The 48,333-nt window shown below is 44.2% G+C and carries 46 protein-coding genes and 1 pseudogene; 12 read left to right on the top strand and 35 right to left on the bottom strand.

The window, feature by feature from the left end:
• Positions 1-16: 16 nt before the first annotated feature.
• The 5 genes from L4D09_RS22190 to L4D09_RS22170 are packed head-to-tail and all read right to left on the bottom strand — an operon-like array spanning position 17 to position 4,070.
• Positions 17-841 carry a glycosyl hydrolase 2 galactose-binding domain-containing protein gene (locus L4D09_RS22190; RefSeq protein WP_428459712.1) on the bottom strand — a complete coding sequence of 275 codons (825 nt, stop codon included), beginning with the start codon at positions 839-841 and terminating at the stop codon, positions 17-19.
• A 19-nt stretch (positions 842-860) separates the two neighbouring features.
• Positions 861-1,313 (bottom strand): ATP-binding protein, encoded by a 453-nt coding sequence (locus L4D09_RS22185; RefSeq protein WP_428459711.1) that lies wholly within the window; start codon positions 1,311-1,313, stop codon positions 861-863.
• 14 nt (positions 1,314-1,327) lie between these two features.
• The gene (locus L4D09_RS22180) at positions 1,328-2,515 is read right to left on the bottom strand and encodes a nucleotidyltransferase family protein (RefSeq protein ID WP_428459710.1); all 1,188 of its coding nucleotides are present in this window, start codon (positions 2,513-2,515) and stop codon (positions 1,328-1,330) included.
• 11 nt (positions 2,516-2,526) lie between these two features.
• Entirely contained in the window at positions 2,527-2,859 is a 333-nt protein-coding gene (locus tag L4D09_RS22175; protein WP_428459709.1) for an STAS domain-containing protein, read from the bottom strand.
• Positions 2,811-4,070 carry a PP2C family protein-serine/threonine phosphatase gene (locus L4D09_RS22170; protein ID WP_428459708.1) on the bottom strand — a complete coding sequence of 420 codons (1,260 nt, stop codon included), beginning with the start codon at positions 4,068-4,070 and terminating at the stop codon, positions 2,811-2,813. The genes L4D09_RS22175 and L4D09_RS22170 overlap by 49 nt, the downstream gene beginning before the upstream one ends.
• Before the next feature lie 415 nt (positions 4,071-4,485).
• On the opposite strand from L4D09_RS22170, the gene L4D09_RS22165 reads away from it, so the two are divergent.
• Positions 4,486-5,484 carry a hypothetical protein gene (locus L4D09_RS22165; RefSeq protein ID WP_428459707.1) on the top strand — a complete coding sequence of 333 codons (999 nt, stop codon included), beginning with the start codon at positions 4,486-4,488 and terminating at the stop codon, positions 5,482-5,484.
• A 295-nt stretch (positions 5,485-5,779) separates the two neighbouring features.
• Positions 5,780-11,233, top strand: coding sequence for a beta strand repeat-containing protein (locus L4D09_RS22160; protein WP_428459706.1), 5,454 nt, complete (start codon positions 5,780-5,782; stop codon positions 11,231-11,233).
• A 130-nt stretch (positions 11,234-11,363) separates the two neighbouring features.
• Here the strand turns inward: L4D09_RS22160 and L4D09_RS22155 are convergent, their stop codons facing one another.
• The 3 genes from L4D09_RS22155 to L4D09_RS22145 form a co-directional block, all read right to left on the bottom strand.
• On the bottom strand, positions 11,364-12,209 hold the full coding sequence (locus L4D09_RS22155) for a hypothetical protein (protein WP_428459705.1): 846 nt from the start codon (positions 12,207-12,209) through the stop codon (positions 11,364-11,366).
• Between the two features lie 291 nt (positions 12,210-12,500).
• On the bottom strand, positions 12,501-13,808 hold the full coding sequence (locus tag L4D09_RS22150; RefSeq protein WP_428459704.1) for an HlyD family type I secretion periplasmic adaptor subunit: 1,308 nt from the start codon (positions 13,806-13,808) through the stop codon (positions 12,501-12,503).
• Complete coding sequence (locus L4D09_RS22145; RefSeq protein ID WP_428459703.1) at positions 13,801-15,546, bottom strand: type I secretion system permease/ATPase; 1,746 nt, start codon at positions 15,544-15,546, stop codon at positions 13,801-13,803. Before L4D09_RS22145 ends, L4D09_RS22150 begins: the two co-directional genes overlap by 8 nt.
• Before the next feature lie 255 nt (positions 15,547-15,801).
• Here L4D09_RS22145 and L4D09_RS22140 point away from each other — a divergent pair, with 255 nt between their 5' ends.
• Together L4D09_RS22140 and L4D09_RS22135 are read left to right on the top strand one after the other, a co-directional pair.
• A complete protein-coding gene (locus tag L4D09_RS22140) occupies positions 15,802-17,301 on the top strand; it encodes a DUF3131 domain-containing protein (RefSeq protein ID WP_428459702.1) in 1,500 nt (499 codons plus the stop codon).
• Positions 17,302-17,511: 210 nt separating this feature from the next.
• Positions 17,512-18,306, top strand: a complete 795-nt coding sequence (locus L4D09_RS22135) for a family 16 glycosylhydrolase (RefSeq protein ID WP_428459701.1) — start codon at positions 17,512-17,514, stop codon at positions 18,304-18,306.
• Between the two features lie 13 nt (positions 18,307-18,319).
• Here L4D09_RS22135 and L4D09_RS22130 read toward each other — a convergent pair whose 3' ends face one another.
• From L4D09_RS22130 to L4D09_RS22115, 4 genes are all read right to left on the bottom strand, one after another.
• Complete coding sequence (locus L4D09_RS22130) at positions 18,320-18,595, bottom strand: hypothetical protein (RefSeq protein ID WP_428459700.1); 276 nt, start codon at positions 18,593-18,595, stop codon at positions 18,320-18,322.
• 228 nt (positions 18,596-18,823) lie between these two features.
• On the bottom strand, positions 18,824-20,041 hold the full coding sequence (locus L4D09_RS22125; RefSeq protein ID WP_428459699.1) for a NupC/NupG family nucleoside CNT transporter: 1,218 nt from the start codon (positions 20,039-20,041) through the stop codon (positions 18,824-18,826).
• A gap of 242 nt (positions 20,042-20,283) precedes the next feature.
• The gene (locus L4D09_RS22120; protein WP_428459698.1) at positions 20,284-21,207 is read right to left on the bottom strand and encodes a LysR family transcriptional regulator; all 924 of its coding nucleotides are present in this window, start codon (positions 21,205-21,207) and stop codon (positions 20,284-20,286) included.
• A 120-nt stretch (positions 21,208-21,327) separates the two neighbouring features.
• Positions 21,328-22,959 carry a methyl-accepting chemotaxis protein gene (locus tag L4D09_RS22115; RefSeq protein WP_428459697.1) on the bottom strand — a complete coding sequence of 544 codons (1,632 nt, stop codon included), beginning with the start codon at positions 22,957-22,959 and terminating at the stop codon, positions 21,328-21,330.
• Positions 22,960-23,335: 376 nt separating this feature from the next.
• Between L4D09_RS22115 and L4D09_RS22110 the strand changes: the two genes are divergently transcribed.
• The 5 genes from L4D09_RS22110 (at position 23,336) to L4D09_RS22090 (ending at position 28,318) form a co-directional block, all read left to right on the top strand.
• On the top strand, positions 23,336-24,154 hold the full coding sequence (locus tag L4D09_RS22110) for a phosphate ABC transporter substrate-binding protein (RefSeq protein WP_428459696.1): 819 nt from the start codon (positions 23,336-23,338) through the stop codon (positions 24,152-24,154).
• A gap of 103 nt (positions 24,155-24,257) precedes the next feature.
• On the top strand, positions 24,258-25,169 hold the full coding sequence (gene pstC, locus L4D09_RS22105; RefSeq protein WP_428459695.1) for a phosphate ABC transporter permease subunit PstC: 912 nt from the start codon (positions 24,258-24,260) through the stop codon (positions 25,167-25,169).
• Between the two features lie 41 nt (positions 25,170-25,210).
• Positions 25,211-26,041, top strand: a complete 831-nt coding sequence (pstA, locus tag L4D09_RS22100; RefSeq protein WP_428459713.1) for a phosphate ABC transporter permease PstA — start codon at positions 25,211-25,213, stop codon at positions 26,039-26,041.
• 17 nt (positions 26,042-26,058) lie between these two features.
• Positions 26,059-26,808, top strand: coding sequence for a phosphate ABC transporter ATP-binding protein PstB (pstB, locus tag L4D09_RS22095; protein WP_428459694.1), 750 nt, complete (start codon positions 26,059-26,061; stop codon positions 26,806-26,808).
• Positions 26,809-27,727: 919 nt separating this feature from the next.
• Complete coding sequence (locus L4D09_RS22090) at positions 27,728-28,318, top strand: hypothetical protein (RefSeq protein ID WP_428459693.1); 591 nt, start codon at positions 27,728-27,730, stop codon at positions 28,316-28,318.
• 63 nt (positions 28,319-28,381) lie between these two features.
• On the opposite strand, the gene L4D09_RS22085 is transcribed toward L4D09_RS22090, so the two are convergent.
• The 23 genes from L4D09_RS22085 to L4D09_RS21975 form a co-directional block, all read right to left on the bottom strand.
• Positions 28,382-28,579 (bottom strand): hypothetical protein, encoded by a 198-nt coding sequence (locus tag L4D09_RS22085; protein ID WP_428459692.1) that lies wholly within the window; start codon positions 28,577-28,579, stop codon positions 28,382-28,384.
• 1 nt (position 28,580) lies between these two features.
• The gene (locus L4D09_RS22080; RefSeq protein ID WP_428459691.1) at positions 28,581-29,276 is read right to left on the bottom strand and encodes a hypothetical protein; all 696 of its coding nucleotides are present in this window, start codon (positions 29,274-29,276) and stop codon (positions 28,581-28,583) included.
• On the bottom strand, positions 29,267-29,956 hold the full coding sequence (locus tag L4D09_RS22075; RefSeq protein ID WP_428459690.1) for a hypothetical protein: 690 nt from the start codon (positions 29,954-29,956) through the stop codon (positions 29,267-29,269). Before L4D09_RS22075 ends, L4D09_RS22080 begins: the two co-directional genes overlap by 10 nt.
• A gap of 4 nt (positions 29,957-29,960) precedes the next feature.
• Positions 29,961-30,497 (bottom strand): baseplate complex protein, encoded by a 537-nt coding sequence (locus L4D09_RS22070; protein WP_428459689.1) that lies wholly within the window; start codon positions 30,495-30,497, stop codon positions 29,961-29,963.
• Positions 30,497-32,890: a phage tail-collar fiber domain-containing protein gene (locus L4D09_RS22065; protein WP_428459688.1), complete on the bottom strand. Its 2,394-nt coding sequence runs from the start codon at positions 32,888-32,890 to the stop codon at positions 30,497-30,499. Before L4D09_RS22065 ends, L4D09_RS22070 begins: the two co-directional genes overlap by 1 nt.
• A 12-nt stretch (positions 32,891-32,902) precedes the next feature.
• Positions 32,903-33,505, bottom strand: coding sequence for a phage tail protein (locus L4D09_RS22060; RefSeq protein ID WP_428459687.1), 603 nt, complete (start codon positions 33,503-33,505; stop codon positions 32,903-32,905).
• A complete protein-coding gene (locus tag L4D09_RS22055) occupies positions 33,492-34,679 on the bottom strand; it encodes a baseplate J/gp47 family protein (protein ID WP_428459686.1) in 1,188 nt (395 codons plus the stop codon). Before L4D09_RS22055 ends, L4D09_RS22060 begins: the two co-directional genes overlap by 14 nt.
• Positions 34,672-34,995 (bottom strand): DUF2590 family protein, encoded by a 324-nt coding sequence (locus tag L4D09_RS22050; RefSeq protein ID WP_428459685.1) that lies wholly within the window; start codon positions 34,993-34,995, stop codon positions 34,672-34,674. The genes L4D09_RS22055 and L4D09_RS22050 overlap by 8 nt, the downstream gene beginning before the upstream one ends.
• Positions 34,992-36,878 carry a phage tail tape measure protein gene (locus tag L4D09_RS22045; RefSeq protein WP_428459684.1) on the bottom strand — a complete coding sequence of 629 codons (1,887 nt, stop codon included), beginning with the start codon at positions 36,876-36,878 and terminating at the stop codon, positions 34,992-34,994. Before L4D09_RS22045 ends, L4D09_RS22050 begins: the two co-directional genes overlap by 4 nt.
• Before the next feature lie 17 nt (positions 36,879-36,895).
• A complete protein-coding gene (locus L4D09_RS22040; protein ID WP_428459683.1) occupies positions 36,896-37,039 on the bottom strand; it encodes a DUF6890 family protein in 144 nt (47 codons plus the stop codon).
• Positions 37,040-37,080: 41 nt separating this feature from the next.
• Positions 37,081-37,347: a putative phage tail assembly chaperone gene (locus L4D09_RS22035; RefSeq protein WP_428459682.1), complete on the bottom strand. Its 267-nt coding sequence runs from the start codon at positions 37,345-37,347 to the stop codon at positions 37,081-37,083.
• On the bottom strand, positions 37,344-37,583 hold the full coding sequence (locus L4D09_RS22030) for a hypothetical protein (protein ID WP_428459681.1): 240 nt from the start codon (positions 37,581-37,583) through the stop codon (positions 37,344-37,346). Before L4D09_RS22030 ends, L4D09_RS22035 begins: the two co-directional genes overlap by 4 nt.
• 2 nt (positions 37,584-37,585) lie before the next feature.
• Complete coding sequence (locus L4D09_RS22025) at positions 37,586-37,816, bottom strand: hypothetical protein (protein ID WP_428459680.1); 231 nt, start codon at positions 37,814-37,816, stop codon at positions 37,586-37,588.
• Complete coding sequence (locus tag L4D09_RS22020; RefSeq protein ID WP_428459679.1) at positions 37,813-38,316, bottom strand: hypothetical protein; 504 nt, start codon at positions 38,314-38,316, stop codon at positions 37,813-37,815. The genes L4D09_RS22025 and L4D09_RS22020 overlap by 4 nt, the downstream gene beginning before the upstream one ends.
• The gene (locus tag L4D09_RS22015; protein WP_428459678.1) at positions 38,313-38,531 is read right to left on the bottom strand and encodes a TraR/DksA C4-type zinc finger protein; all 219 of its coding nucleotides are present in this window, start codon (positions 38,529-38,531) and stop codon (positions 38,313-38,315) included. Before L4D09_RS22015 ends, L4D09_RS22020 begins: the two co-directional genes overlap by 4 nt.
• A gap of 10 nt (positions 38,532-38,541) precedes the next feature.
• Positions 38,542-38,997, bottom strand: coding sequence for a phage protein (locus L4D09_RS22010; RefSeq protein WP_428459677.1), 456 nt, complete (start codon positions 38,995-38,997; stop codon positions 38,542-38,544).
• A 3-nt stretch (positions 38,998-39,000) separates the two neighbouring features.
• Entirely contained in the window at positions 39,001-40,116 is a 1,116-nt protein-coding gene (locus tag L4D09_RS22005; RefSeq protein ID WP_428459676.1) for a DUF2586 domain-containing protein, read from the bottom strand.
• Position 40,117: 1 nt separating this feature from the next.
• Positions 40,118-40,780: a virion morphogenesis protein gene (locus L4D09_RS22000; protein ID WP_428459675.1), complete on the bottom strand. Its 663-nt coding sequence runs from the start codon at positions 40,778-40,780 to the stop codon at positions 40,118-40,120.
• Positions 40,764-41,255, bottom strand: coding sequence for a phage tail protein (locus L4D09_RS21995; RefSeq protein ID WP_428459674.1), 492 nt, complete (start codon positions 41,253-41,255; stop codon positions 40,764-40,766). The genes L4D09_RS22000 and L4D09_RS21995 overlap by 17 nt, the downstream gene beginning before the upstream one ends.
• Positions 41,252-41,671 (bottom strand): head completion/stabilization protein, encoded by a 420-nt coding sequence (locus L4D09_RS21990; RefSeq protein WP_428459673.1) that lies wholly within the window; start codon positions 41,669-41,671, stop codon positions 41,252-41,254. The genes L4D09_RS21995 and L4D09_RS21990 overlap by 4 nt, the downstream gene beginning before the upstream one ends.
• 114 nt (positions 41,672-41,785) lie before the next feature.
• Positions 41,786-42,499, bottom strand: a complete 714-nt coding sequence (gpM, locus tag L4D09_RS21985) for a phage terminase small subunit (protein WP_428459672.1) — start codon at positions 42,497-42,499, stop codon at positions 41,786-41,788.
• A 2-nt stretch (positions 42,500-42,501) separates the two neighbouring features.
• A complete protein-coding gene (locus L4D09_RS21980; protein ID WP_428459671.1) occupies positions 42,502-43,509 on the bottom strand; it encodes a phage major capsid protein, P2 family in 1,008 nt (335 codons plus the stop codon).
• Positions 43,509-44,429, bottom strand: a complete 921-nt coding sequence (locus L4D09_RS21975) for a GPO family capsid scaffolding protein (protein ID WP_428459670.1) — start codon at positions 44,427-44,429, stop codon at positions 43,509-43,511. Before L4D09_RS21975 ends, L4D09_RS21980 begins: the two co-directional genes overlap by 1 nt.
• Positions 44,430-44,596: 167 nt before the next feature.
• Here L4D09_RS21975 and L4D09_RS21970 point away from each other — a divergent pair, with 167 nt between their 5' ends.
• The 3 genes and pseudogenes from L4D09_RS21970 to L4D09_RS21960 form a co-directional block, all read left to right on the top strand.
• Positions 44,597-46,387, top strand: a complete 1,791-nt coding sequence (locus L4D09_RS21970; RefSeq protein ID WP_428459669.1) for a terminase large subunit domain-containing protein — start codon at positions 44,597-44,599, stop codon at positions 46,385-46,387.
• Positions 46,384-47,406 (top strand): phage portal protein, encoded by a 1,023-nt coding sequence (locus tag L4D09_RS21965; RefSeq protein ID WP_428459668.1) that lies wholly within the window; start codon positions 46,384-46,386, stop codon positions 47,404-47,406. Before L4D09_RS21970 ends, L4D09_RS21965 begins: the two co-directional genes overlap by 4 nt.
• Positions 47,407-47,503: 97 nt before the next feature.
• A pseudogene (locus L4D09_RS21960) lies at positions 47,504-48,333 on the top strand (hypothetical protein); the annotation flags it as partial.

Here is a 48,333-nt window from a genome sequence, read left to right as displayed (position 1 = left end):
GATATAAATTGGGCCCTCACAAATCCCATGGCCACCATAGTTTTCGTACCGCTTCAGGTAGTTGAACTGTTACTTTTTTCTGGCCAAATTCGAGCTTTTTCTCGTATCGATAAAGCTCAACCTCTTGCTCGTTATTTGATGTCAATGCAACTTCAAAAGTAGCATTTTGAGCAACACGACTATCAATAGAAAGCGTAATATTTGCCGTAGTTAGTCCTGAATTAACATCCAATACACTCGGTAAAATTTTCACTTGCTGTATTGCAACAGGCCCCGTTTCTCGTAAAGTTACGCCTCCCCATATTCCACCAGAGTTTTGATCTTGTCCGCGTTCTGACCATGCACCACCAGGACGAGTATCATGATGGTTTAGAACACCTTTTATCAGTGTTTTATTCAATGACCAATCTTTAGTTAATGGCTCGTTAGGGCTATTAACCCATACGTTCAAGTCATTTATTCCTTCATTAATAACATTGCTAACTTCGGTGTTTAATGGAATAAAGTAGCCACTTCCTTTTTTCAACAATTTGCCATTTACAATCACAGCAGATTCATAATCTACAGCATCAAGCTGAAGCCAATATCGCGATTGGGCGCCTATATCAGCAATAGAAAATGTACGGCTATAATAACCTACACCCGAATGTTCAATACCTGATGAATTCCAATTTCCAGGTACAGTGACATCATGAATGTCAGAACTTCCTTGTTCTTCATCAATTATCTCAAGTCGCCATGTTCCATCTAAAGACTGAGAATTAATATTCCATTCATTCTTAGGGGAATTTAACGCACAAGAAGATAATGAGAATAACGTCAATAATAGTATTATTCTCATGCTTTCCTCTTAAAATCACCTAGCTTTCAGCTCGCTTTAAAAATTTAAACGTATTTTTTTTCCCAGAGCTTATATATTCAAGGTCATCCGTTAATTGGACAACAATAATAAAACCTCGGCCAGATGTCGTCCAAGTTTCAGGATCATCAGGGTCAGGTTCTATAAACTCACCTTTAACTGCCCGACTAAACTCCTCTCGCGACATAGATTGACCATAGTCTGATACTTCAATAACAAGTTCGCTGTCTGCATTGAAAAAACAAGAGAACTCAATTGGGCACTCGTCAGAATATTGATAAGCGTGTTCATAGGCATTGTTCACAACTTCAACTAGACACAACTCGACTTGATCAATGACATCTTGAGATACATTATTTTCATGTAAATAACGCTGCATATCTTCAGCAATCAAGCGTGATACTTCTGCTGAAGTACTGTACTGCTTGCTAAAACGTTCAGTTATAACTTCCATCAGGCAGCCCCTGTCTATTTAGTTAATATTTTTTCCTCGATACTCGCAGGTGTGGAAGAAACATAAGCAGGTATGCTTCCAATCGAACCGACCACAGGTTGTACTTGACGCCGATCTTTCAGCATATGCACCGCATTAAGTTCAGCTAATGATTGCGTAAAGCCATCATGACTAATAAAGTAATCACCAAAAACCGTTTTATGATCAACGTAAGCTGTAGAAGCAATGTGTATGTAATCGCTGACTAGGCTTTGCTTAACAACAGCACCCGCTTCAACTTTACAGTTCGCACCGATAACAACAGGGCCTTCAATCACAGCACCATTTTGAATTTCGGAACCGCTACTGATAATGACGGGCGGTGTTACATCGCATTGGTTATAATCAAATACGGTATTGATACCAACCCAAATGCCAGGCTTAACCTGTGTACCTGGAATTGGATACCCCGGCACTTTTCCATGCAGGATTTCACTGGTTACCGTCCAGATATCACTGATGTTACCAACATCAAGCCATTGAAAATCCATACTTGTAGCAAAGAAATTAATGCCTTCGTCGACCAGAAGTGGGAACAGTTCACTACCAATATCATATTCTTGACCGGCTGGAATAAAGTCAAAAATAGCAGGTTCGAAAATATAGATACCCGTATTGATTTGCGTTGACAGTGCATCTTCTTTTGCTGGTTTTTCTTGAAAACTGGTTACTTTCCCGTGGGAATCTGTTACTACAACGCCATATTTACTGACTTCATCAATATCTACATCACGAGTAACAATCGTTGCAATACCCCCCCGTTCTTTATGGCGGCGTACTGCTTCCGTAAGATCTAAATCTATCCAGGCATCACCACAAACAACCACAAATGTTTCATCGAAAAAGCCTGAAAAATCTTGGATCTTTCGCATTCCACCCGCAGAACCAAGCGCTTTACTAACAAATTTCCCATCAACCATTTCACCTTCATACGAATATGAAAGCTGAACGTTAAAGTGATGACCATCGCTAAAATAATTTTCAATCACTTCAGCCAGGTGGCTTGTATTCACAACAATTTTATCAACCCCATGAGAAGCAAAAAGCTGGATCATCGACTCCATGACAGGTTTGCCTAAAATTGGGATCATCGGCTTAGGTATTGTATGGGTGATTGGTTTAACCCGTGTTCCTTTCCCTGCCGCAAGGATCATTCCTTTCATCAAATACTCCTTTACGCGACTGTAGCAACTGCGTCTTCAATAGAGTCAAAGCTTGTAATTAACTTATCCATACGTGTTAATTTAAGTAGCTCTTTAACTGCACGTTGTGGGTTAACTACGCTGATTTTCTTACCTCGAAGCATCTTATAGACGGCCATTACTGCGCCTAATCCACTGCTATCCATAAAACGGACTTCAGATAGATCCATAACTAAATGTGTACCGATTGAATCAGCTAACTGCTCAAGTTCACTACGAAAACTCGGTGCAAGCTTGGCATCAAAACGATCTTCTTTTATTTGAAGAATTGTGCATTGACCTTTGTTGATAATCTCGTATTGCATGGTTTTTCCCCTTCTGGATAACCGATCCACTCTACAACAAGCACACTGACGTCATCGTCAAATTGGTCAGCTTGCTGCCAGTCTTTCACTCTATTTACAAGCAATTCCGTTTGCACGGCTGTTGGGTGATCTTTTAGTTCAACTACCGCGTTTTTAAATCCATCTTCTGAAAACTGCGTCGTTCCTTTTTCTGCTTCCGTTATACCATCTGAATAAATCCAAATTTTATCGCCAGGCTCAAGCTGTACATATGCGCTTTCATATTCAACAAAATCAAACGCCCCTACCACGAAGCTATCTTGACCTATAAATTCAGCATTACTGTCTTTACCATGCAGCCACACTAATGGTGGATGACCTGCAATTGAAAACGACATCTTTCCTGTTTTCACATTTAAGATGGCATAGGCCATCGTGAAGTAGAGTAAGTTTTGATCATCGCTCAAATACAGATCATTAAGCTGTTTTAGTACTTCATGAGGTTCGTTCAACCGATAATAAGGAGGCTCGGAAGTTGCTGACTTTACAATTGAACCTTTATCAGAATTAATAGCTATGCTTTGTTGAACAGAGAAAGACATTAAAGCCGATGAAACCCCATGGCCAGCAACATCCAATAAATAAAAACCGACATTATCTTCATCTAACTGCATGTAACCCAACATGTCACCACCGATTTGCGCACTCGGAATTGACACATAACTTAATTCGACCCCGGAAAGCTTTTTCTCTGACGGCAATAAGCGCTTCAGCATATCTCCCGCAGACTCTAAATCTTTTTTCATAGTGGCGTAAGCACTATCAAGTTGGTTATTCTTATTCGTTATTTCATTATGAAGTTCTAAGGTCCTGAATCCGGCTTTTATTCTGGCAACAAGTTCATCCACATGGGTATCTTTAACAACAAAGTCATCAGCTCCAGCATTAATGCCGCTAATAATCGACTGCTGATCATCTTTACCAGACAACAAAACAAAAAATAAATAGCGAGAGTAATCGGCGGATTTCACACGATGGCAAAGTTCTATGCCGTCCATTTCAGGCATCATCCAATCACTTAATACGAATTGAATGTCAGGCCTTTCATCTAGAATTTTGAGTGCTTGTGCACCATCGATTGCGGTGGTGATCTCATACCCTCTTTTGGAAAGTACCTTTTCCATAAAGAGCAGCATTGTTCTGTTATCATCAACTAACAGGATATTCTTCATGCTGAAACACCCTTTCGCTTATATTTATAACAAATATTCATCATGTTACATACAAACTATCATTCCGTCAGTCCATATACAACAACGTCCTTATACTCAAGAGTCTAGTAAGTTTTACACATAGTCACAAAAAAATAGGCTTTTTTTGTTTACGCCGTCAAAAAAACAACAGATAAACAATGTATTAGTTATATTGCTCATCAATTAACAGTTGTAAACTAGCTAAGTTATTGCTACTAAATGGTAGATGCATATGTCATTTTACTTTTGAAGAATTCACATTTATCAAAAGCTTATATTATTGATGGATTTGTAAATTATTTGTGACCAATATTATCTTGTTAARTATTGGATCTTAGGCCTTAGCTCACCAATCATCATCCGATAGATGCCATTAATAGGGACGTTAATGTAAATGCTTTTCCGGCGATGTTTTTCTCTCACTCTTTTAATTTCTGTCTCTTGCGGGGCGAGTGAGTATTTAACTGAGTCGCGTAAGCACGCGCCTGATCCACAGTCACCTAACCTTACCGAGCCTACAAAAATTCGCTCTATCGCCAACGAAGAGAAAGAGGAAACAGAAGCTGATTTAATTTGGAAAGGCGTATCCAGTTCTTTTTCTCTGCCTTTTGAAGAATGGGCAGAAAAAGAAGACCCTACTTTTCTTGATGGGCTAAGTGGTAACCTTGGTCTTGGTTACCCGCTGCTTGAAACTGCTGCGGCTAATATTCCTGCAAACGCAACCAACGGGCCGACAAATAACAACATAACAGCGACTTTGTCACTCAAGTACACAATTTTAGGTAACTGGTTTGTTTCGGGTACGCTCTATTATTATTACGATGCCGATCAGCAGCAACCTTGGAATCCTGATTTTACTTACGTGTTTGGTTACAGTGATTGGCGTCCTTATACCTTCAGTTTAATGTATGCGAATTATGGCGGTAACCGCTTTAACGCTACTGACGATCAGCCTGTCACTAATTTCAACCAAGGCACTTGGTCCCTCGGATGGAAGTTCCCTGTTGTAGAGCCTGTAGTAGATTGGCTTTCATTCACAGATGAAGGGGCTATTGGTTGCCAAATCGATTACAACTACACGCCAGAGTTCTTTGATCTTGCAACAACGTCCTACATGAAGGGCCACCAAACACTCAGCTTGGGTTGTAAATATTCCATTATTGGGAATTGGTACGTGAACGGTACCGCTTTTTACTATTTTGACAGCAATCAAAAACAACCGTGGAACCCTGACTTCACCTATGGTTTTGGCTATTTTGACTGGCACCCAGGTACGATTACTATTCAGTACAATAACTACTCTGGAAACCGTTGGCATCCATCAGAACGCGGTGAAGGTACCGGACGATTTAAAGATGGTGCTATTACCATTGCTTACTCCTTTACATTCTAACTAATTTATCAGTATCTAGTTCTCCCCCCTCAATTCCTTTGGTTTTGTCATTTTGTTATGCATTTTGCAAAAATCCATATAGTAATGCCTATTATTCCGTCTATTCTTGTTTTTAGTGCCATTATAAATTTAGTTGCATATTTTAGCTGTAAGAAAAAGTTTAAAATTTATTCAATGGAAACAGATAGGTAGAAATTTACAGCTAAATAGTTTCAGAGCTTTTATATATTGGGCACATTTTGTGCGTCATAAATACTAGACATAAATCGGATGCTAACACCAAGCGAGGTTCAATATGGAAGGAACGAAATATAACGACAAAGTCACTGGCACTGACAACGACGATAGCATTGATGTGCTTTCAGGCAGTGATGAAGTTGAAGCAAAAGGTGGTGATGACTTCGTTGTTGGTGGTGAAGGCAGCGATAAATTAGACGGTAACGAAGGTAACGACACTATTTTTGGTGACGTACAATATGGCGAAGAACCACCTGCCGAACCGGCTCCAGACGATAATTGGGGTAATGCCCAATCAGTATACGAATACACCGCCCCAGCAGAAGACGCTGAAGAGGTCACCCACAGTGTACGGCTAGGCAACTACTTAGTGGATAACACTGGTTCAATCAATGCAAAATTCACCACCACCAATGCATATGACGCCGTCTTTATTGAGTTAGTTGATTCTAGTGGCACTGTCATTGATACCGTACCTGCAACGGTCGAAGAAGATGGCACACTTTCTCTCGATTACACCTATACCAATGAACAATTTAGTGGTGACGAACTAATCTCATTTAATTTTACCGACAACGATGGGAACCCGATTACTGATATTGACTCAGCCGAAGTTATTGCCAATAACATCTACGATGACACCATCTCCGGCGGTGAGGGTGACGACATTATCTTTGGTCAACAAGGGTCAGATACCATCTTTGGGGGGGAAGGCAACGACTTCCTCGATGGCGATATTAACGACGATACCTTACATGGAGGTGAGGGCGACGACACACTGGTTGGCGGTAGTGGCGACGATATTCTTCACGGTGATGATGGCGCAGACACACTATTAGGCAGTGATGGTAACGACACTCTATACGGCGGCGCCGGTGATGACCTGCTATTGGGTGAGCTAGGTGATGACGTTATTTACGGTGGTACTGGCGCTGATGTGCTCATTGGGGATGATGGTAATGACATACTGTCCGGTGATGCAGGTAACGATAAGCTCTTTGGTGGACTAGGCAACGACATCGCTTCTGGTGGCGAAGGAAATGATGAGATTCACGGCGATGCTGGCCATGATCAAATCACCGGTGGCGCAGGTGAAGACTTCATCATGGGCGGTGATGGCAACGACACCATTGATGGCGGTGCCGACAATGACCTCGTACTTGGTGGTGATGGAAACGACATTGTACTAGGTGGCGAAGGCAACGATCTAGTGTTTGGTGAAGTCGGAGACGACATTGTTGATGGTGGCGCAGGTGATGATGAAGTTTATGGTGGCGTCGGCAATGACCAATTAACTGGTGGCGCAGGCCATGACACCCTCTTCGGTGGCGAAGGCAACGATACACTTGATGGCGGCGAAGGTAACGATAGCCTTCATGCCAATGAGGGAGACGACACTATTAACGCTGGCGCGGGTGATGACTTCATCTATGCAGGCGACGGAAACGACACAATCGATGCTGGTGCCGGTAACGATACTATCTTCGGTGAGACGGGTAACAATACCATTACGGCTGGAACAGGCGACGATACCGTCTATACCGACTTTGGTGATGACACCATTGATACCGGTGACGGTGAAGATACCGTTTATGCTGGCGATGGTAATAATCAGATCAATACAGGCGCTGATAACGACACGGTTTATAGTGAATCTGGTAACGACAATATCACCTTAGGTGAAGGTGATAATATTGCCTACGCAGGTGATGGTGATAATACCGTCACTGCAGGCTCCGGTGACGACCAAATATTCTCAGGTTCAGGAGTCGATGACATTCAATCGGGTGCTGGCAATGACCAAGTATTTACTGGCGCTGGAAATGACACAATCAATGCAGGCACTGGTAACGATAAAGTCTACGCAGGTGAAGGCGATGATCTGATTGAAGGCGTTTCAGGCAATAACGAACTATTTGGTGAAGATGGTAACGACACCATTAATGCTGGGGCTAATGCCTCTACCCTCTACGGTGGTCAGGGTGAAGATACCCTAACCGGCTCCGATGAAAACGACTACCTCCACGGTGGTGCAGACAATGACATCCTTATTGGTAACCAAGGTAACGATACCCTCGAAGGCGCAGCTGGTGATGACACCCTAAGTGGCGGCGAAGGTAATGATATTCTGTTAGCTGGTACTGGTGACGATGAGGTTACGGGTGGTACAGGTAACGATATTCTTGTGGGTGGCACAGGTGACGATAAGCTTTATGGAGAGCAAGGTGATGACATCCTTGCTGGCGGTGCCGGTAACGACCTTCTTGACGGCGGAACTGGTATTTCAGAGCTTTACGGCGACAGCGGCGATGACACCTTACTCAGTGGTGATGAAAGTGACCAACTAAGTGGCGGTACAGGAAACGACACCATTACATCGAATGCAGGTGACGATACCATTTATGCTGGTGAAGGTAACGATACCATTGATTCAGGGACAGGGAACGATACTGTATTTGGTGATGCAGGGCAAAATACCATTACGACGGGTGAAGGCGATGACAACGTCTACGGCGGTATTGACGAAGATACAATTAGCTCTGGTACAGGTAACGATACCGTACTAGCAGGAGATGGTAGCGACATCGTTGATACAGGTGCTGGCAACGATTATGTCGAAGCCGGAAGCGGTGATGATACCATCACTGCGGGAGAAGGTAACGACGTCATACTTGGCGATGCTGGTGATGATGTAATCTCTGGTGGTGCCGGCGAAGATGTGCTTATCGGGGGGACAGGTAATGATACTCTCGACGGCGGAACAGGCGTCTCCCAGCTCTACGGTGAGGATGGTAACGACACCCTTATCAGTGGTGATGAAGACGATATTCTTGGTGGTGGTTCTGGTGACGATACCATTACCGCCAATGCTGGTAACGATACAGTTTATGCCGGTGCTGGCGACGATAACATCAATACCGGAGCGGGTGATGATACCGTTTACGGTGAATCTGGTGCGAACCTAATCGACACGGGTACTGGCAACGATACGGTGTACGGCGGTATCAATGCCGATACAATCTCGACTGGTGAAGGTGACGACCAAGTATTTTCAGGCGACGGCGCCGATAACATTTCAACTGGTGCTGGTGTCGACCACATTGATGCAGGTGCAGGCAACGATACGATAGACGCTGGCGATGGTGATGATGCCGTATTCGCTGGTGCTGGTAATGACACTATCATTGGCGGTGCTGGTGCCGACTACCTCGCAGGTGGTGAGGGTAATGATTTAATTACTGATGATGGCACTGACACCGTACTCGGGGAAGGTGGTGACGATACGTTAATTGCTGCATCTGGCGGTAGCCATCAAATTTATGGTGGTGACGGCGATGACACCATCATTGGCAGTGATGCCGCCGATACACTTTATGGCGGTGGCGACAACGATACGATTACCGCAGGCGAAGGTAACAATATCCTGTACGCTGGTGACGGTAATGACACCATTACGGCAGGTGCTGGTGACGATATTGTCTACGGTGAAGCTGGTAACAATACGATTGACCTTGGCGACGGTACCAACACCCTTTATGGCGGCTCAGGCAAAGATACAGTAACCGCAGGCAGTGGCGACGATGCCCTATATGGTGCTGGCGGCAATGATAACCTTGATGGCGGCGCGGGGAACGATCTTCTAGAAGGTGGAGATGGTAACGACACCTTAGCAGGCTCAGAAGGTGATGATATCTTGGTGGGTGGTGACGGTAACGATACGATTACCGGAGGTGTCGGCAGTGATAAACTCTTTGCCGGATCGGGTGATGATACTCTTTCTGGTGGTGATGGTGACGATGAACTACACGGCACATCTGGCACCAATACCCTTGATGGAGGGGCCGGCGCAGATACGATTTATGGTGGTACTGACTCAGATACCGTCGATGGCGGCACTGGTGACGATAAAATCGAAACCTTCGCAGGCAGTGACAATATTCAGGGTAATGAAGGTAACGACACCATTGATGCTGGTGAAGGTGACAACATCATAGATGGTGGTGAGGGTGACGACATCATTGTTGCGGGAGACGGAAATAACACCGTTAACGAACTTAGTGGTGGCGATGACTCTATCACTCTTGGTGATGGTAACAACACCGTTCAGTCGGGTGATGGCAGCGATACCATTACTACAGGCGCAGGTCATGATGTTATAGACAGTGGTGACGACAGCGACACAATTAAAGCTGGAGACGGCCATAACCAAATCACATCAGGCCTAGGTAACGACAGCGTTACTGCTGGCAGTGGTAATGACTTAATCGACACTGGCGAAGGAAACGATAGTATTTCCGCGGGTGATGGTGACAACATCATTACAAGTGGTGAAGGTAACGACTCTATCACAGCAGGCGATGGCCAAGATTACATCGACGGCGGTGATGGTAATGACAATATCAATGCTGGTGACGGTAACAATACGGTAATTGGCGGTTTAGGCAATGATACTATTACGACCGGTGGCGGGGCTGATAACTTAGAAGGTGGAGAAGGCAACGACACCCTTAAAGCAGGTAGTGGTGACGATGTTGTTAAAGGCGGTGTTGGCGCTGACAAACTATACGGGCAATCAGGCAACGATAACCTCGAAGGTGGCGCTGATAATGACTCCTTGTATGGTGGCTCTGGTGATGACTTGCTTCTTGGTGAAGAAGGTAACGATCTCATCAAAGGTGAAAGCGGTAACGATACCCTCTATGGTGGTGAAGGCAGCGATACCCTGAAAGGCGGTGGTAATAACGACACCTTGTTTGGCGAAACGGGCGACGACAAACTTTACGGCGATGGTGGTAACGATACTCTGTTCGGCGCTGAAGGTAATGACCGTCTCGATGGTGGTTCTGGTAATGACACATTAAGCGGCGCCGACGGTGACGATACCCTCTACGGTGGCAATAATGACGATAACCTAGATGGTGGCATCGGTAATGATAGTCTTGATGGCGGATCAGGCAACGACCTTGTGTTTGGCCAGGAAGGTAATGATACCCTTACAGGTGGTGCTGGTGTTGACCAACTCTATGCAGGCAGTGGTAACGATATCTTAGTCTTTGATACTGAAGATATTGCTGCCACAGATGGTTCAACGGTTCATTTCAGTGGCGGTGAAGGGTTTGACCGACTTGAAATCGGCAATGATGCTGATGGTCAAATCATTGATATGACTGCCACCGCATTCCAAGAGCTTGAAGCCGTTGTGGTCAATGCCACAGATGCCGAGCTCAAAGTCGGACTGGATAAAATCCTTGCCAATAACACCGCCGAAGACAGTAATGGACAATTTGTTTGTACCGGTGCAGGTAAGCTTGATCTTGAAGGATTCGGTTGGCAGATGGCACAAGACGCGCCCGAAATGTCCACTGAACTGCGCGAGGCCTACGAAGCCAGCAGCATAGACACTGCTTCACTGCAGGGTTATACCTTTACGAACAATGATGGAAATGAAGTGACTGTTTGGAGTGATAATAATTCCGACGACATTAGCTTCAATGGTACTGACATCGTCTAACCTGAGCGAATACCGGATTTACCTAAAACAAAGCCCAGATAAAATCTGGGCTTTATTATGTCCTTTACGCAAAAACTAAAAATGACCTCGTTTACCCCATTAAAATACACCTACCCTTCAGTTTCGCATTTTAGTCGGTTAAGCACAGTTTTCTATTCTGAGCACTAATTAAACTATCATTTGAAATAACATAGAAATAAAAGTCATCTTCCATTTCATATTTTTGAATAAAAGTTCGAATATTATTCAATACACTTTTGGCTTCGTTATAGCGGTATAAGTAGTCTTTATCACACTCATTGACGACATCGAGATCTACGCGAAGCTGATTAAATTGTCCCATTAATTCATTTACGCGTTCTTCGTTTTGTGCTTCAAGTGCTGACATTGCATAGAGCTTATCAAATTCGGCACGCTTTTTTTCCCACTCATTCACATCCGAAATTTTTGAACTAATTTCTTCTTCTTGCTTCTGTATTTGCGTAAGTTGAGATTTCAGTAAATCCTCTGAATCAGCCAGTGCTTTTCTTTCTGCGGCCAATTCTTTATTTAAGTCACTCTGGTAATTCTTTTGTAATACATACACCTGATTAGACTTTTTCTTTAATGCTTGCTTGGTTCTTTTTAACTCATCTTCCAATAATGCAATTTCACTATTCTGATCAACCAAGTGCAAACTGCTAGCACTGACTTCTTGTTTTAGTGATGTGTAATCATCATCAAGTGCAATGAGCCTTTCATCTAACTCATCAATCACCAATTGTTGCTCTTGCATCTGCACTCTTTTTGATGCAATTGCGGCTTCATGTGCATAATTTTGCCAAAGCAGAAGTCCTGTTTGTACAACTACAACCACAGCGACTCCAGCACAAATTAATTGTGCCCTTTTTACAGGTAGTGTCATTACACCGTTAATAGATTCAACCGGGGCTACCGATTTTTGGTGTTGCCGACGCTGCTTTCTTTTTGCTGACATTGAATGCTCTCCTTGCTATTACTGCGCCGATTTCAGCCTGACTTTGCTACTGCATTTAGGACAGAAGTACGAGTTTTTATGAATAGATTGATGGCATTTAGGGCACTCAATGTGTTTTCTATCTTTACTTAAATACATCAACAAAGCCCCGATAGGCCCTAAAACATACCCCAATAACACACCAGCAACCAGACTCCCCTTTTGATAGCCCAATGCAACAGAAATACAAAAAAAGAAAAGGTAAAAGCAAAACCAAAATAAGATATTAAATTCCATTTTATATATTCCTTACTACGATTCCCTAAAAGCACGATAGGTTGAGTTAAACAAAGGTGCGGTAAAGTAATCCCACAAGGTCTGCTTTTCTAACAATATAAACACTTCTGTTGGCATACCTGGGTAGAGTTCAATATTCCCAAGTGCCGCAACCTCATCCGCACTGAGCCTAATCTTTACGAGATAGCCAGTAGGTTTATCTTGTGATGTCGTTTGAAGCCGATCTGCAGCGACATAAATCACCTCGCCATTAACAGGTGGTGTACGTTTCACATTATATGCACTTAAACGTACCTTTGCTTCTAGTCCATCGTGAACAACATCGATATCTTCAGGCTTAACTAAAGCCTCTACAATTAATTCATCGCTATCTGGCACAATTTCTAAAATGACATCGCCCGCATTAATTACGCCACCCACGCTGTGCACATTCAAACCAACAACCGTGCCGGTATGCTCACTACGTATCGTCACCCTAGCCCGTACATCTTGTGCTGCTTTGAGTGATTGATTAACATCGCGCCACTCTTTTTCAACAGCGGCCAGTTCACTTGCTAGCTGCTGCTCTTGCTCCACCCTCTCCGTTTTATGCTCTTGCTCTAACGCATTTAGCTGCCCATTCAATACTTCTGAATCAGCACTCAACTCCGCAGCCTGTGCTTCAATCCCTGCTTGGTGACGTTGTAGTTCCAACATCCGTGTTTTAGATACAAAACCTTTCTCTAATAATCCAGAGGTCATCGTTATTTCTTGGGTTACCAAATCCAACTGACGATTAATGGCCTTAAGCTGAAAGCGTGCCCCTCTTAGCTGCTCATTAAGCAGCATCTTACGTTGTTTAAACTGGCCATTCCGTAAGTCTTGCCTCAATACATATTGCTGAAACTGTAGCTGCTGAGTATTAATAATATTATTTACCTCCGCACTATCTACATTTTCATTTTCTATTGCTCTCAGTACTGACCAATCAACTTTTTTTGCCCCATTTAGCTCACTGTCCAATCGGTTATGCTGAGCTTGTAATGATGCAGTTCGTAATAGTAACCTGCGGTAATCTGATTCAGCTTTACTGTTTGCCAATTCAACTAGCACATCACCCGTTTTTACATGCTGCCCTTCTTCAACATAGATCCCCTTAACCCAACCACCTTGCAAGTGCTGAACTTTTTTACGCTGAGATTCTACAACTAACGTACCTTGTGCAATCGAGGCCGAGCTTAACTCTGCCGTTAACGCCCACACAAAAAAACCACCAACAGTGAAAACAATAAAGAAACACCCAAACACAATGATGTTACGAGTACTAAAGCGAGACTTATCCATGCTTAGCTCCTACAGGTGTTGATGTTTTGTGAGGCTTTTCTGCGCCTTTTATAGGAGCGTTAGTGTTTCCTAATGCATCCACTTCAGACATAGAGCCAAGGAATTTATCGCATGTGCCTGCTTTTTCAATCTTGCCCTCTTTTAAGACAACGACCCAATCCATTTGACGTAAAAAGCCAGGCCGGTGACTGATCATCACCACCGTAATTTTATTTTCTTTACAATATTGCAGCACAATCGCCAAAGCGACCTCGCCTTCTGGGTCTAAGTTAGAATTAGGCTCATCAAGCACTAATAGACTCGGGTTAGAAAATATAGCACGTGCCAACCCTATTCGTTGCTTCTGCCCACCAGAAAGCTGCACTCCACCTTCGCCCAAATAAGTATCGTAGCCCTGAGGTAAAGAAATGATTAGCTCATGAATACATGCCAACCTTGCCGCATGGATAATTTCTTCAGCAGGCGAACCAGAGAAACGACAAATATTTTCAGCCACCGTACCGGCTAACAAACCAACTTCTTGTGGTAAGTAACCAATGTATTTACCAAACTGTTCTTCTGGCCATAGATTTATTGCCGCACCGTCAATCTTAATAGCCCCCATGCTTGGCTTATGAATCCCCATAATTAATGAGGCTAAGGTTGACTTGCCTGATCCGCTGTTGCCCATAATGGCTAACGCATTTCCAGCCCCCAATTTAAAACTAATATTTTGCAATACGGGTTGGCTATGGCTATTAAAACGTAACCCAACATTATGTAGTAATAGCTCACCTCTTGGTTCTGGCAATTCCGTTTGAGGTTCTGACAGTTGACTATCATCGTAAACACGTAACCGCCGGTAGGCTTGATAAGCACTGAACCATGTTTTCCAGCCGCTTACAGCCTGTTCGAAGGGGGATAACACCCGTGCCATAATAATTGAGCTGGCGATAATTGCCCCCGCTCCCAATTCGTTCTGAAGAACAAGTACAACCCCAACAGTAAGAATACCGGCTTGCAGTAATGACCTAAAATATCGACTAATTGCTAGCAACTGCCCTGTTTTCGCATTCAGCTTCCACTGCAAATCTAATAAGCGAAAATTACGCTTATTCCACAAAGCACCGACGCTATCAGCCATTCCCATAGCACGAAGTGTTGGGGCGTTACGTAGGAAATCATTAAGCTCCATACTTGTTTTCATACCAAGTTTTTGAGCTTCTTCTGTCGGCTTACGTACGGTCAACATCATAAAACATGCAAGCACACAAAAAATCATGCTTCCTATCAACGCCACAATGCCAATATAAGGGTGCAAAATGAATAAAATCGCGAGGAAAAGCGGCACCCATGGAATGTCAAAAATAGCGGATGTCGATGGTGAAACTAAAAACTGACGTAATTCAGTTAAATCTTGGAGCCCTTGCTTTTCTATCCGGTTCAATTTCGACGAGCGTCGTATGCTGTCAGCCAACAAATGGGAACTTAACGAAACGTCCAACTTTAGCCCAGAGCGCTGTAGCAGTAATGTCCTCACATGTTCAATAACAGCCTGAGCAGTCAATAAACCAGCCGCAACAACAAATAATGCAATCAATGTATCTAAACTAGAGCTGCCCAATACACGATCAAACAGCTGCAAACTATAGATAGGCAAAGTCAATACCAGTAAATTGACTGCCAAGCTGAAGACGGCAACAAATGCCAAATCCCTTTTACATGCCTGCATCGCATGGCTTAATGTTTCCTTCAGCAACGTCGCCTCCAATAAGCTACAAGTGGTATATTGAATTATAGGCCAAGATGCTGGGAAAACAGACATTTCAATCATTTATTTAATTAAATTCATTGAGTTATAAAGTTATGAGTCAGTTCACGGTTTTAGCTCTATATAAGATGAAATTAGTCACATTATTGAAGGTAACGATAATAACGATTATGCTTACATTTGTATAAGCGCATATAATTCATTGAATTATTTATAGTGTCTTCCTATTCTCAAGGAGAAATAATGGCAAAAGGATTTCGCCATTCTCTAATCGTTCAGTGTTTATTGTTTTTAGTACTCACTTTGCCATCAAGCATTCAGCAGGTCTGGGCCAGCTCAGATGAAAACATAAACACAGAAGCGGCGCCTATAACTAAGGCTAACGAAGATACCTCTCCAAGCTTCTACGGGAGCCGTGCTGTCACGCAAAATACTAATCAATCTGAGACCGTAAAAATTGAATTTCAGCGTCGCTCCATTGCCCCCCCCATCATAGATGGTATTGCAATAATGGATGAAACTATCCCATTAACGAAGTCGATACCTAACTCAAGTTTGATAGAAGAGTTAGAGGTTAATGACAATCAAAGCCCACCATTAAACACGCTTCTACCTATTCCACTATCGAGAAAAGAGCTATTACTCGCCAATAAGGCCAAGTACTACATAGAACGAAACTGGAATAAAGAAACCGGACTCATTGATTCGGTCCAAGGTTACCACCACAGTACTATGTGGGATGTAGCAAGTGGAATTGCAGCTATTCTTTCGCTCGAAGGGATTGGCTTAATGACAAGCGATGAAGCATCACAAAAAATTAGCCGTACACTCACGACACTTGAAACACTCCCTCTCTATGACGATCGGTTGCCTAACCGTGAATACAGCACCATAGATGGCAAACCATCGGGCCGATATAGTAACTCTTCGTCGAACGGTAATGGCTGGTCAGCTCTCGACGTTGGCAGGCTGCTTATTTGGCTTGAAATAACAACCAAACATAAGCCACAGTTTACCAAACAAATAGCTGCGATTAAGACAAACTGGCAGCTATCAGAGGCCATCTTCAATAAAACGCTATATGGTGAATTAAAGACATCAAAAAAAAAGGTGTTTAGACAGGAGGGCCGTTTAGGTTATTTGCAATATGCAGCGCAAGGTTTTAGGTTTGCTGGCTTCGATGTTGATAGCGCCTATAAGATCCGAAATATTTCACCTGAAATTATCGATGATGAACTATTTTTTATTGATCAGCGTAACTTACCTTATTTCACCACTGACCCTTATGTATTAAATGCCATCGAGATGGGGCAAGAAAATGCATGGTGGGATCAGCTTGATACCTTATTCACCCTACAAAAGAATAAGTCTGAAAAAGAGAACCAATTATGGGTATTTGCGGAAGATGCGATGAATAAAGCCCCATGGTTTTCTTACAATAATATTTTTATTTATGGCCGTAGTTGGGTTAGCACATCACCTGGTGGTAAACCTGTTGAAAACCCACAAGTTTTCAGTAACAAAGTGGCTCAAGGGCTGAGCGTTTTATATCCAGAAGACCCGTTTAGTCAAACGCTACATAATCAAGTAGTCAATAATAGCCGTTCATATCGCTCAGTTCCGACTGGGCTTTATGAAAATAGTGCCACTAATACGGCATTTAATATCAATACAAATTCCCTGATCCTTGCTTCGCTGTGGTTCAAACACCGAAATTACATCCCGCTAATTATGGTTCAATAATATTGAATTCACCGGTTTATATTAAGCTAAATGTCATTAACTACTATTTTAAAACTAATAATTTTGCATATTGAAAATATTTACTAGTCATCATTGCAAAGTGTTTCTCAATATCAAAAAAACATCTTACTATTGAGACATATTTCATCGTGACGCTCGATTTTTTGCTGCTAGGTTTATTATTACCTAAGCAGTATAAATGGAACCATCATGTTAAAGCAGCTACTCACCCCGCCCTATTTACCTTTAGTCGCCTTCTTATATTCAGGAGTGGCTATGTCAGCAGACAGTTTCGATGATTCGTTAACTGAATTTAACCATACAATCTGGTGGAAATCCGAAGGCTGGAGCAATGGCTTTCCGTTTTATAATCGTTGGGAAGGAGAATCGGTTATAAACAATGCTGAAGGCATGGCGATTACTCTTGATTACTCTCCTGTCACCGATAGTAACTTCGAATTTCGGTCTGGCGAACTTAGAAGCCATGGCTATTACGGCTATGGCTGCTTTGAAGCAGAGATAAAACCAGCTGCCGTCTCGGGCGTCATTACTTCATTTTTCTTGTTTGCTGGTCCGTATGACAAACCAGAGAATGGCAATGGTATGCACAACGAAATTGACATTGAGTTTCTTGGCAATAACACCAATCTACTGCAGGTTAACTATTGGACCAATGACGACCGATACGAAAGAAGCAATGAGCACCTTATTTACTTAAATTTTGATGCATCAGAAGACTTCCATCGTTACGGTATAAAATGGACCAAGAATGCCATTAAGTGGTATATCGATGGTGAGCTGGTTTATAAAGTGAAAAATAAGAATGCCGTTACACCTATTCCGTCAAAAAAAGACAGTGAGCTTCGAATAATGGCCAATGTCTGGGCGACAGATAACCGTATATCAAACTGGGCTGGTGAATTTGATATAAATAGCAGAACGGCACACACGGCTTATTATCGTAACATCCGGTTTGAGTCAGGCCGAAAATGCACGTTTGAATAACCAAAAGCGGTGTCTAGTACAGTTTAACCCGTACGACTTTCATCACTTCAATCTCAAAGCCTGCAACAGTTTCTACCGCGGGGTAATAGGTTAAATTAACCTTTGCCCCTTTCAAACTCTTGTACTTTTTCTGACGTTTGAATTTAAATGGCACATCGATACCTTCTAGCATCAGTGTATGCAAGATCCAATCAGCATCTTCACGCTGCGTATGAGATACCACCTTAACCCCTTCGGAGTGCACTAAATCACGGTGATTATTCAATAGTTTATCGACATCGGACTTCATAACAGGCTTCTACTCACGAAAAATGTCAAAGTTGAGACAGAAAATCGCATCATAACTTACTATTATAAATTTGTCCTTAGGTCTTATACGCAGTTTAAGTGCCAACGTGGTATCACAATGGTACAGGGATAACCGTAACATTATCCCATAAAAAAACAGAGTGCTTAGCACTCTGTTTTTCTTTTGAATCGGATTAACCAATGATTCTCAAATCACTCATCCATCATTCTAAAATGATAAAAACACACCAGCAATGGTTGCACTCATCAAGTTTGCGAGCGTTGCTGCGAAAATAGCCTTAAAGCCTAAACGTGCGATATCAGGTCGGCGACTAGGTACAACACCACCCAGACCGCCCATCAGCATTGCAATCGATGTTAAGTTTGCAAATCCACATAATGCAAAAGTAACAATCGCTTGTGAATGCGTACTTAATTGGTCTTTCACTACCATTAAATCAGCAAATGCAACAAACTCGTTCACGGCAATCTTTTTACCAATCAGGCTAGCAGCAATCGTTGCTTCAGACCACGGAACACCAATTAGCCATGCAACAGGCGCAAATAGATAACCGAAAATAAGTTCGAGGCTCAGGTTATCAATACCAGTCCAGCTACCAATATGGCCAAGACCACCATTAATCATGGCAATCAAACTAATAATGGCTAACAAACTTGCCCCAACCGCCATCACAATTTGTAAACCACCCAACGCACCGCGTGTCGCTGCATCAATGATGTTCACGGGTTCATCTTCTTCATCATTAGAAGTGCTTTCTTGATCATCAATGATTTCTGTTTGTGGCACCAAGATCTTCGCCATCATTAGGCCTGCAGGTGCAGACATGAAGCTAGCCGCGATTAAATAGCTAATATCAACGCCTAAACCGGCATAACCAACAAGCGTGCCACCAGCAACCGACGCCAAACCACCAACCATAACAGCAAAGAGTTCTGAACGAGTCATCTTTGCCAAATATGGACGAACAACTAACGGGGCTTCAACAGAGCCAACAAAGATATTAGCCGTTGCCGACATCGACTCAGTACGAGTTGTACCTAAGAAACGTTGTAATAAGCCACCAATAGTGCGGATGATAAAGCCCATTACACCAAGATAATAAAGAACAGAGATCAACGCAGAAAAGAAAACAATGGTAGGCAGTACATTAACTGCAAAAATGAAGCCGAGCTTAAACTGAGCCAATTCTCCGAATAGAAATTCTGTACCCACACGGCCATAGTCAATGATGCCAGAAACTGCTGATGACACATTATTCAAAATCTCTCGGCCTACTGGGACATACAAAATGAAACCAGCAAAAACTAGCTGGATAACAAATGCACCACCAACGGTACGCCAATTGATCTCTTTACGGCTTTCAGAGAAAAGAACTGCTACAGCAAAAAGCGTGATAACGCCTAATGCGCTGACCAGATAGCTCATGGCCAAACTCCACAATGTTGTTAGTAAACGATTGCGGAGGGATTCTATTCATAATAAAAAGTGTGACAAGGATCATCTTGTTACACACATTTACAATTTAGAAACATGAAGACACGAAGTAGTATGTTTTCCGTGCGATATCCATGAGTTTAAGCTTATTGGTGCAAATACGGGATACTGTTGTCACCACCAATGACAATCACTGCTCTTTTATGACCGCCGGTAGCGTAATATCACCATGACTAATCTTCCAAAATCTTGTCCCAATAAACAGGCTCACCGATCTGACAGCGTACAAACTCGATAAAACGATGTACTTTTTTGGGAAGAAACTTATAACGTGGGTATATCGCGTACAAAGGCATATATTGATTTAAGGCCCAATCAGGCATTAAACGTACCAACTTGCCCTGCTGAAACTCTTTCTCTAATAGATATGTGGCTAAATACCCCACGCCATGCCCTGCGAGAGTTGCATCGAGAATCGCATCGGCTGAATCTACTCGATAATTTCCTGTAACCTTTATATCTATGCTCTCTTCACCCTGCTGAAAGCTCCACGTGTTATCTTTACGCTCTCTACTGTGATAAATAATACAGTTATGATCAATAAGATCCTTGGGCTGATATGGCACACCATGCTTGGCAAGATAATCAGGGCTGGCCGCAAGCACGAAGTGGCAATCAGCTAAATGCCGCGCCACAAAGCCCTCAGGCGGAGTCGATGTCATCCCAATCCACAGGTCTAGCTGTTCTGCAATTAAATCTACCTTATGATCAAACAAGCTCATTTCAACATCAAGCTGCGGGTATTTAAGGTGAAAGTCAGCGATATATGGTGATATGTGGTGACGAGCAAATGACTGAGCGCTCCCAACCCGTAAGATACCCTGCATGCTATCGTTCGATTGTACTAGCTCGCTTTCAGCTTCATTCACTTCATCGACAATGTTTGCACAGTGTATGGCAAACCGCTGACCTGCTTCTGTTAACGCGAAAGAACGTGTCGTGCGTTGAACCAGCTGTACGCCCAACCTTTCTTCAAGTTGCTGAATTTGCTTACTCACCTGTGTTCTTGATATATCAAGTAGTTGAGCAGCTTTAGTAAAGCTACGTTGATTTGTAAGGGCATTAAAAACGATCATCTGCTGGGCTTTCTTTATCATTATTTTGCCTATCTTGATATTCAGACCACGGTAACGTGCATGTCTCTATTTTATCAAACAACATTATAAAAAATAAAAAAGGGGCTGAAAGCCCCTTTAATAAGGTTAACAGTTTTAGGGTTAAATCTTAAAGAAAGACAGCTGTTGTTTTTGCTGCTCAGCTAATTGAGACAACTCATTACTTGCTATTGCGCTTTGACTAATGCCTGCCACATTCTGATTTACAATCTCAGACATGTTCGTCACATTACGGTTGATATCTTGAGTCACTTGCGATTGTTGCTCAGCAGCGGTTGCCACTTGCGTATTCATATCACTGATCTGTACAACAGATTCAGTAATACCAACCAACACGTCATTTGCCTGACTCGTTAGTACTTGGTTTTGATCAAGCATTTCAAGGCTAGCCTGCATACTGTCGTTGGCATTATTTGACTGTGCTTGGAGCTCTTCAATGATTGTTTGGATTTCTTGAGTCGAATCTTGAGTTCGCGCAGCCAGCATACGTACTTCATCGGCAACAACTGCAAAACCACGGCCAGACTCACCAGCACGTGCCGCTTCAATGGCTGCGTTCAATGCTAATAAGTTTGTTTGCTCCGAAATCCCACGGATCACTTCGATCACTTTACTGATCTGCTCTGATTGATCTTTTAGTCGAGTGACTACACCTGCCGCTTCAGACAAGGTTTGCGACATTTGCTGGCTTGCTGTATTACTTTCTTCGAAAACACTCAGCCCTTGGCGCGCAAGTTCATCGGTTTGCTTCGCAGTAGCATCTGCTGTTGTTGCATTATCGCTCACATTATCTGCCGTGCTTGAAAGCTCATTCACCGCAGACGCTACTTGATCAATTTCGTTTTGCTCTGATTGCGCATTAACTTCAGATTGTGTCATTACTGCGGCTAATTCTGTGGCAGCGGCCGCAACGTCTTCACTAATACGGATTAAAGACTCCACCGTCGTATTTAGTTGTGTAACGGTTGTATTCACATCACCGCTCAATTGAGCAATTTCATTCGTACCATCTTGCTCTGCACGTACAGTCAAGTTACCTGCCGCCACTTCACGCATAACTGATTGTAGCTTCAATACTGGGTTTACAATTAAGCCAGACAACCACCATGCACATAGCAAAGCGATGAATAATACAGAAACTATTGTAATGAAAATCGAGGTCATCAAGCTTTCATGTTCAGCGTTCGATTTATTTTGCTCAAGTTGAGTCAATCGATTAACTTCATTTGATAATGCTTCAATACTGTTCACCATGATGTTGCCTTTCTCACGGTACTGAATTGTATAGTTGCCGTAAGCGTTATCATCCAACAAGCCTTGGTGACGCTTATTCAACACAGGGATCATCGTATTAATGCTAAAACTAACGTACTCATTAAGGGCAGACGTTGCCTGCTGCACCTCATTTTCTAACCCCTTCACTTTGCCTAATTCTCTGAGGTTATTTCTATTTAAAGACATACCACGCTTCAGTTCAGAGTCTAAACGGCTTAGCTGCTCTGAATCATATAAGCTATAAACAGCACTAATACGCATTTTATAGGTATTATCAATTAGGCTCGCAATTTCATTTTTGCTAACGAGTGCTGTTGATGTGGTTAAATTCATTTGTTGCTGTTCTTGCTCTAACCGGTTACCTGAAATAACAACGGTAATGGCAAGGGCCAAAACCAGAAGAATGACAGGAATTATGACTTGAGAACGAATAGATAAATTTTTTAACGAAAGCTGCATACAAACTCCGGGGGCGTAATTTACATCGCTTCCATGCGAAAGATAACTTATAAGTAACTGTAATTCGCTCGCAAATATAGACCTAGATCACACTAATGTCTAACAATGTCTCAATGAAATTCAATTAGATAGAAGCAACATCAAGACTTACTGCCTACTTTTGAAGCTATTGTTTTGGCCAAATACTGATAAATATCTAACATCCTGTCGGGTTTAATGTTTTTTTTGCCCTAACTGACTACTTATTAAACATTTATGACGAGCGTCATACAGTGTTCAAAGTTCTGAAACATTACTGTCATATAAGTTCCCTAATCTTGGCATCGTTCATTCAAACCTATTGGCAATAACGCCAAGCTTTTTAAGGATTAGGAAAATGAAAACAAAGGTTATTGGTGCGCTAGCCCTAGCAGGCTCAATGGTTTTTAACCCTGCTGTAGCAAACGAAACTGTTTCTGTTGTTGGCTCGAACTCCGTCACCCCAATCATGGAAGTATTAGGTGAAACCTACGCTCAAACACGTGATGTAACTGTTGAAGTTCAAGGCCCTGGCTCATCAGCTGGTGTTCGTGCAGCTCACGATGGCTCTTCTGACCTAGGCATGAGTTCTCGTGACCTTAAAGCAGCTGAAAAAGCAGATAACATTAAAGAAGTAGTTATTGCACGTGACGGTATTGCAGTTGTTGTTCATAACAACAACCCAGTAAAAGATCTATCTAAAGAAGAAGTTTCAAAAATCTACAAAGGCGAAATCACTAACTGGAAAGACGTTGGTGGCGAAGATAAGCCAATCGTAGTTGCTACTCGTGATACAGCTTCAGGTACTCGTGGTGCTTTCGAAGACATCATGGACCTAAAAATGAAAGTTAATGGCATGACTGTTTCAGCTATCTACCAGCGTGCACAAGTTGCAAGCGGTAACGGTCAGCTAAAAACAATTGTAGCTAACAACCCATTTGCAATTGGCTACATCTCTCTAGGTTCTGTAGATGGTTCTGTTAAGCCACTATCTATCGATAACCACGAGCCATCTGTAGAAGCTATCAAAGCGGGTGAATACGGTGTACAGCGTCCATTCCTTGTTCTTTACAAAGAAGGTCGCCCATCACAAGCTGCTCTAGACTTCCTTACTTGGGTTAAGAGTGCTGAAGGCCAGAAGCTAGTTGCTGAGAAAGGCTACATCTCTGTTAAGTAATAACTAATACCTTTACCGGTCATCTCATTTGATGGTGACCGGTTTTTATTGATTCCTCGGTATTTGGCTAAACCTTGTTTAACCGATATCTGGAGTAGAAAGTATGACCATCGCAAATAACATAGCAAACTCAACTAAAAGATCATCGCTCAAAGCCAAAGAAAAAATCGATTGGCGTGAACTGTTCTTTAAGTATTTATTTTTATCGAGTGCAGCCATTGGCATTTTGTCACTCATTTTAATTGGTTATTTCATCTTCCGTGAAGGCTACGATGCTTTTGCTCAAGCTGGCGTAACAAATATCGTATTTGGTTCAGACTGGCTTCCACCAGCACTTTACGGTATTGCACCAATGATTGTGGCTTCGGTTGTTTCAACCGCTGGTGCTGTTGTAATTGGTGTCCCGATTGGTGTTTTAACCGCTATCTTCATTGCAGAAGTTGCACCGAAACGCCTAGCAAATATTATTCGTCCGATGATTGAACTTCTAGCTGGTATCCCATCTGTTGTTTATGGTTTCTTTGGCTTGGTTATCATCGTACCACTTATTCAAGATGTTTTTTCTGTACCTGCAGGTAACACTGTTCTAGCAGGTATCATCGTTCTGGCTGTGATGATTCTTCCAACAGTTATTACCGTGTCAGAAACATCTATTCGTGCTGTACCTCATAGCTATAAGGAAGGTTCTTATGCGCTAGGTGCTTCACAAATGTTCACCATTTTTAAGCTACTTGTACCCGCAGCCCGCTCTGGCATCATGACTGGTGTCATCTTAGGTGTCGCTCGTGCATTAGGTGAGACAATGGCAATCATCATGGTAATGGGTAATTCTCCGGCAATGCCTGAAGGCTTACTGGACTCAGCCCGAACCCTGACAGCAAACATCGCAATTGAGATGTCTTACGCTACAGGGTTACACGCAAGTGCACTATACGCTACCGGTATTGTTCTACTTGTCTTCATCATGATGCTTAATGCTGCGCTTCTTTACTTAAACCGTGAGCGTGCGAGGTAATTATTATGGCTTTACAAGGTACGAATACACAAAAGCAGCAGATGAAAGATAAAATTTCATTAGTGCTAATCTGGTCGGCTGCCGCGGTTACTGTTGGCTTCTTACTGTGGGTTGTTTGGTACATTCTAAGCAACGGCTTATCTCACGTAGACTGGACATTTATTACAAGTGACTACACCACTATCGGACAAGAGTCTGGTATCTGGCCAATGATTGTTACTACCCTCTATATGGTTGCCGCTTCTGTTGGTGTAGCTGCACCATTAGGTATCATGACTGCGATTTACCTTACTGAGTATGCAGCAGTGGGTAGCCGTTTAGTTAAAGTTGTTCGCTTCTGTACAGAATCACTTGCTGGTATTCCGTCGATTATTTACGGTTTATTCGGTATGACATTCTTTGTTGTGGTAATGGGCTTTGGTTACTCTATCCTGTCGGGTGCACTGACACTGAGTATTCTGATTCTTCCGGTTATTATCCGTACGACAGAAGAAGCATTAATGGCCGTTCCTCAGACTTACCGTGAAGGTTCATATGGTCTGGGTGCGTCAAAAATTTACACAATCTGGAGACTTATTCTGCCAAGCGCAATGCCTGGTATCGTAACCTCCATCATCCTCAGCGTTGGTCGTGTTATTGGTGAATCTGCACCGGTATTCATGACTGCAGGTATGGTTGCCCGTATTCCAGAGAGCATGCTTGACTCTGGCCGTACGTTAACCGTTCACCTGTACAAGCTAACACAAGAGCTTTACACCATTCATGAATGGAATCAGGCATATGCAACTGCCACTGTTCTGATTGTGATTGTTCTTTGTATTAACTTGTTAACCAAAATCATTGCTAGCCGATTCAATACTGCGACTTACTAATTCTGAGGAAGAAAACCATGAACAAATTTAATATTGATAACCTAAACCTATACTACGGCGAAAACCAAGCACTTAAGCAAATTTGCTTACCGATCCCTAACCGTCAGGTAACGGCACTAATCGGGCCTTCTGGTTGTGGTAAATCAACACTACTACGCTGCTTGAACCGCATGAACGACCTTATTGAAGGCGTTAAGATTGACGGTAACCTAACGATGGATGATGAGGATGTTTATGGCAACATCGACGTTGCTCAGCTTCGCATCAAAGTAGGTATGGTATTCCAAAAAGCAAACCCGTTCCCAATGAGCATCTACGAGAACATTGCTTACGGTTTGCGCGCTCAAGGTGTTAAAGACAAAAAAGTACTTGATGAAGTGGTAGAGAAATCACTTCGTGGTGCAGCGCTTTGGGACGAAGTTAAAGACCGTCTAAAATCACATGCCTTTGGTCTATCTGGTGGTCAGCAACAGCGTCTATGTATTGCACGTACTATCGCAATGCAGCCAGAAGTTATCCTAATGGATGAACCAACCTCGGCACTTGACCCAATTGCGACCAAGAAGATCGAAGACTTGATGGAGTCTTTAAAGAAAGACTTTACGATTGTTATCGTTACTCACTCAATGCAGCAAGCTCGCCGCATATCAGACCGTACCGCCTTCTTCTTAATGGGTGAATTGGTTGAGCACGATGACACTCACGCTCTATTTACAAACCCTCGCGATGACCGCACCCGTGGTTACGTGAACGGTGACTTTGGCTAATAAGACCTACTCTTCAGCGAAAGTCGTATTGAACTGAATAATAATAGCGATGGTACTATTGCCCCCTTCTTGTAAGGGGGCTTTTTTTGTTTAAATTTCAGTCAATTACAGATTTTAAATATCTTTATAATTCATGAAATGGCGACAAAGTGGCGACAGATATTTTTAAACCAATCACTCCCCATCCACTAAGTTCGTGCAAAAACCTCTCCTGCATATTTCAGTTATAAAAGAGGGATTCGTTTTTTAGTTACTTATTCTTCAGTGACTTAAAACATATTCCCAAGTAAACGATCATATCGCGATCAACCAACCCACCACGAAAACACACATCATTCCTTTCAATACAAAAGCTTATTCAAAGCACCCACCTATTCACAGAGATCATTGGAATGAAATCCACTGAAATTTTGATCGTTTTTGATGTTTTCCCAAGTCTTCCATACTGCATTTTGTAATTTTCCTAATATCACCCTCCCCCCCTTTATTCAAGCGGTTTGAGCATGCAATGCATTCCTAATACAGTCCTCAGAACTACGTAAAAGCAAAACTAAAAATCTTTTTGATCGAAAAGCGCGCGGGAGAGGAGGAAGAGTGCGGATTCCGTGGGAAAGTTGTCTCCGTGCGAGTTTTCCGTATGAATAAAATGCTCAGAACATAGCTATCACACTATCTTGGCGATCTTTCGTGAGGCGAATTTTTGCCACCACTTAAAAACCGGTCTATCTCATTGTTCTCACTCGTATGCAACAGAATGCAAATTTGCAAAGAAAAAATCTATATCTCGCACGTGGTGCTAAATCACTCGTATATCCATTTATTGATTTGTACTAAAGTTCAATGTGTTGATTTAATAAAACTGAATATATTGTTAGATTGAACTGCTAGTGCTTAGTAATATCAAAAGGGATTTGAATGTATGGATGCTATACTTTTCTACATAATTTGGGCCGTATTCTTGTTAGCAATCTTCTTTGCCGTACGACTAGTTTACAAAGCTATGAAAACTTTACTTTTTAAGTTTAAAAATAGAGAAGAAATTGCAAAATCTAGAGAGGTATCTATTCAGTATGTTAATGCCAAAGTTCTAGAAGTAAAAAAATGGCACGAAAGGAAGTCTGTTCTTCATTTAGAGTTATGGATCAGTATTGAAGGCATAGAGCATAAAATTCACTTTACTGATAAAGACTTACTAGTTAGAAGAGGACAAGATTTAAAGCTTTGTATTTGTAATGATGAAATCATTGGAATCTATAACAAAGCCACAAATACGATAGAGGGAGTTTCAAGCGAGAGCTTAGCCTTTTTCATATATCCTCCTAGAGTTTATCAGATATTTCTTGTTGCTTTTGCTTCTTTCATCGTTTATATGTTTATTTCATATAATATAGAAGGTCTATTATTGACTCTTGTGTTTTCATCACCTTTAATTTTTCTATTACCGAAGTTTAAGGTTGCGTTGATTAAGAATCGAATGGAAAAGCTTTGGAATAAAATGAACTTTAACTAACAAAGAATAATATGAAATAATTTAATCAGTTTTTTGGAAAAGAGATGACTGAGAAAGTCATACTCATACAATCGAATGCTGCCCTTCAGAGCTCCCACCTTTCACATCAGCCTTGGCGTTTTGAGTTATTTCATCCACCACGGCATTGGCAATCGCTTCAGCCATATTTCCGGCTTGTGCAAACTCCCCTTCGGTGACAAACCCTTTGGTCTGCAGTTCTGAGATGATTCGTTGTTTCAGTGATGATTTACTTAGTGCCATACTATTTCCCAGCAAATACGGTGGTTGAAACATCTACATGTGGCTTGCCTGTGAACGGGCAAATACTTGCGCCGGTACAAACCCCTTTTCCACCATTCATCTTAATCGTGTCAGCGTTTTCGATGATATGTTTGGCGGTAGTGGCTTTATTACCACTGACCTTTTCAGTGTGGTTACCTTCAATTTCAGCCAAGCGGTTTTCTAACACGTTTATTTTCTGGTTAAGACATTCCAACTTATCGTCTTTGTCTGTCTTTCGCTCGAAGTTACCGTCTTGGTCTACCAACTGATAAACACCCTGCCGTTGCTGGTATCGGCTTTCACCTTCTTTGATACCTGGTAACTTGAACCCCAAAGGTAGAACGCATCGAATAAACGGCTTATCCGGTTGACCAAACATAAAGCCAATTTCGACAATGCTACCAACGGCAGGTGGTTCTAGTCGACCGGCATACTCTCCAAGACCAGGGACTGGTAACGGCACAGCTTGAAGTGGTGGCTTGCTTTCAGACTCCATACCCTTTTCATCAAGCAACTTAACATCAACCGCGTAATGCGGATAAAAGCGATCAGATAAATCACCCTCATTGGGTAATTCAGGCAACGCTACGACTTTACCCCACCGAGGTAAGTGCCATTGCCCCGTCATTTCAGGAAATAGGCGGAAAATAATGCGCTTTATGACATTTACATCCATGTCAGTTTTGCCTCCGTTCCTTCAAACTCGACACCAGCCAAACGAAGCCCGTTAACGACAACACCTGGTTTTAGTTTTGGAATAGCCGGTATCTTTACCGACTTGTTGGCCGTGTGGTTGGTCATTAGATCATTTGGAATAGTAACCGGCTTATTCGCCCAGAATGAGTCTTTCCAGCTCCCCACGTAAACCTGTCCGTTACCTTGCTGTTGCCAGAACAAATCATCAATGCTGAACGCTTGGCCCAATTCATCCATCACTCGATAACCATTGCCATCGCTGTAGAAACAAGGAATGGCGGTTTTGCCGTACGCTTTTTCAGGTACCACAAACTGCAGGCCTGTTTTGTTGGTGACATCGCTGAGCAGCTGCATCAAGGTGGGGTGCCGCAGGGTAACATTGAGTGATTTGAACAGTACCGCGGCCAGTTCACGGCAAAACAGCGATGACCAGCCATTTTCAACCGGCGTAACGCGTTCAACATAACCAAGGAATATACGGTCAATATCGTTACCCCACCCTATATCAACGGCAACCAGTGTATTGGGGGCTGGATTACCTTCGACTACAAGCGAGCACCGCCCTGGGGTATTTTGGCTGAAAACAACGTGATGGCTTTTTACTTTGGTTTTCTTACTGCCAAGATACACTCGGCAAAGGAACTTACTGTTTATTGTCATAGAGTCACGCTAAGGCGTTATCGATAGATTTGAGCACCTTCATCACACCAGTTAATTCAACTTCTGTACCTGGCGGTACATCGTCACTTTGTCCGGCTTCAACTGGCGTATTCACCCCCTGAACTTTTTGCTGCGCGGCGGGTTTATCCGGTTGGCGCTGCTCCACGCGTTCGGGAACAGACAGGTGCTCGATTAATTCAAACGACACATTCCATTGCCGCAATGTGTCTTGCTCATCAGAACGGATTGCTCCTTGAAATTTCACCTGGCGAATTTTCAAGGCTTCAGCGGTGCGATTACTGATACGGTAAATGTGGCGAGAGCCTTCATTTAATGCCTCTGCCATGCTGAACAGGTTGGTTAAGAGTGACGCATCAATAAAGGGGATGACGCCCCTCACGGTCAGTATTTTACCTTTGCTCCCCGTTTCCGCTTGGTCAGTCGCCGAGGTTTGACCGGACATGTCCTGTCCGGCCAATTGCTGGCGAACGCTAATGCGCAGTTGCTTAAGTGGGAGCTGGGTGCCGTCGAGGGTAAGCATTAACTTACCACCTCTCGATCTATGACACTCCGCCATCGCGCCCCATCAGAAAATGCAGGTACGGAGCCGCCAGTCGCATTGGTAACCATAACTAGCCCATATCCGTATCCAGCTGCACTTGGTAGTGTTTCCTTTGAATAAGGAGGCAAAATCAACGGCTTTCTACATGCTAATATTTCTGCATTAACACGATTACCAAGTTCCCACCCCAGTCCAACATCTGTAATTGCCCCATCAATGGCGAGATATACTTCTTCTGGTGAGAGTATTGTCGTCGCTTTACACGATGTTGTTGCCTGCACACGTCGGTTAGAATTGGCAAATTGTCTGCCATATCCAACATTAATAATCGCAGTCCCTGATGTGCCTGATGATAATGATATCGCGGCTTCTGCGACATCCAACTCGCCCTCAATGATTCCTCCGACCAAAGTTGTGCCTCGACACCCATTTAAGATAACCCCGTAAGTTGTTACCCTTTCAATCCATGATATGTTGAACGTGTTACTGGTCGCATTGTCCAATCTAACACCGTATTTACCGACGTTACATCGTTGAACATCTATAGTATTAGCGTTAAACAACTCGCCCAAAGATAGCAATCCTATTTCTGAACCCGTGCAACTAATCGTTATTTTGTTGTAATAGCAGGCAATCGTACTGTTACGGTGATACTGCATATCTAAGCCAGTAACTGTAAAATCAAACTTTGACTGGTAAAATCCAGACAAATCGGCACCACGCCCAGCGTTTACTGGTGACGTGTTAAATATCTCGCCGCCAATAAATTCAGCTTCATTTGTTATTTTTGAAGGGTCAGCAGCTTGGACTAATGTTGCGGGGACGTGCGTAACTTGGTAGTAAATACGTGTTCCTGGTGTGTATAGCTTTGACCGCGCATTAAGTTTTATTGCGCCATGCTTGTCAAACCTCAGCGTACATCCTTCAGCTTTAACCGTGACCCCTGCCGGGATTGTCAAATAGTCAAACGCAACATCAAAACCTTGCGGGATAATAACATTTGATTTTGGGGCGTGAGACGTGTACTTCATCGCAGCTGCAATTACATTGTCTTGTGTAAAAGAGTTGTCATTGACAAGACCAAAAAACCGCACATCTTCCGTTGCAAAGTTTGGTTTTCCTAGCCAAACATCTACACCACCAATCGTTGCATCATATGGATACACATCTGTATTAAGGTGAGTAATTTCACCATCAACACCGCCCAATGAACCGTCTGCTTTTACAATTTTTAAAACGCCACTACTTACAACTAGATGGGTCGTAGACGGTCTAACAGTCATACCAAGAGTGGCAAGTCCATCTACAGGACTAACAACGCCACCAAGCAACAAGCCGTTATTATTAGCAGTGGATTCCGCATCGACATTGATAAACTTATCATCTGGTAATGCGCTTTTAATAATAGGGTTCTCTTTTGATGCCAGTGGCGCTCTATATACAGCCCCTCTCCCATCCTCATCAATATAAAAAAATCGTTTATTAGGATTTGTAACCACCATGCCCGGTGACCATGGTAAATAGTCAAATAACCCTTTCACTCGCAAATCACTCACAGAACCATCAGCAAACACCTGGGCAATCTTGCAAACAAAGTGCTTCACTCCGTTTACATCGGTGTAATCGTCTTTCTCTTCTGCAGTAACTACGAAATCAAACAGGGTGACTTGTTCACCTGTTGGCGTTCCTTCACGGTGTGCGTCGACATAAATAAACGATGGCTTGTTAGGTACTTGAACGTTACGATCAAATTCAAGCATGACACGGTTGCCCGATACATAGCTAGCACCCGCTTTGATGTTGAATGCACTCGCTTGCGGAGTAACCAAGAAACCGTCTTCGATAAACCAATCTTTACCGTTCTGGTCGATGTTAGCTTGTGCTACATCGTCGTCCATTTTCTTCATTCGCGGTGTTGCGTTGTACTGCCACGTTGAAGCATCCACTGTGATGTTGGTAATTTCTGCAATGTCTTTATATTCCAGCACGACAGAACGCACCAACGTATTACCAGCCACACCAGGTTCATCGGCTGTCTTTGGTGTCAGTGCATGGTGGTCGATTGTTACCAATACGCCATATTCAGAGCAATAAGCACCTGTCCAGTTGAACTCGAACGGCCCTTCTTGGCTTGTGAGTGTTGTGCTGTAAATAACCGAATCAACAGAAAGCCGACCGCGCTGCTCAACTGCAGCTTCATAAACCACATCATTACTTGGTACCACATCATCTGGCTGCGGGTATTCTGGTCTATTCGGTACATTGGCGAAAATCATCTTGTCGATAACAAGCGCTTTTTCTTCTGCATTGAGTTGTGCCAATAACGCCTTACCTGCGGCGGTTAAAATAGACTTATCTGTTACGTTTGCCATTTTTAAAATCCCTTAGCCTTTCGCAGTGGCTTGGTAATATTCACAATCAACATTGAGCATGTTCGGTAACATGCCAACGTTTATCCGTGTCTTAACGTGTGACGTTGAGTATTGCGCCTCGATGTTCTTACTTCGCGCGGCCAACGGCATTTCGACATAACTGGTGTATTGATAACGGCGACAGGTACGCCCGTATTGACGAACCACCGTATCTAACAATTTCGGGACATTGGTTAAGTCGCCATCTTTAATCTTGAGGCTAATTACATCCCAATCGACGTTCACTAACCTTTCATCTTGGGCAATGTGCGGATAGCCGAGCTTTTCAAACATCTCTTCCCATCCAGACACTGAGCCTGCATCACGAGAAAACCCATAGGCATGAGCCACGCGGATTCGAAACAGAGTTTCGGGCTCTTGGCCGAGCTTCTCTACTCCGCGTTGCCAAGCCAAAATATTGACCAGCGCAATTGGCGCGGTTAGCGGGTCGTGCTGCTGCAACGGCATTTCAAATGCGGCTTTCACATGTTCCCAGTAATTACGTATTGCTCGGGCTAACTTGGCAAGTTCACCTCTACCCATCCAGTAACGCAGGTTTATCTCAGGTATTTTCAATGGATACCTCCAACGTCTGAATGCGTGGCACCGTTAGGTCGTTAATGATGTCGGCGTTATCAAATTCGAGTGATTCAATCTGTGCAAACTGGCCGTGTAACTCTTGACCTAGTTTGGAGAAACTAAAGCGCAATACCGGATTGGTCACCGTTGGTGAATAGTCGGTATTCTCACGGAATGCCGCACCAATGAACTGTTCAACGGCTGCTTTAAGTTGGTTTCGTTCATCCATCGTGAGTGAACGAAGCGGCCACACATGGCAAACAATATTGGCCTGTGTTTCTGGCATCGCCATCACCTGAAGATCATCCCCATGGCCGTGTTGCCCTTGGTTGCGAATGTAGGTGTTTAAGTCGGTGAGCATTTCTGGTGATGGTTCGCCCGTATCAAGCAGAATGTAGGCGTTCGCAGTGCCCGGTCCACGCGGGGCGTTATGCTCAAAATACACGTTATCGTCGTTAATGCCTGCGCGACTGGTCAGCAATGAACGGTAAGCTGCATCAATGTGCCATTTCGCTACGGCGCTCCATTGGTTACGAATACGTAACCGAAGTTCATCGTTGCTTTCTTTGTCTGCGCCAGCTTCGTTCAGCCATTCTGCAGGGTTCGTCGCTGCTGCAATGCCTGGTAACGCTGTTGGTAAAATATGGTAGTAACCTTCGCCAAGGTTATAGGCTGCACCTTCGTTTTCTGCTTCAACATCGACCATGACCATGGTTTCATTTTCTGGCAATGTGGTGTCTGCGAGCACACGAACGCGGTAAATATTACCGTTAATGGCTTCAGTTTGAATCCATGTGTCTTTGGGGATGACTAACGCTGGCCCTTTCACTGCCGCGCGTTGGAAAGCGATTAGCCCTTTGGCCTTGGTTGCTTCTTTACGAGTGAGTTTGCATTGCCAAGCAAGTAGATCTAACCATTGGTCGACGGCGGTTGCCACAAACATGTTTGGTAAAACGTAGCCCACCAATAGTGTATTGATGAGCCACAAGGTCACTTTCACCACTGCCGATTCAATCAAGCGCCAAAACGGGGAGAAAGGCGAATCGTTAGAGATAATGCACTCTTCCTTGTCCATCTCCTCCTTGAGCACTTTCTTCCAACTTTCTGCATCTGTGGGAATGCCAGCTTCTTTTACCAATTCGGTATAATCAGGCTTCGGGATATCAGACATTCACGACCTCCAGACTTAAATTGCCAAATTCGATGGTTTTTGCAGAGATATACATCGTTCCCTCTTTGGTTTCTTCAAGCCTTACCGTACCTGGTACCAGCCGAACATCTTCTTCAACCAGTAGCTCCAACTGGGTACGAATATCGGCTTTCATCGATGGGCTTCGTTCTGCGATAAGTTCAACCGCTAAATTGCTTTCAATGATGGCGTGCTTAATGTCTTGTGCAATTACCGCCTGGTCTTGGATCAGTACGGGATTTCTACCAGCATCTAACACCAAATCCCCGTTTTCGATGAGTAAGTCTTGATAAATCATCCGGCAGCCATCTCCAATTCAGTGGCTAAATCCTGCGGATCATTCATCTGCTGAACGTACATCCGTATGCCGCCATAATTGGTGCTCGATTGGGAATGATTGGCAATGTTTTTTGCCGCGCCACCGGGTTGAATCGCAGCCCTTGGCGTGGCCTGCTGAATGGCTTGGGATTTAATTTCTTTATCACTGCCACCGAAACCAGGCAGCCAGTCCACGACACTTTTAGCCTTGTCCCAAATCCCCCCGAGTTGATCTGATATCCAACCGAAAACGCCACCGAAGATATTTTTCAACTCTTCCGCCAAGGCAAACAGGCCATCAAAACCGCTGGTATCGGTAAAGCCACTCATTACCCACTGCCAACCGCCCTTCAGGAACTGGAACAATGCTTGGAAAGGTGCGGTTAGCAAGGTGATAGCTGCTTGGATAATTTGAAACCAAGCGGTATCACCAAAACTGGCTTTCAAATCATCCCAGTAGAAAATCAAGGCGCCAACGGCGGCTATTGCTGCGACGATAGCAGCAATGACCAATACGATGGGGTTAGCAGCAATCACTATGTTGGCAGCCAGAACAACCGCACGTAATGCCACCATGCCTTTCGTTAGCAGCACGTTCATACCCGCCCAAATTTTCATGGCTAAGGTAAACGCCACCATGGCTTGTTTGCCGATACCCATCATCAAGGTGAACAAACCGCCAGCAGCAACAAGGCCGAGTACCGTTATTCCAGCAAAACCAATATATCGAGTAAGGTTCGGGAACATCTTTGTCCATAGCAGGATCTCTTTGCCACCATCAGCAAATGCTTGCGCGACGGGCAACACCACGGGTAATAACGCCTGACCAAATGCCGCCCTGACAGCAAAAACCAATTGCTCCAACCGTTGCCATTGGTCGGTCATCGTTCCTGCCATTTGCTCGGCAACATCCAAGCCTTTCACCTTGCCGAGCTCGCCAATGGAGTTAACTAAACCATCGGTGTTCTGCATCAACAGCTGGATCATGGCTGTTGCTTCCTTGGTGCCGAAGGCTTTACTGAGTTCCGCCGTTTGTGCCACTGACAGCGTGTCACCGTAACGGCCTTTTATCTGATTCAAAATATCGACAATCGGCAGCATCTGGCCCTGTGCATCCGTGAACTGCATGTTCAATGCTTCCTGCGCTTTCGCCGCTCCCGCTAAGAATGCGCGGTACTTGGTGCCGGCTTCACTGCCGGACATAGTGGCCTGCAATGTTCCCAACACCGCCATTTGCTCTGTCATACCAATACCAACCGATGTGGCAGAAGCACCGACAGAAGTAAAAGCGGCAGACATCTGGTCGCCAGTGGTTTTGAACATCTGCACCGCTCTTGCGGTCTGCCCGCCAAGCATGTTGACCCAGTCGGCCTTGCCCATTTCATTCGCACTATTTTGGAAGATGCCGTACATAGTGCCGACATAATTGGTAATGGTTGAGGTATCGGCTTTCGTCGCAGCGGCAAGCACACCAGAAGCACGGGTAAATTCAGACAATTCATTGCCAACTAGCCCTGAAATGGCGGATTGAATATCATAAGAAGCCGACACAAAATCCGTCGCCGATTTCCCATAATCAACCGCAAAGTTCAATGCGGTATCACTGAGCTGTTGCAGTTGCTCATTCGCCACACCTAGCGATTTCACTTCACCCAGTGCTCGGTCCATTTCAATGGCTGGCATAAGTGCTGCTTTCAAGGCAAAGCCTGCGCCCGCCACACCTGCGGCACCCGCCATCATGGTATGGGTACCGTCACGGTAACTACGTCCCATATCATTGAACTGTCGTTGAATATTGCCAAGTGGCTTACTGATTTTATCTATCAGCCCCACTTGGAACATCAATGCCGCTGGTAAGCTCATTGGTTTAGCATCCTTTTCTACCCGCTAAAGGCTTTGGCAACGCCGCTTGCGGTCGCCTCGACCATGTTTTCCCAATAGTGTTTTTCTAACCAAATACCCCGAGCCAAGTTAGCTTCCGTATCGGGTTCATCCGGTAGCCACTTTCGACGTAATGCGAGCATCTTGCCAAAGTCATTACGATCAAGTGCGGCAACAAGGCCATCTATTTTTTTACGGTAATGTCTAACTTAGGTGCGAACCGCTCTTGCACCGCGGCGCAAATTTGAATCGCGGCACTGGGGTTGGCATCAGTGATGGTTCGCAACGTGTCTTTGCTCTTGTCATCAATCGTCGAGAAGCAAAAGTTATGTGCCGGCGCGACTTTGTTATCAGGCATCATTTCATTCATGTAATCGTCGTAATGATGACTACCGACGTTGAAGTGCAAGTCATGCTCACCCACCGTCAAGGTGATTCGTTGCTCTTTCATGCTGCTTTTCCTTGTTTAAGCATCTCTACAATGCGGTCGAATCCGGTATCAAAGTGGCGTTCCATTCTTTCCGCCATGTCTTTGAGCTCTTCCTTAGTGGCATGATGTTGCGCCACATAGGTTTTGTAATCAGATAGCTCTTTCGACAAGCGGAAGAGGTAGCCAATGAGCACACTGGTCAATAATGTGAGCAACGAGCCCAGCGCAACCAATGCATTTAGCCAGTTAGGATCCATGCCTATTCCTTCTTTGGAATTTCTTGAAGTCGCTTACCCTGCAGCGCTGCTATCACATCGTTCACGGTTGCCTGCATCACATCATTGGTGGTCAGGTTCTTCAGGGTTTCTAACCCCCAAACGACGGCTCGCGTTGCAAAACGTTCCAGAATGATTTTCCAACCAATTTGAAAAAACAGACCTTTCAGCACTTCTATAAGGGTTTTTAGCATCACACCGGTGACAAAATTCATGCGGCTTTCTCCTGCTTCATCAATGCGAGGTAAGCCTTTTTATAATCGGCTTCTGTGGCTTTGCCTGCGGAGGTGTTCCAGTACTTCTTGGCATACCGAGCGAGGCCATCAAGATCATCCGCATCCGGTAGGCTTTCTGGAAATCGGAGCAAGTTCATGCGCGCCGCTGCAACAGCATACTGTGGGCTAATCACCATCATACGGGCGTCGGGCTGATTAATTGGACCGAACATATTCATGGCATCGAGCAGGTTTGGTTTGTGTTTCCCCAACCACTCAACCAGCCATTTAAACGTTGCAGGCTCCATTTGGGTAAAACCCAACGCTGGCCCTCGCACCTGCTTGGAATAAGTAAACTTGCCGGATTCATGCGCAGCAATCATAAGGATTAGAGTTATGGCTGATTCTGTATTCAGCTTACCTCTGCCTCCTGCCGCAGCATCAAGTTGGTCAAGCACGGGTTTCACTACATACTCAATAAAGAGTGTTGCAATATTCATCGTCGTCCTCTGTCTGCTAGTTCCTGACATGGGGTGCAGTATTGGCACCCTGATACAGTCTCGCGGCGTTTTTCGGGTATTGGCTCGCCACATTCGCCGCATTCATGTGCGCTTTGTCGTTGTTCAATGCCGTTAACCCTTGCCCGTTGGTTGGCAATCGCCATTTCGGTGAATTGGGCTTCGAAACGGCAGCCTTGGTCGATAACATCAGCCATCAAGCCTCCCTTATTGCACCAAGTCTTCAGTTTCATCATCACGCAGGTATGGCACGCCATTGATGCGAACAAACTTAGGACTGGTCACTTCATACGGCACCTTGTGAACCAAGGCCCCGCCCCCATTGCCGTCGATATCTAAGATGTCGGATAACTTAATGCGACACCCAAAGGCTTCGACTTTCAGCTCATCTTTATCTATTTTTCCGTAATACATGGCATCAAAGTCAGGCAGTCCCCGCCATGAACCGGCGTTCTTGGCCGCTTTGCTCAACAGGTTAAAATTAGCCGTGGTTAACTCAAGCTCTCCCGAGGCTTCTACATCCCCATCGACATAGCCATCAGGTACGCCTCTGGTTTTGTTGACACCAGAATTGTCGGTAATCGACAGCGTGTTCTTCTGCGCCTTTAACTTGATATCGCCCAACGTGAAATGCATGTTCTTACCAGAGATTCGCATCGACATGGTTTAGGCCTCCGTTCCGTTACTTAAATCAAGCGCGATATTCACCACAATGTGTTTTGGACAGTTATGCGGTTTCATCATGATGCTGATAATGACTTTGGTTTTACTTATCCACTGGATCGTTACGTCTTCATCACGCGGTGTCATGATTTCACCAGGGAACGTAATGCCGCCGATTTCTGTGGTCTCGCTCATATCGAACAACACCTTACGAAAGTAACTGCGGTTCAGTTCGATGCTTTGTGGGGTTGAATTAAGAATGCGGTCAGCAATGCGGGCAATGGCCTTGAAACGAACCCGACGGTTCGCTTTATGAACGGGGCGCACGTATTCCAGAAACTGGTAATCCCCTGTTTTTGTTTCCAACGTGGTCGCATCAGACCAATAAACGCCTTCGTAATCGGCGTACCACTGCGGTACCGAAAACCTTGCTTCGGCTAACGTTGCAATGGTCGACATGGCCAACGACCGACCCGCGCTATCGGTAGGCATATCACCCAATGACAATACCGAGCCTGTTGCCACTCTCATGGGTGTGTCAGCTACGGTGACCATTCGGTCACACAAGCGCCCAGCCAATACACCGATATTATTGCCATTGAGCATCGGAACGGGTGTTACCCAACGGGCAGCAACGTCTTTGGTCAACATGATCATGGCGGTTTCATATTCCGCCCACGTTTGAGATTCTTTATCGATGCCAGGTGTTGCAGCAAGCATGTATACCCAACGTCCTAACTTGCTGGTCAGCGATTCAGCCTTTGCCTGCATGGCATCAAAATCACCCTTGTCGGTAGTGACATCGCACAGGGCAATCCCTTCGAAGCTGTCCGTTTCGTTGGCATGGTCAATGGCATCTTCCCAGCTAGCATCATCAGCCAGCCCGTAAATCGCCGCCGTCCAATTCTGCTTACCGTTAAGTTGTGCTGCCTTAACATTGGCACCAAGGCTGTCATCGCCAAGTACATCATCCAAGTCTGTCATGGCATTGATGCGCGTAACCTGGCCCTGCAGTTCGGCTTTCGTCGTTTTGCCAATAAAGAGCAGATGACGCTCAATCTCAGGCGGTGTTCCCTGCCCTAAGTTGAGGTTGTTAACTTCTACCTTACCGATTGCCATTTCATTGCTTCCTCTTGTTGGCCTGACCGAAAATTTTGACCAGTTGACGATTCACTTCGTGTTCTTTGGTACCTAATATCTGCCGCTCAGGTAATGGGATAACCCATGCCGCTTGCTGAGGTTGATGACTCATCTGGCGAATAATGAGGCCAGCCTTTCCGTGAGTGAGTGTGTCTTGTAGCTGCTTCAAGCTCGGTTTCTTTTTTCCTTTACCACTTTTACGCGGCACCATGTACCCGAGCTCTCTCAACTTCCGAGCTTGCCCTTTACTGCAGGGCTTACCGTAATCTGGCTGACCAAAACGCTTTGCTAACTGACGTTTGGTCATTCGTTGGGCCTGTCCGACATGGTGTCGAGCGGCAATACGACCCGTTAATTTATTGCGCCACGTTAACGTCAGGGTGTGGCTGCTTCGAACATAGGGCTCAAGCCCTTTTGCCATCCGCCGGTACATTTTCTTGCGCCGTTGATTGCCTTTTCGACCCTTTAACGTCTTTCCGTGAATATCTTTTTGTTGCTGAATTCGCTTACGAACATTGGCCTTTTCCCAGCGCCCGAGTGTTTTCAACATCCAAATGCGTTTACGCGGTGGCAGTGCCAACATGGCTAGCTTTTCTTGGAAATTAAGCTGATCGCGTTCAACAACCTTAATCTGCGGCTTCATTGATCAACTCGGCTTCTTCCGCGGTATCTATTTGCACCGCTTGAACACGGTACGTTTGCCCTTTCCAGCTAATCATCCCCATTGGGTCTGGTATCATTTCCACGGGCTCCATCAGCTCAAGTTCTACCGATACATCCGCGGCCTCGTGACTGATAACATCGACTGCTATTTCTGGATCACCCATGTCGTACTCATCGCGTTCGGTATCAAAATCCCCTAACCAGCAAGCAATCAACGCCAGCAAGTATCTAGGGTCGAGAATCTGGTGTGGAAACTCTTCTATGTGAAGCACCACTCGGTATCGCCAATGACAAATAACGTAACCGCCATTCCCTCTGTCTTCCCCATTAAGAATGAGCTGAGCATTCTCTTGCCATGCATCGATTTTATTGTTCAATACATCGGTATTGAGGTGATTTACGATGTAATCCGTCAGGTGCTCCAACTTGGTTTTGCTATAAATGGCTTCTGTCATATCGACGCTATCCCATTAGGACTTTTACCCAACAACAAACACACATCACGATTGCTTTGAGCCAAAAAACGGTCTGATTGCTCAGGGTCATCCACTGCTGCATTCTCCCCTTCCTTCCGGCGGTCTTGGGTAGCGAATTCAGCTAACAATTCCGCATGCGCTCGTCCATAAACGGCTCGCTTATAGGCAAATGTTCTACCCATGTTCAGGGTTGGGGGCACACCTTCAATTAACTCGCTGATTAACTGGCCCTGTACATTCAGCGCCGCAATCGTGATAGCCATCGCAATCGATGTATTATCAAACACCTGTGACACTCGACGAATCTCGCGAAATTCACTGGTCGATAAATCAGGCCAACCTTCACCGGGTATATCTACGCTTGCTGTCGTGTTGACCTTTCCACCAAAGCTCATGACGCTCTCTTCCAGATTTGATTTGATGCGCCTCTAGCCACTGGGTCGATGGATTAAGCTGAGTAATGAATTACTTGCTCATCCTCGCCAGCCGAGGCGCGGTGGCGTAGGAGCCTATAAACGATTCTCTTTAATCGCTCGAATTCGGGCGTGGGATTTCTCAATCATTGAAGAAACACCCACCTTCGGGTATTGCGTGTTGGCTTCACCCAGCAAAGCAACGGCACGCTCTAACACTTTGATATCCCCAACAGCCGTTGGCCTTGGGTGACCATCTTTGTCTCGTAATAGGTGTAAGCCCGCGAACTTAAACCACTTGGCTGTTAGCTTTTCATTAATGCGCCACTCTTCGCGTACCTTGGTAAATACTTGGCTAAAGTACGGTTCAACACTGTGGCCTTGTGCTGCCATGCGTTCAGACCAGGCCAGTACTTCATCTGCACAGAAAGTGGCAAAGTCACGCTTAAATCGTTCAGGTGTATCGAGTTCACGTTCAATCGCGGCTTGGCACCATTCAATCGCCGTATCTAAGTCATCGACGTCGAATAACCAGATCACCATTTGGGCAAACAACGGGTTATCGTACTGCTCACCAGAGGCTAAATATTCTTCAATGTACGGCTTGAATTTAGGGAGTAACTGCTCACGCTTATGCTTCACTTTGTCATCAATACGATTGAAGGTTTTCAGTACTTTTAAGTCGCTGTCGAGTTCGTGCAAAAGCAGGTGAAGACTTTTAGGCTCATCAGATTCAGAGCCCAACCGCGAAGGCCGGTTTTGCTGTTTCGCAAGCATCGCTTGGCGCTGTCTGGCTAATGGGCTTGCCATACTTATGCTCCCGCAGGTACGGCAATGGTGACAGCTTCAATGGCTGCAAACTTATCGAAGTCACCAATGGCATAGCCTTCCATGCGCAAGTAAGAATTCTCGAATTGCTTTCGGTCTTCTTCATTACGTGCCTTGCGCCATTGGGTGCCTTTCTGCGTCAAAATTTGCAGGTTCTTCAGGTTCGTTACCCAAACCTGATTGGCAGGGAAAAATGGCGGTGTGTAAGCCACTTTTCCGGCAATGGTTTTTGCTAAGCTCTGGGCGGCTTTGTGTTCAGTCGGTACAACGGCTGATTCCAACAGGCGATGCTGTTCAGAAGCCACTAAATCACGCCCAACAATCACCACCAGATCAGTGCTGTTTTGGTAGGTTTCATGAATCGTGGTATTGATTAAGTCATTGACCAATGAATCGAGGTTTTTATAAGAGTCTGCCGTTGCCCCCGTTGAGTCCAATGTGGCAGCCGCTAAAATTTGTGCTGACTGCTTTTCTTTAACGATTGTCAGCCAACCTTTATTTACATCTTCACCGTTGGGGTTCGATGCTGGATTAGTTGTTTCTGCAATCGTTTTACCGTGAAAACCCACACGCAACATATCTAACGCAAAGTTACGAGAGATTGCGGTGTTCATTAGCTTCACGAACTGGCCTGATGAACCCGCATTCGCCCACTGGGTTAGCATCGCCCACGTAATGGCTGCACATGAATCAGTTTCGACTAGTTCGTAGGTATTGCCATCGATACCCAGTTTCTTGCAAAAGCGGCCATCTTTAACACGTCCAGTTAATAACGCACCGGTACCCACATCGACGACCTGACCTTTAATTTGGTCAACAGACTGCATTGAAATCATGCCAAGGAAGGCATCAGACTCCATGATGGCTTGGCGCAAGCGGGTTTCGATTGGCGGTGCAATCGCAAACTGTTTAGATGGGTCACTAACACCTGCATCAGTCGCGACGGCTTGACAGTATTTGTGTAGATATTCAGTTGAAATGGCATTAAGCATTAAAATGTCTCCAATTTCGTTTGATGACCATTACCTTCACCAGCAGGAACTTGGTTCGGCACCTCTTGCTTTAATGCATTGAACTGATTTTCCATATCGCCTTGTTTCGTTAACAAGGTATCTAGCTTTTCAGTTACTTGGCTAAATTGCTCAGCAGTGATTGATTCGCCCTTCGGTTTGGGTTCATCTTCCGTTGTGGGTTCTGTTTCAGGCTTACCTTGCGTGGAGAACTGTTCGACCTGAGAGGCAAATTCTGTTTGCTTTTCTTCAAGCTCATCTTGCTTGGTTTCAATGTCGTTCAGCTTGCCCATCACCTGGTTAAACTGTTCGGTGTTCATTGGCTCTTCGTCCTTATTGCTACCAGAAGGGGTGGCAGCTACGTTGGGTAACTGCCCGCCAGAAGAAAAGAAATTCGCAATGGTTGAAAACGCACTCGCAATCAAGCTGTGTTCATTTTCCAACACATCACTCAAATCCAATTCTTCTAGTTGGCTGTATTCGTGTTCACGGTTTTGGGAAAATTTAAGCAGTGTGGTACCAGTGGATGATGGAGAATCCGTTACAGCTAGCCCCATCAAGTAACAACGGCCAGAACCGCAGTAATCAGGGTTTGGCTCAACAGACATAAATAGCTTTTGCCCATCTGCATTGGCATTCAATAGGTATTTATTTGGCGAGAGTTTGACTAATAAACGGTATTTACCCGCTTGTTTTTCTGCTTTCGCTTCATCAACCGTGCCCCAGTTTTTCCCTTCAAACTTGTCCCATCGGCTACGAGAGTGTTCAGGCCAGATAAGCGCCGCATATTCAGTGATTGAATACTGCTCGGCCATATCCAAAATCCACTGCTTCGTGATGGTACGGCCATCAACGGTCGCCCCTTCTGTTGCAGCAATTTTCCAGCCTGATTGCTTACTCATAATTACCTGTCAGTACTTCAAATGAATGTCGATTTACAGCAAGAATACGGACTTGAAGTTGGCAAATCATGCAGTTATGTTCGGGGCAATTCGGATACAGCGACCATCCGAAAACAGCCGATTTTTTGTTAGTCATTTGCCTATTTCAGATGCGTATTATTGGCGCCATGGCATATACAAAAGAAATTAGAGACGCAGCCAAGAGCCTGTACATGCGCACTTGGACACCCAAAGAAATCGCTGCTGAATTGAAGCTAAATAGTGACCGCATCATCTACTATTGGGCTGATAAATACGGCTGGCGGGATTCCCTGCGAGAAAACACCGTTGAAGAGTCGATTGCTCGTCGGGTCGAAACTCTATTAGAGCTGCCTGAAAAAACTGATCAGCAGCTCAAAGAAATGACCAAGCTAATTGAACATCACGTGAAGTTGAAAAAACAACGTGTTGAATTAGAACTTCGAATGCAAAGTGCCACTGGTGAACAAGGGGAAGAGACATCAAGGAAACAACCTAGCCAACGCTCAACAGCCAAGGGGAATAACAAGAAAACCAATAACGCGAAATCAAAGCCAGGCAAAAACGATATTAATGAAATCACTGAAGGTGATTTCAAAGAATGGCATAAGTCGCTATTTAAATATCAACTGACAATGCGCGACAACCTGCACCAGCGTATTCGTAATATTTTAAAATCTCGTCAGATTGGTGCCACGTATTACTTTGCCGGTGAAGCGTTAGAAGATGCAATTCTAACGGGGGATAACCAAATCTTTCTGTCGGCATCTCGCGCTCAGGCAGAAGTGTTTCGTAGTTACATTATTGCCATCGCCAAAGCGTTCTTGGGTATCGAATTAACGGGTAATCCCATCACTCTATCTAATGGCGCTGAACTGCGATTCTTATCAACCAACAGTAAAACAGCTCAGAGTTACCACGGCCATGTTTATATTGATGAGTATTTCTGGATACCCAAGTTTGATGAACTCAATAAACTCGCATCAGCGATGGCAACCCATAAGAAGTGGCGTAAAACGTATTTCTCGACGCCATCTAGCAAGGTGCATGCGGCTTATCCGTTCTGGACAGGTGATTCATGGAAGAAAGGCAGAGACAGCCGAGAAAGTATTGAATTCCCACTCTTTGAAGAAATGCAGCAAGGCATTCTGTGCCCAGACAGACAGTGGCGTTACATCGTCACCATTGAAGATGCCGCAAACGGTGGCTGTGGTTTATTCGATATTGACGAACTCAAAGATGAATACAGCAAGTCCGATTTCGATAACTTGTTTATGTGTATCTTTGTCGATGATTCACATTCCGTCTTCAAGTTTTCTGATCTTGAAAAGTGCATGGTCGATATTAGCCGGTGGCGAGATTATAAACCTAAAACCGTTTCTCCCTTTGGACGTCGTGAAGTCTGGTTGGGTTACGACCCATCACGCACCCGAGATAATGCATGCCTAGTTGTTATTGCTCCCCCCATTATGGTACCTGAACAATTCCGAGTGTTAGAGAAGCATTATTGGCGGGGGCTTAACTTTCAATATCACGTTGCCAAAATTGAAGAAGTGTATAACCGCTATAACGTGTCGTACATTGGCGTCGATACCACCGGCATCGGCGGCGGTGTGTGGGATTTATTGCAAGCCAAATACCCCCGAGAAGCGGTACCCATTCACTACAGTAACGAAAACAAAAACCGCTTAGTGCTGAAAATGATAGATGTGATTGAAAGTGGCCGACTCGCTTTTGATGCCGAACACAAAGACATTGCGATGGCATTTATGGCGATTAAGCGAACCAGTACCAACAGCGGCAACATGATGACCTTCAAAGCTGACCGAAGTGAAACGGTTGGACATGCCGATGCTTTTTGGGCGATTTCTCACGCCATTATCAATGAACCACTCGACCATCAACAACAACGTAAATCAACTTGGCAGACCTGTGCATGAATAATAACGAACAAGTAACTGCAACGGATACAGAACAATCAACGAATGAAAGTTTGATGTTCAGTTTTGGGCAACCTGAAATCATGGACAGTGGTTTCAGCAACTATGAATACAGCGAGCTGTATTACAACGATTCCGACGACTATTGGGAGCCACCGTTAGACAGAGCTGGCTTAAATAAATTAACCCGAGCTAATGCGTATCATGGTTCTATTTTAATGGCCCGACGCAATATGATTGCTGGCCGCTTTGTTAAAGGCGGAATGCTTAAACAACAGGTTCAGTCTGCAGTACATGATTTCTTGGAGTTTGGTGATACGGCCATTCTAAAAGTACGCGATCACTTTGGCCGCGTGGTTCGCTTGCACCCTCTGCCATCAATGTATTTACGTAAGAACAAAAAAGGCGATTACTGGCTGCTTGAACGTGATGATAAAAAGCGGCTCTATAAGCAGCAAGATGTGATTTTCATTAAACAGTACGACCCCGCTCAACAAGTTTACGGTTCACCCGATTATTTAGGCTGTGTTCAATCGGCCTTGTTAAACAGTGATGCGACAACGTTTCGTCGTAGATATTACAAGAACGGTTTGCACATGGGTTTTATCTTCTACGCCACTGACCCAAACTTGAGCAAAGATGATGAAGACGATTTAAAAGATAAGATGGCCTCTAGCCGTGGCGTGGGAAATTTCCGCTCAATGTTCATCAACATTCCGAACGGCAAAGAGAAAGGGATTCAGTTAATTCCGGTGGGTGATATTGCGACTAAAGATGAGTTCGAGAAGATAAAGAATGTCTCCGCTCAGGAAGTGCTAACTGGTCATCGCTTCCCTGTCGAGTTGGCTGCAATTATTCCCAACGGCGGTACTCGTGGCGACCCAATTAAGTTCAACGAAGTTTACATTCAAAATGAAGTGATACCAGCGTGTGAAATGTTCATGGATGCGGTGAATAGTGACGTGGAAGTGCCGAAAAGCTTGCAGTTTGAGTTTACGTTGGTGAATAGTGAGAATTAATGCAAAACAAACCAAGACACCAACGCCTTAAAAATTTGACAACTCAAATATCCCCTACCAACCTAATAAGAACCCAGTAGCATAACAAGGAAATAAAATGTCTGAACCAAAACCAGATGCACAAGCTTTAGCAAATGAGCCTGAAAAAGCAGCAGAAGCTGAAAAAGCAGCAGAAGCTAAAAAAGCAGCAGAAGCTAAAAAAGCGGCAGAAGCTGCAGAAGCTGCAAAAAAAACAAAAGATAACAATGCAATTAAGATAACAAACGCACCAACCCCTGATGGAACTGTTACTAAAGCTGATACAAAATATATTTTTAATCAAACGGGGAATATATTAATTTCTACAACAGTTGATGGCTCTGTTGATATATCAAAAGATACTCAAGACACTTTTGAGCAAGTTTCTGTTTTCTTTATGGCATTAACAGCTGCACTAACCAATAAAGGATTGAGCCTATACAACACAGTATCAATACGTGAAGTTATCAACAAATCTGAACTATTTGTCCATGTTACCGAAGAAGATCTATCTGTTTCATTAAGTTCTACTGGAGCTACTTTTAGTAAAGAGCTAATTGAGGCGGTACTAGGGTTAGCTACAGGTGATGATTTACCTTTTGCTTCTGGCATGATTAGTGCCATTGGTAAAAAAGGACTAGAATTTAGCAATAGTAGTCACAGTGAAAATCAAAAAGTCGGTACTATTATCTTTGTTTGTGAGCATTTATTGGGTATGCCAATCGTAAGTGCTCTTTTAGTAGAGACTGATACATCACAATCTTCGGACTTATTTAGCGCAGGCCCCTGTATCAGCACCGAACATGTTTCTGTGAACATTTCTATTACGAAAGATACATTCATGTTTGTTCCACCAGCAATTATCGAGAAATATGACACCGGCTTAGAGCAAGTATTACATGATTCGAA

The organism is Photobacterium makurazakiensis, from assembly GCF_050336715.1.
GTDB classification, from domain to species: Bacteria; Pseudomonadota; Gammaproteobacteria; order Enterobacterales; family Vibrionaceae; genus Photobacterium; species Photobacterium makurazakiensis.
The sequence above is the reverse complement of the archived record's forward strand: the minus strand, read 5'-3'. Positions and strand labels throughout refer to the sequence as shown.

Coding starts and splice junctions, on each gene's coding strand:
- L4D09_RS22110 (WP_428459696.1), top strand. CDS start 23,336: ATGAAAACAAAGGTTATTGGTGCGCTAGCCCTAGCAGGCTCAATGGTT.
- L4D09_RS22125 (WP_428459699.1), bottom strand. CDS start 20,041: ATGAGCTATCTGGTCAGCGCATTAGGCGTTATCACGCTTTTTGCTGTA.
- L4D09_RS22165 (WP_428459707.1), top strand. CDS start 4,486: ATGCTTTTCCGGCGATGTTTTTCTCTCACTCTTTTAATTTCTGTCTCT.
- L4D09_RS22055 (WP_428459686.1), bottom strand. CDS start 34,679: ATGTCTGATATCCCGAAGCCTGATTATACCGAATTGGTAAAAGAAGCT.
- L4D09_RS22120 (WP_428459698.1), bottom strand. CDS start 21,207: ATGATAAAGAAAGCCCAGCAGATGATCGTTTTTAATGCCCTTACAAAT.
- L4D09_RS22050 (WP_428459685.1), bottom strand. CDS start 34,995: ATGATTTATCAAGACTTACTCATCGAAAACGGGGATTTGGTGTTAGAT.
- L4D09_RS21995 (WP_428459674.1), bottom strand. CDS start 41,255: ATGACAGAAGCCATTTATAGCAAAACCAAGTTGGAGCACCTGACGGAT.
- L4D09_RS22010 (WP_428459677.1), bottom strand. CDS start 38,997: ATGTCGATGCGAATCTCTGGTAAGAACATGCATTTCACGTTGGGCGAT.
- pstC (WP_428459695.1), top strand. CDS start 24,258: ATGACCATCGCAAATAACATAGCAAACTCAACTAAAAGATCATCGCTC.
- L4D09_RS22040 (WP_428459683.1), bottom strand. CDS start 37,039: ATGCTCGCATTACGTCGAAAGTGGCTACCGGATGAACCCGATACGGAA.
- pstA (WP_428459713.1), top strand. CDS start 25,211: ATGAAAGATAAAATTTCATTAGTGCTAATCTGGTCGGCTGCCGCGGTT.
- L4D09_RS22020 (WP_428459679.1), bottom strand. CDS start 38,316: ATGAATATTGCAACACTCTTTATTGAGTATGTAGTGAAACCCGTGCTT.
- L4D09_RS22150 (WP_428459704.1), bottom strand. CDS start 13,808: ATGGATAAGTCTCGCTTTAGTACTCGTAACATCATTGTGTTTGGGTGT.
- gpM (WP_428459672.1), bottom strand. CDS start 42,499: ATGGCAAGCCCATTAGCCAGACAGCGCCAAGCGATGCTTGCGAAACAG.
- L4D09_RS22075 (WP_428459690.1), bottom strand. CDS start 29,956: ATGACAATAAACAGTAAGTTCCTTTGCCGAGTGTATCTTGGCAGTAAG.
- L4D09_RS22155 (WP_428459705.1), bottom strand. CDS start 12,209: ATGTCAGCAAAAAGAAAGCAGCGTCGGCAACACCAAAAATCGGTAGCC.
- L4D09_RS22130 (WP_428459700.1), bottom strand. CDS start 18,595: ATGAAGTCCGATGTCGATAAACTATTGAATAATCACCGTGATTTAGTG.
- L4D09_RS22175 (WP_428459709.1), bottom strand. CDS start 2,859: ATGCAATACGAGATTATCAACAAAGGTCAATGCACAATTCTTCAAATA.
- pstB (WP_428459694.1), top strand. CDS start 26,059: ATGAACAAATTTAATATTGATAACCTAAACCTATACTACGGCGAAAAC.
- L4D09_RS22140 (WP_428459702.1), top strand. CDS start 15,802: ATGGCAAAAGGATTTCGCCATTCTCTAATCGTTCAGTGTTTATTGTTT.
- L4D09_RS22015 (WP_428459678.1), bottom strand. CDS start 38,531: ATGGCTGATGTTATCGACCAAGGCTGCCGTTTCGAAGCCCAATTCACC.
- L4D09_RS22185 (WP_428459711.1), bottom strand. CDS start 1,313: ATGGAAGTTATAACTGAACGTTTTAGCAAGCAGTACAGTACTTCAGCA.
- L4D09_RS22115 (WP_428459697.1), bottom strand. CDS start 22,959: ATGCAGCTTTCGTTAAAAAATTTATCTATTCGTTCTCAAGTCATAATT.
- L4D09_RS22180 (WP_428459710.1), bottom strand. CDS start 2,515: ATGAAAGGAATGATCCTTGCGGCAGGGAAAGGAACACGGGTTAAACCA.
- L4D09_RS21975 (WP_428459670.1), bottom strand. CDS start 44,429: ATGAGTAAGCAATCAGGCTGGAAAATTGCTGCAACAGAAGGGGCGACC.
- L4D09_RS22000 (WP_428459675.1), bottom strand. CDS start 40,780: ATGAAGCCGCAGATTAAGGTTGTTGAACGCGATCAGCTTAATTTCCAA.
- L4D09_RS22065 (WP_428459688.1), bottom strand. CDS start 32,890: ATGGCAAACGTAACAGATAAGTCTATTTTAACCGCCGCAGGTAAGGCG.
- L4D09_RS22090 (WP_428459693.1), top strand. CDS start 27,728: ATGGATGCTATACTTTTCTACATAATTTGGGCCGTATTCTTGTTAGCA.
- L4D09_RS21980 (WP_428459671.1), bottom strand. CDS start 43,509: ATGCTTAATGCCATTTCAACTGAATATCTACACAAATACTGTCAAGCC.
- L4D09_RS22035 (WP_428459682.1), bottom strand. CDS start 37,347: ATGAAAGAGCAACGAATCACCTTGACGGTGGGTGAGCATGACTTGCAC.
- L4D09_RS22085 (WP_428459692.1), bottom strand. CDS start 28,579: ATGGCACTAAGTAAATCATCACTGAAACAACGAATCATCTCAGAACTG.
- L4D09_RS22005 (WP_428459676.1), bottom strand. CDS start 40,116: ATGGCAATCGGTAAGGTAGAAGTTAACAACCTCAACTTAGGGCAGGGA.
- L4D09_RS22080 (WP_428459691.1), bottom strand. CDS start 29,276: ATGGATGTAAATGTCATAAAGCGCATTATTTTCCGCCTATTTCCTGAA.
- L4D09_RS22025 (WP_428459680.1), bottom strand. CDS start 37,816: ATGAATTTTGTCACCGGTGTGATGCTAAAAACCCTTATAGAAGTGCTG.
- L4D09_RS22030 (WP_428459681.1), bottom strand. CDS start 37,583: ATGGATCCTAACTGGCTAAATGCATTGGTTGCGCTGGGCTCGTTGCTC.
- L4D09_RS22160 (WP_428459706.1), top strand. CDS start 5,780: ATGGAAGGAACGAAATATAACGACAAAGTCACTGGCACTGACAACGAC.
- L4D09_RS22045 (WP_428459684.1), bottom strand. CDS start 36,878: ATGAGCTTACCAGCGGCATTGATGTTCCAAGTGGGGCTGATAGATAAA.
- L4D09_RS22135 (WP_428459701.1), top strand. CDS start 17,512: ATGTTAAAGCAGCTACTCACCCCGCCCTATTTACCTTTAGTCGCCTTC.
- L4D09_RS21970 (WP_428459669.1), top strand. CDS start 44,597: ATGGCATATACAAAAGAAATTAGAGACGCAGCCAAGAGCCTGTACATG.
- L4D09_RS21990 (WP_428459673.1), bottom strand. CDS start 41,671: ATGAGCTTTGGTGGAAAGGTCAACACGACAGCAAGCGTAGATATACCC.
- L4D09_RS22170 (WP_428459708.1), bottom strand. CDS start 4,070: ATGAAGAATATCCTGTTAGTTGATGATAACAGAACAATGCTGCTCTTT.
- L4D09_RS22070 (WP_428459689.1), bottom strand. CDS start 30,497: ATGCTTACCCTCGACGGCACCCAGCTCCCACTTAAGCAACTGCGCATT.
- L4D09_RS22190 (WP_428459712.1), bottom strand. CDS start 841: ATGAGAATAATACTATTATTGACGTTATTCTCATTATCTTCTTGTGCG.
- L4D09_RS21965 (WP_428459668.1), top strand. CDS start 46,384: ATGAATAATAACGAACAAGTAACTGCAACGGATACAGAACAATCAACG.